The organism is Kribbella lupini, from assembly GCF_039529595.1.
Taxonomy (GTDB): Bacteria; Actinomycetota; Actinomycetes; order Propionibacteriales; family Kribbellaceae; genus Kribbella; species Kribbella lupini.
The window spans coordinates 340652-395900 of the sequence record NZ_BAAANC010000001.1; the positions used below are offsets into that span (position 1 = coordinate 340652).

The window sequence follows — 55249 nt, forward strand, 5'->3', positions numbered from 1 at the left end:
CGATGACCGTTCTGGAGCCCGCCGCCCAAGCCTTCGCCGACGCGACCGCGCAGCCGCCGTTCCTGTTCCAGCTCGACCCGGCCGACGGCCGCAAGCTGGTCGACGAGGTGCAGACCACCGACTACCCGAAGCTCGGAGTCGACGAGGAGTGGATCACCGTCGCCGACGGCACCAAGGCCCGGATCGTCAAGCCGGCCGGTACGACGGACGAGCTGCCGGTGATCCTCTACATCCACGGCGCCGGCTGGGTGTTCGGCAACGCGCACACCCACGACCGCCTGGTCCGCGAGCTCGCCGTCGGCGCAAACGCCGCGGTCGTCTTCCCGGAGTACGACCTGTCGCCCGAGGTCCGCTACCCGCACGCCGTCGAGCAGGCCTACTCGGTCGCCCGCTGGATCGTTGCTGAAGGCAAGATCAAGGGCCTGGACGCGACCCGGCTGGCGATCGCCGGCGACTCGGTCGGCGGCAACATGACCGCGGCCGTGACGCTGCTGGCCAAGGAGCGCGGCGACCTGACCTTCAAGCAGCAGGTGCTGTTCTACCCGGTCACCGACGCGTCGTTCGACACCGCGTCGTACCAGGAGTTTGCCGAGGGCTACTTCCTGCAGCGTGAAGGAATGAAGTGGTTCTGGGACCAGTACACGACCGACGAGGCCGAGCGGAACCAGATCACCGCGTCCCCGCTGCGGGCGACGACCGAGCAGCTGACCGGTCTGCCGGCCGCGCTGGTGATCACCGGTGAGGCCGACGTCCTGCGCGACGAAGGCGAGGCGTACGCCGCGAAGCTGCGCGAGGCCGGCGTCGCGGTGACCGCCGTACGGTTCGGTGGAATCATCCACGACTTCGTGATGTTGGACGCATTGCGGGACACGCACGCCGCGACCGCCGCGATCGACCTGGCCGTCAGCACCCTGCGCTCCGCACTGGCTTGACCCACCGAGAGGACCTTCCGAGATGACCACGAACAACACCACCGTCGTACTCGTGCACGGCGCGTTCGCCGACGGTGGCAGCTGGAACGGCGTGATCGACCTGCTCCAGAAGGTCGGCGTCGACGTCGTCGCGGTACCGAACCCGCTGCGCGGCCTGACGCCCGACGCGGCGTACGTCGGGAGCGCGGTCCGGCAGATCGACGGGCCGGTCCTGCTCGTCGGTCACTCGTACGGCGGCGCGGTGATCAACAAGGCGGCGCAGGGCCTGGACAACGTGGTCGGCCTGGTTCACGTCGCGGCCTTCGTGCCGGACGAGGGTGAGAGCCCGGCCAGCATCTCCGCGAAGTTCCCGGACACGCCCTTCGGCGCGGCGATCCGGCCGGCGTTGTTCCCGCAGCCGGACGGCACCGAGGCGCCGGAGCTGCGGCTCGACCCGGCGGCGTACCCGGAGGTGTTCGCGGCGGACCTGCCGATCGAGGTGAGCCGCGTGCTCGCGGCGAGCCAGCGTCCGGTCGCGGCGCAGGGGCTCGAGGAGGAGTTCACCGGCGAGCCGGCCTGGAAGAAGCTGCCGACCTGGAACCTGGTCGCCACGCAGGACCAGGCGATCCACCCCGACGCCGAGCGCTTCATGGCTCAGCGGGCCGGTGGGACGACGATCGAGGTCGAGGGTTCGCACTCCGTCGCGGTGTCGCAGCCGGAGGCGGTCGCCGACTTCATCCTCAAGGCGCTCAGCTAGCGGTTCGCCCGGGCGCCGGATCGCTCTGATCCGGCGCGGGGGCGAGGTCCGGAAGCCCGGCGGCGACGCGAAGTTCGCCGTACACGAGCGCGAGTTTCGGCAACGTGTAGTGCGCGTTCAGCCCGCTCGGATTCGGCAGGACCCAGACCCGGGTCCGGCCGATCACGCGCTCCTGCCGGCCGATCGCCGCCTTGGGCAGGCCGAAGGCGTCCCGGTACGCCGTGACGCCGACGACCGCGAGCCAGTCAGGTCCGAACTCGAGGACCTTGCGCTCCAGGTTCTCGCCACCCGCCCGGAACTCCGCCTTGGTCAGCTCATCCGCGCGGGCCGACGGCCGGTCGACGACGTTGGTGATGCCGAGATCGAGGTCGAGCAACTCGCGCTGCTCGGCGGGCTTGAAGATCCGCGGCGTGAAACCGGCGAGGTGCAACGCGGGCCAGAAGCGGTTGCCGGGCCGGGCGAAGTGGTGGCCGGTCTCGGCGGAGACCAGTCCGGGATTGATGCCGCAGAAGAGGACGCGAAGGTCCGGCCTGATCAGGTCGCCGAGCGGTTGCATGCGCACACTGTAGATCGTCAACCAAGGGTTGACGCGCCGAGGTCGTCAACCTACGGTTGACGCATGACTCCCGGACCTGACCTGCAGCAACTCATCGACACCATCCGGACCGACACCGGCAGCGACGACGTGCTCGAGCAGCTCGCCACCGCGTCCAGCACGATCACCGACCTGACCGCCACCTCCGACGCCGCCCTCGGCTACTTCGTCGACCGCGCCCGCGGCGCGGGCAAGTCGTGGGTCGAGATCAGCTCCGTGCTCGGCGTCAGCAAGCAGGCCGCGCACAAGCGGTTCGCCGACTCCTGGCCGGTCAAGCTCGACCTCGAGCGGTTCACGCTGCGCACGAAGGTGGTCATCCAGGCCGCCTCGGGCATCGCTCGCGAGCGCGGTCAGGGTTTCGTCGGCACCGAGCACCTGCTGCTCGGCCTGTTCACCGAGCCGCAGTCGATCGCCACCCTCCTGATGACCCAGGCCGGCCTCACCGAGGACGCAGTGCTGGCCGCGGTCGACGCCGAGGCCCCGCCGACCGCCGCCGGCGACGTCGCGCCGGCGGACGAGCTGCCGATGACTCCGCGCGCGTCCCACGTGATCGGTTATGCGACCGAGGAAGCGCTGCTGCTCGGCCACAACTACATCGGCACCGAGCACCTGCTGCTCGCCTTCTACCACTTCCCGGGCGGGGTCGCGGCCAAGGTGCTGAACGAGCTCGGCCTGTCCGAGCAGGCCGCCCGCGACGGCGTGCGGGCCGCGCTGGAGGCGCTGACGAAGGGCAAGTAGTTTGGCCTCGTGCCTGACTGGACCGCGAGACTGACGCACCTGGCCGCCAAGTACGACGTACCGGGCGCGGTCCTCGGAGTGTGGGTCGACGGCGAGCAGACGATCACGCCGTACGGCGTCCTGAACCGGCGGACCGGCGTCGCGACGACGGCCGACTCGGTCTTCCAGATCGGCTCGGTGACCAAGCCCTGGACGGCGACGATGATCGTCCAGCTGGCGGCCGAGGGCCGGCTGGCGCTGGACGACGCGGTGGTCGAACTGTTGCCCGAGGCATCGATCGACCAGCGGATCACGGTTCGGCAGCTGCTGACCCACACCAGCGGGATCGACGGCGACGTGTTCACCGACACCGGACGCGGCGACGACTGCGTCGAGCGGTACGTCGCGCTGCTGGCCGACGTACCGCAGCTGTTCGAGCCCGGTACGGCGTACTCGTACTGCAACGCGGGGTTCGTGCTGCTCGGCCGGATCGTCGAGGTGCTCGACGGCCGGACCTGGGACGCGTCGCTCCGGGCCCGGTTGGTCGAGCCGCTCGGCCTGACCGCGACGGTGACGCTGCCGGAGGAGGCGATCCTGCATCGCGCCGCGGTCGGGCACGTCGCCGGCGACGGATCGGTCGTGTCGACCTGGCAGCTGCCGCGCAGCATCGGACCGGCGGGGACGATCACGTCGACGGCCGAGGACCTGCTGAAGTTCGCGCAGCTGCACCTGGACCAGTACGCCGAGATGCGCGAGCCGCAGGTCGGCGTCCCGGGCGGGACCGGCGGACTGGCGGAGATCGGGCTCACATGGCGGCTGTACGACTGGCAGGGCCGGCGGCTGTTCGGGCACGACGGCGAGACGATCTCGCAGCTCGCGTTCCTCCGGATCGACCCCGAGGCCAGGATCGCGTTCTGCCTGCTGACGAACTCGGGCAACGCGCCGGCGCTGTTCGAGGAGCTCGCGACGGAGATCTTCAGCGCTCACACAGGTGTGGGCGTGCCGGCCCGGCCCGAGCCGGCCGCGGCGGCGGAGACTGGTGCAGGCGATCGGCACGTGGGCCGGTACGCCCGCGAGAGCGTCGCGATGGAGGTCGCGCGCCGCGACGGCAAGCTGATGCTCACCTACCAGGCGACCGGCGATCGGCTCGCCTTCGCCGAGCGGCCGGTGGTCGAGTTCGAGCTGCTGCCGACCGAGCCGCTTGACGGCGACCACTTCGTCCTCCGCGAGTCCGACGACCAGCCGTGGACGCCGGTCACCTTCCGGCCGACCTACCTGTTCACCTCCGGCCGCGTCACGCCCAGGGTCGACGGATGAGGAGTCTGCGCCCGGTCGATCTCGCTCGGAGGGTCGGGGTGTCGACCCAACTGATCCGCAACTACGAAGCGGCTGGCGTACTCCCCGAAGCGCCGCGGACCGAGAGCGGCTACCGCCAGTACGACGAACAGCACCTCGACGCGTTGCTCACGTACCGCGCGCTGGCCCCGGGATTCGGCGCCGAGAGCTCGCAACTGATCATGCGCGCGGTCCACGACGGCGACATCGAGCTGGCACTGCGTGTGATCGACCAGAGCCACGCCGAGCTGCACGAGCAACGACGAGCGACGGATACGGCCAGCGAGGCCCTCGGCGCGGCGGCCGAGCAGTTCCTCGACGGCCAGCCGGTCTCCGGCCCGCCGCTGCGCGTCGGCGAGCTGGCCCATCAGCTCGGGATCAGGACCTCGGCGCTGCGGGTCTGGGAGGCCGCCGGGCTGCTCACACCGGCCCGGGAGCGGGGGACGAACTACCGCCGTTACCAGCCCGATCAGGTCCGCGACGCCAGGATCATCCACATGCTGCGGCAGGGCCGGTACGGCTTCGACCAGATCCGGCCGGTGCTCGAAGGGCTTCGCCGTACGGGGAGTACGGAGGCGCTCAGAGCAGCCGTCGCGGAGCGACGGGCCGCGCACGACCGCTGTACGAGGGCCATGTTGCACGGCGCCGCGTTACTGGATGCCTACCTCAACCGGTGAAATCCCGGGCCTTTGTTGGGGTGAGCGAGCTAACGTCGTCAGAGTGACTAGTGCACCTGCTGACCTTCCCCGGAAGGCCGGCGAGCTTCGCGCCGCCGGTTACCTTTCCCGCACCATCAAAGCCGAGATCCGCGACAACCTGCTGACCAAGCTGCGCGCCGGCGACGACCCGTGGCCCGGCATCGTCGGGTTCTCCCGAACCGTCGTTCCCCAGCTCGAGCGGGCACTGCTCGCCGGGCACGACGTCGTCCTGCTCGGTGAGCGCGGCCAGGGCAAGACCCGCCTGCTGCGCACGCTGATCGGGCTGCTCGACGAGTGGACCCCCGTGATCGAGGGAGCGGAGCTGCCCGAGCACCCGCTCGACCCGATCACGCCGGCGTCGAAGCGCCGGGCCGCCGAGCTCGGCGACGACCTGCCGGTGACCTGGCTGCACCGCGACCTGCGGTACGCCGAGAAGCTGGCGACGCCGGACACCTCGGTCGGTGACCTGATCGGCGACGTCGACCCGGTCAAGGTCGCCGAGGGGCGCAGCCTCGGCGACCCCGAGACGATCCACTTCGGCCTGGTTCCCCGGGCGCACCGCGGGATCGTCGCGATCAACGAGCTGCCCGACCTGGCCGAGCGGATCCAGGTCGCGCTGCTGAACGTGATGGAGGAGCGCGACATCCAGGTCCGCGGCTACACGCTGCGGCTGCCGCTCGACGTGTTGCTGGTGGCAACGGCCAACCCCGAGGACTACACCAACCGTGGCCGGATCATCACGCCGCTGAAGGACCGCTTCGGCGCCGAGGTCCGGACCCACTACCCACTCGACGTGGACGCCGAGGTCGACGTCGTACGGCAGGAGGCGCACCTGACCGCCGAGGTCGGGGAGCCGCTGCTGGAGGTGCTGGCGCGGTTCGTCCGGCACCTGCGGGAGTCGACGGCGATCGACCAGCGCTCGGGTGTCTCCGCGCGGTTCGCTGTCGCTGCTGCCGAGACGGTTGCTGCTGCCGCGCTGCGTCGGTCGGCGATCACCGGCGAGGAGCCGGCCGTTGCCAGGCCGGTCGACCTCGACGCCGTGCCCGCCGTACTGCGGGGCAAGCTCGAGTTCGAGCCGGGCGAAGAGGGCCGGGAGACCGAGCTGCTGGAGTACCTGCTGCGGCGGTCGGTGGCCGACACGGCGCGCGAGCGGTTCGCCGGGCTCGACCTGACGCCGCTGGCGAACGCCGTTGCCGAGGGCCACTTGGTGACGACCGGTGAGCGGATCCCCGGGCGCGACGTGCTGTCGGCGCTGCCCGAGCTGCCGGTGCTGCACGACGTCGCCGCTCGCGCGGGCGTCGACCCGGACGACTCGCCGGGCCGGATCGCGGCCGCGGTCGAGCTGGCGCTGGAGGCGCTCTACCTGTCGAAACGACTCGCCAAGGACGCCGACGACGACACGACCGTCTACGGAGCCTGACATGACGGCGGCGATTCCCGAGGGCTGGTCGTACGGGCCCTGGCACGAAGGGCCCGATCCGCTGGCGCCGCCGGTGGATCTGCGGGACGCGCTCGACGAGCTCGGCCAGGACGTGATGGCCGGCTCGTCGCCGCGGTCCGCGCTGGAGGAGCTGCTCCGCCGCGGCACCCGGAACACGCAAGGCCTGGACGATCTCACCCGCCGGCTCTGGGAGCGGCGGCGCGAGATCCAGTCCCGGCACAACCTCGAAGGCACCCTGCGCGACGTCCAGCGACTGCTCGACGAAGCGCTGGAGGCCGAGCGGCACGACCTGTTCCCGAACCCGTCCGACGACGCCCGGTTCCGGGAGGCCCAGCTCGACGCGCTTCCCGCCGGTACGGCGGCCGCCGTACGGGAGCTGGCGGAGTACGACTGGCAGTCACCTCAGGCGCGGCAGAAGTACGAGGAGATCCGTGAGCTGCTCGGCAAGGAGCTGCTCGGGTCGCGCTTCGAGGGCATGAAGGAGGCCCTGCAGAACACCACGCCCGAGGACGTTGCGCGGGTCAACGAGATGCTGGCCGATCTCAACGCCCTGCTGGCCGCGCACGCGCAGGGCCGGCCGGACGTGGACCAGCTGTTCGAGCAGTTCATGGCCAAGCACGGCGAGTTCTTCCCGGAGAACCCGCGGAACGTCGACGAGCTCATCGACGCGCTGGCCCGGCGAGCCGCCGCGGCGCAACGGATGATGAACTCGATGACGCCCGAGCAGAGGGCCGAGCTGGCCCAGCTTTCCCAGCAGGCGTTCGGCAGTCCTGAGCTGTCGCAGCAGTTGCAGCAGCTGGATTCGCAGCTGCAGGCGCTGCGACCGGGCGAGGACTGGTACTCGGGTGAGCAGATGAGCGGCGACGACCCGCTAGGCCTGGCCGAGGGCGCGCGGGCGATGAACGACCTCGCCGAGCTGGACGCGTTGGCCGAGCAGCTGTCGCAGTCGTACCCGGGTGCGCGGTTGGAGGACATCGATCTGGATGCCCTGACCCGGCAGCTTGGGGACGAGGCGACGGTCGATGCTCGACGGTTGAGTGAGCTGGAGCGCGAGCTGCGCAACCAGGGCTTGCTGGAGCGCGCTCCGGACGGTTCGTTGCGGCTCTCGCCAAAGGCGCTGCGCCAGCTCGGGCAGACCGCGCTGTCCGACGTACTGCGGGCTGCTCGTGGGCAGTCGGGCGAGCGCGAGTCGGCGGCGTCCGGCGCCGCGGGGGAGTTGAGCGGTTCGACTCGCCAGTGGCAGTTCGGCGACACCCAGGCGTGGGACGTGCCGAAGACCGTGCGCAACGCCGTACTGCGTAATGCCGGTGTCGGTGCGGGTGGTGTCCGGCTGGACGTCGCCGACGTAGAGATCGCCGAGACCGAGCACCGCGCGCGGGCAGCGGTCGCGTTGCTGGTGGACACCTCCTGGTCGATGGTCCAGGAGAACCGCTGGCTCCCGATGAAGCGGACGGCGCTCGCGCTGCACCAGCTCATCTCGACCCGCTACCGCAACGACGCGCTGCAGCTGATCACCTTCGGCCGGTACGCCGGGGTGGTGGAGCTGCCGCAGCTGATCGGGCTCGAAGGCACCTGGGAGCAGGGCACCAACGCGCACCACGCGCTGCTGCTCGCGGGCCGGCACCTGCGCCGGCACCCGGACGCGCAACCCGTCGTCCTGATGGTGACGGACGGGGAGCCGACAGCTCACCTGGAGCCGGACGGTACGGCGGAGTTCTCGTACCCGCCGGAGCCGGCGACGCTGCGCAAGACGATCTTCGAGGTGGACCGGCTGGCCAAGCTCGGTGCCTCGCTGACCGTCTTCCGGCTGGGCGACGACCCGCGGCTGGAGAAGTTCGTCGACCTGCTCGCGCGCCGCAGCGGCGGCCGCGTGCTGGCCCCCGACGCCGACGGTCTCGGCGCGGCCGTGGTCGGCGACTACCTGCGGACCCGACGCAAGCTCTGAGACAAGGCCGAAGCAGGGTGTGTACCCACCTCGAAGGTGGGTGACACCCTGCTTCGGCGTTTCGACGGAAAAACGTCCCGATGTCCTGCGTTGTCAACGTGGTAAGGGGTTTCCGCCGATCCCCGTGTGGGGAGCGTCACGGTCTCAACGTGAGACCAGTGTTCAAGTGGACTGGTTTTTGGGCTTACTCTGAAAAGACGCCCCCGCCACCGGAGTCGACGGGCCAGTGGTCACCACACCGCGCCCTTTCCCGCATCGCTCGAACACCTGGGAGTGACTGTGCCGAAACTCGTCTACGACTTCGCCGAAGGCAACAAGGACATGTTGGAACTCCTCGGCGGGAAGGGGGCGAACCTGGCCGAGATGACCAACCTCGGCCTGCCGGTGCCGCCCGGTTTCACCATCTCCGCCGAGGCCTGCAAGGTCTACCTGGCCACCGGTTCGGTGCCCGCGGAGCTGGCCGACGAGATCGACCACCACGTCGACGCACTGCAGCAGAAGATGGGCAAGAAGCTCGGCCAGGCCGACGACCCGCTGCTGGTCTCGGTCCGTTCCGGTGCCGCCGTGTCGATGCCCGGCATGATGGAGACGGTCCTCAACGTCGGCCTCAACGACGACTCGGTGAACGGCCTGGCGCACCAGTCCGGCAACCCGCGGTTCGCCTGGGACGCCTACCGGCGGCTGATCCAGATGTTCGGCAAAACCGTGCTGGGCATGGAAGGCGACGTCTTCGAGGACGCGATCGAGGCCGCCAAGCAGGCCAAGGGCACCACGAACGATCTCGACCTGGACGCCGACGACCTCGAGGCGCTGGTCGACACGTTCAAGGCCGCGGTCCGTGAGCACACCGGTCGCGACTTCCCGCAGGACCCGCGCGAGCAGTTGGACCTGGCGACCGAGGCGGTGTTCGGCTCGTGGAACTCCGAGCGCGCCATCCTCTACCGCCGTCAGGAGCGGATCGCGGCCGACCTCGGCACCGCGGTGAGCGTCTGCTCGATGGTGTTCGGCAATCTCGGCATGGACTCCGGCACCGGCGTCGCGTTCACCCGCGACCCGTCCAGCGGTCAGCCCGGCGTGTACGGCGACTACCTGCAGAACGCGCAGGGCGAGGACGTCGTGGCCGGCATCCGCAACACCGTCCCGCTGGCCGACCTCGAGCAGATCGACAAGACGTCGTACGACGCGCTGATGGAGATCATGGCCACGCTCGAGGGCCACTACAAGGACCTGTGCGACATCGAGTTCACCGTCGAGCGCGGCAAGCTGTGGATGCTGCAGACGCGGGTCGGCAAGCGCACCGCGGCGGCCGCGTTCCGGATCGCGACCAGCCTGGTCGACGAGGGCATGATCGACACCGACGAGGCGCTGAAGCGGGTCAAGGGCGCGCAGCTCGCGCAGCTGATGTTCCCGCGGTTCGACTCCGACGCGTCGAAGGAGCTGATCACCAAGGCGATCGGCGCCTCGCCCGGGGCCGCGTCCGGCAAGGTCGTGTTCACCTCGGCGGCCGCCGTCGAGGCGGCCGATCGGGGCGAGAAGGTCATCCTGGTACGGCGGGAGACGAACCCCGACGACCTGCACGGGATGATCGCGGCGCAGGGCATCCTGACCAGCCGGGGCGGCAAGACCTCCCACGCCGCGGTGGTCGCGCGGGGGATGGGCAAGACCTGTGTGTGCGGGGCCGAGGAGCTCGACGTCAACGTGGCGGCCGAGAAGGTCACCGTGAACGGGACGACGTTCGGCCCGGGGGAAATGATCTCGATCGACGGTACGACGGGCGAGGTGTTCCTCGGCGAGGTGCCGGTCGTGCCGTCGCCGGTCGTGCAGTACTTCGAGGGCTCGCTCGCGCCGGACGCGGGCGACGAGTTGGTGGCGTCGGTGCACCGGTTGATGACGCACGCCGACGAGATCCGGCGGCTCGGCGTACGGACGAACGCGGACACCGCGGACGACGCGGCGCGGGCCCGGCGGTTCGGTGCCCAGGGCATCGGTCTGTGCCGGACCGAGCACATGTTCCTCGGCGAGCGGCGGGAGTCGGTCGAGCGGCTGATCCTGTCCGAGAACGACGCCGAGCGGGACGCGGCGCTGGCCGAGCTGGAGCCCTTGCAGCGTGGGGACTTCCTGGAGCTGCTGGAGGCGATGGACGGGCTGCCGGTGACGATCCGGCTGATCGACCCGCCGCTGCACGAGTTCCTGCCGTCGATGGAGGACCTCGCGGTGAAGGTCGCGCTGGCCAAGGAACGCGGGGAGGAGCCGGGCCACGAGGTGAAGCTGCTGGCCGCGGTCCAGCGGCTGCACGAGCAGAACCCGATGCTCGGGCTGCGCGGCGTACGGCTCGGGCTGATGATCCCGGGGCTGTTCGCGATGCAGGTACGGGCGATCGCCTCGGCGGCGGCCGAACTGCGCAAGGCCGGAAAGGACCCGCGGCCGGAGATCATGATCCCGCTGGTCGGCGCGATCCAGGAACTGCAGCTGGCCCGCGACGAGGTCGAGGGCGTGCTGAACGAAGTCGCTGAAGCCTCTGGAGTCGAGTGGAGTACCCCGATCGGCACGATGATCGAGTTGCCGCGGGCCGCGGTGATCGCGGACCAGATCGCCGAGGCGGCGGACTTCTTCTCCTTCGGCACCAACGACCTGACCCAGACCACCTGGGGCTTCAGCCGCGACGACGTCGAGGGGTCGTTCTTCTCGCGCTACCTGGAGAAGGGCATCTTCGCCGTCTCGCCGTTCGAGTCGATCGACCGCGAGGGCGTCGGCAGCCTGATCCGGACCGGGGTCGAGCGCGGCCGGGCCACCCGCCCGGACCTCAAGCTCGGCATCTGCGGCGAGCACGGCGGCGACCCGGACAGCATCCACTTCTTCCACGAGGTCGGCCTGGACTACGTGTCCTGCTCGCCGTTCCGCATCCCGGTGGCCCGCCTGGAGGCGGGCCGCGCCACCCTCGACTGACGCCCAGGGCGCCGTACCGGGCCGGTACGGCGCCTCGCGCGCTAGCCTGCTCGCATGGGGCGGCTGGAGTTGCGGAAGACGTTCGGGGAGGACGCCGAGCTGTACGACCGCGTGCGTCCGACGTACCCGATCAGGATGTACGACGACGTGGCGCGGATGCTCGGCCGGGTCGCGCGGCCGCGGGTGCTGGAGATCGGGTGCGGGACCGGGCAGGCGACCGTGCCGATGGTGCGCCGCGGGTGGTCGGTCAAGGCCGTCGAGCTGAGTCCGGCGCTCGGCGGCATCGCCCGCGACAAGCTGCCTGAGCTCGAGGTGATCGTCGCCGACTTCGACACCTGGCCGCTGCCGGCCGAGCGGTTCGACCTGGTGCTGTCGGCGACGGCGTTCCACTGGCTCGACCCGGCGACTCGGGTCGGCAAGGCGGCCGACGCGTTGCGGCCCGGCGGCGTGCTGGCGGTGGTGTCGACGCATCACGTCGCGGGTGGGAGCTCGGAGTTCTGGGCCGAGGTCCGGGAGTGTTACGAGCGGTTCACCGACGACGCCGACAGGAGCAGCATGCCGACTCCAGACTCGGTGGTGGGCGACGAGGACGAGATCGCCGCGTCCGGCCGGTTCGAGCCGGCGCGGGTCCACCGGTACGAGTGGGAGCTGACCTACACGGCTGCCGAGTACCTCGAGCTGCTGTCGTCGTACTCGGGCCATCGGGCCTTGACAGAGCAAGCGCGTGACGGACTGTACAACTGTATCCGGGCTCTGATCGAGGCGTCCGGCGGTTCGGTCACGAAGCGTTACCTGACGCTGCTGACCGCAGCAAATCGTCTTCACCAACCTCTTGCGTTGGGCTGATCCGGCAGTCCAAGATAGCCGGGCGGGAAGGGCATCACACGTCGACTTTCGGGTCTGACTCGAACCAGCCGCTGTGGCGGCTCGTGATTCCCTTCCCGCACCAAATTCCCTTGTCTGCTTGGGTTTCCGCGCGCTCCAGTAGAGTTGCGGGCATGGCCATCTTCGCTGTGCAACTGAAGTTCGACGCGTCCGACACCGAGGCGCGGATGCAGGTCCGCCCGGCCCACCGGGACTACCTGGCTTCCCTGAAGGAAGCCGGCAAGCTCGTCGAGGCCGGACCGTTCGCGGACGAGTCCGGCGCGCTGCTGATCTACGACGTCGCCGACGAGGCCGAGATGCGCGACATCCTGGCGAAGGACCCGTACACCCCGGCCGGGGTGTACGAGCTGGCCACCCTCAAGGAGTGGAACCAGGTCTTCACGGCCTAAGCCTCGGCGGCCTCGAGGTCGAGGTAGTCGACGTACGCCCAGAACCAGCTGAGCGGGCCGAGCACCAGCTCCGGCTCGCCGCCCTCGTCCTCGATGAACAGCAGCGTGCCGGTGCCGCCCTTGATGTCCTCGAGGACGGCGCCGCACACCTCGAGCGCGGCCTCGAACGGGACCAGCTCGGGCCCGCTCTCCCAGCGCGGCTTCGGCAGCGGCAGCACCGGCGCGTCGTCGGTGCCGTCCATGTCGACCGAGACCTGCTGCAGCATCTCGTACAGGTCGTAGGAGATCAGCCCGGCCAGCGGGTGCCCGTCGACGCCGATCAGGTACGGGTCGTCGGCACCGCCGCGGAAGCTGTCGCGCACCTCGGGCAGCGCCGCGGCCAGGTCGTCGATCTCCAGGTACGGCGCTTCGCTGAGCTCTTCGTCGTCCTCGTCGCTCATCAGCCCGCTGCGCATCTGGTCGAACTGGTGCAGCAGCTCGGACAGCTCCTCGTGGGCGCCGCCGTTCGGCGCCTTCTGGGCGCGCTCCTCGAGCCCGCGCAGGTGCTCGACCAGGTCGTCCTCGAAGTGCAGGTCGTACTTCGGCAGCCCGGGCTCACGGCCGGCGTTGATCTGTGCGACCAGCTGCGTGGAGATCGGGCCGAGTCGCTCGGCCAGGACCTCCAGCGGTGTGGTCGGCTTCTCCTCCTCGTCGTGCGCGCAGGAGTCGTCCTCCTCGCTGCCGCCACCTTCCATCGCGAGCAGGACGGAGAACGCCGGGAAGGCGATCAGCGCCGCGGTCGCGAGCATGCCGTCGCCGATCAGCATCAGCGGGTTGCCGCCGGCCTCGGTCCGGCGCAGGTGGTCGGGCAGCAGGACGGCCGCCTGCTCGACGTTCACCTGGCTGGCCAGCGAGCTGAGTCCGTGGTCGGTGTCGACACCGAGCAGCTCGACCAGGGTCTCCGAGCTCATGTCGAAGTTCGAGCGCAGGTAGTACCGCAGCCAGCCGGCGTCGACCGGGTTGCCGAGCAGCTCGGCGATCCGGGCGCGGAAGTCGGCCAGGTCCGCGATCGCCAGCACGACCAGCACCGGCTGGTCGCCGTCGCCGATCACCAGCGGGCGGGTGTCGCCGTTGTGGAAGCCCTCGATCACCTGCGCGAGGCTGTCGGCGGCTGCTTCGAGAGGCCAGGACTCGGCCTCGAACTCGGTCACACCGGCGGCGGTGCTGACGTCGTCGGGCATCTGCTGGTCCTCTCCGATGGCGGCGGCGGGGTGGCGCTAACTGTAAGGGGCGGCGGTGTTGCCCGGGGTGGCCGGTCGGTGCGGCGTGACGTTGACTACGCTGTAGGCGGCGGGTCGGTGCAGCGATATCTCACATGTGAGATAAGGTCCGGCGCATGACCGATGACTACCTGAGCCGGATCGGCAACCTGATCCGGGACGCCCGTAAGCACCGCGGCTGGACGCAGACCCAGCTCGCCGACGTGCTCGGCACCAGCCAAAGTGCTGTCAACCGGATCGAAAAGGGTCATCAGAACCTCACTCTCGAGATGCTCGCCCGGATCGGCGAGGCCCTCGACTCCGAAATTGTCTCTCTCGGTGGCGGTCCGGTCCACCTCCGTGTGGCCGGTGGCCGGCAGTTGTCCGGATCGATCGACGTCAAGTCGTCGAAGAACGCCGGCGTCGCGCTGCTGTGCGCCAGCCTGCTGAACAAGGGCCGCACCACGCTGCGCAAGGTCGCGCGGATCGAGGAGGTCAACCGGCTGCTCGAGGTGCTGAACTCGATCGGCGTGAAGACCACCTGGCTGAACGACGCCGGCGACCTGGAGATCGTGCCGCCGGAGCACCTCGACCTCGGCAGCATGGACGCCGAGGCGGCGCGCCGGACCCGCAGCATCATCATGTTCCTCGGCCCGCTGCTGCACCGCGAGGACACCTTCGCGCTGCCCTACGCCGGTGGCTGCGACCTCGGCACCCGGACCGTCGAGCCGCACATGGCGGCGCTGCGCCCGTTCGGCCTGGAGATCAAGGCGACCGCGGGGGAGTACCACGCGGTGGTCAACCGGGCGATCACGCCGGGCAAGCCGATCGTGCTGACCGAGCGCGGCGACACCGTGACCGAGAACGCGATCATGGCCGCCGCCCGGTACGACGGGGTGACGGTGATCCGCAACGCCTCGTCCAACTACATGGTCCAGGACCTGTGCTTCTACCTCGACCTGCTCGGCGTGAGGATCGACGGCGTCGGCTCGACCACGCTGACCGTGCACGGCCGGCCGGAGATCGACGTCGACGTCGACTACGCGCCGTCGGAGGACCCGATCGAGGCGATGAGCCTGCTCACCGCCGCGATCGTCACCAGCTCGGAGATCACCATCCGGCGCGCGCCGGTGGAGTTCCTGGAGATCGAGCTGGCGCTGCTGGAGGAGATGGGCCTGGACTACAGCCGCTCCGAGGAGTACCTGGCCGAGAACGGACGGACCCGGCTGGTCGACCTGACCACCCGCCCGTCGACGCTGCACGCGCCGATCGACAAGATCCACCCGATGCCGTTCCCCGGCCTGAACATCGACAACCTGCCGTTCTTCGCGGTGATCGCGGCGACCGCGACCGGCCAGACCCTGATCCACGACTGGGTCTACGAGAACCGCGCGATCTACCTGACCGACCTGAACAAGCTCGGTGGCCGGGTCAAGCTGCTCGACCCGCACCGGGTGATGGTCGAGGGCCCGACGCACTTCTCCGGTGCCGAGATCATGTGCCCGCCGGCGCTGCGCCCCGCCGTCGTCACGCTGATCGCGATGATGGCCGCCAAGGGCACGTCGGTGCTGCGCTCGGTCTACGTCATCAACCGCGGCTACGAGGACCTGGCCACCCGGCTCAACTCGCTAGGCGCCCAGATCGAGACGTTCCGCGACATCTGAGTTCTCGATGAAGGCGACGGCCTCGGCCACCACCTGCGGATCGACCATGATCCGGCGGTGGCCGAGGCCGTTCGTCTGCCGGTACGTCGCCCGCTCGCCGTAGCGCTCGACCAGGATCGGCGCCTGGGCCGGGTCCACCACGTCGTCCTCGTCGTTGTGGACCGACAGGAGGTCGAGCTCGCCCTTGGCCACGGAGTACTTGGTCCAGATCTCGTGATCGCCCTGGAACAGCCGGCGCTCGATCTGGCGGCGCAGTGCCTGGTTGGTCGCGGCGTTCAGCCCGAGTCCACGGCAGAAGGCGTCGGCGAGGTAGTCGAACTCGGCGAACCCGCTGATCGCGACGACGCGCTCGGCGCGGACCGTCCCGCGCAGCGCGTACAGGGCGAACGGGACGCCCAGCGAGTGCGCGATCACGCCATCGAACGCGCCGTACTTCTCGGCGAGCTTCGCGATGATCCGCTCGTGGTCGAGGATCGTGCCCGCGCGGCCGGGACTGTCGCCGTGGCCGGGAGCGTCGTACGCGACCGGGCTGTAGCCGCGCTCGACCAGCTGCTCGACGAACCGGGCGAACCGGGAAGCGCGCGAGCGCCAGCCGTGGACCAGTAGGACCGGCCGCTGGCCGTCGCCCCAGACGTAGGTCACCACGCCGTCGACGACGTCGGTCCGGGCCCTGCGGTGCACGTCTGCCTCGGTGGCTCGCACCTTGCCTCGCCGCAGCGGCCGCCGCCACAGCTCGAAGGCCAACCGTCCCGCGGCCTTCGGTGAGACGACGCCGACCCCGCGCAGGCCGGCGCCCACCATCTCGGTGATCACTGCTGCTCACCCGTCCACGCGGGGTCCCGGCCGGTGAGGCTGAGGAACCGGTTGTTGGGCGACTCGTCCTCGGCGGTCTCCAGCACGGGGGCGAACGAGCCCCCGGCCGGCCGGTCCTTCGGGATCGCGTCGGCGTACGGGATCGCGGCCTCGGCCAGCCGCGGCGGGATCGGATCGGCGAGGCCGATCGCCTTCGCGATGTCCCAGCCGTGGGCAAGGTAGTCGACGAAGTGCATCGCGATCGCCGTACGGGCCGGGAAGACGCCGAACTCGCGGACCTCCACGGGAGCGTCGAGCTCGGCGACGCGGAACGCGCCGGTGACCAGGTTCACCGACTCCGCGAAGGACTCCAGCGCGGTCTCCGGCTGCCCGGGGCGCCAGATCTCGCGGTTGATCGCGCCGGGCGGATTGATCACGTTCGCCGCGAAGCCGCGGTTCTCGGCGACCTGGTGAGCGAGCAGCTCGCCCAGGGTCCAGTCGCTGCACGGCGTCGGCAGCGTGAGCTGATCGGGGCGCACCTGGGCGACCACCGCCAGGCACATCGCCGCGGCCGCCTCGTCCAAAGCTCGGGGATCTGTCACAGGCTCCTCAATCCGGAGTAAACTATACGAACGATCGTATTATTAGTTTAGGCTGAGGCATCCGTCAACAGCACTAGGATCGAGAGGTGACGATGGATACGACCCGCGTCGACGGCCGTTTGGTCCGCGGCGACCAGACTCGTCGCGCCGTGCTGCGTCGTGCCGTCGACATCGCCTCGGTCGACGGCCTCGAAGGGCTGTCGATCGGCCGCCTGGCGAAGGATCTGGAGATCAGCAAGAGCGGCCTGTTCGCGCACTTCGGTTCCAAGGAGGAGCTTCAGCTCGCGACCGTCCGGGCCGCTCGCCGCATCTACGCCGAAGCGGTCGTCGTCCCCGCCCTCGCCGTACCGGCCGGCCTCGCTCGCGTGTGGACGCTGAGCGAGTGCTGGCTCGACTACTCCCGCCGGCGGGTGTTCCCCGGCGGCTGCTTCTTCGCCAAGACCTCGCACGAGTTCGGCGCCCGGCCCGGCGTCGTCCGCGACTACCTCGCCGAGGTCAACGCCGAGTGGATGGGCCTGGTCGAGCAGACCGCCACGGAGGCCGTCGAGCTGGGTGAGCTTGCCGCCGATCCGCCCGCCTTGGCCTTCGAGCTCAACGCCTTCTACGACTCGGCGAACCTTGCATCGCTGCTCCGCGCCGACCACGACACCATCTACGGCCAGGCCCGTACGTCGATCCGTACGCGCCTGGATTCGGCCGCTCCGGCTGGGGTCACGCGTCCCTGGTGACCGTTTGGCGGCTTGGTAGGTCGCGGTGGGTTCTGATGGGGGAGCAGAGCAGGACCAGGCCGGCCAGCGGGATGCCGGCGGTGGTGATCCAGAGGGCCGGGGTGAGGCCCAGGAGTTGGCCGAGGGTGCCGCCGAGCAGGGCGCCCAGGGGGATCGTGCCGTAGTTGACGAAGGATGAAGTGGCGGTCAGGCGGCCGAGCAGGTCCGGTGGGCAGTACGACTGGAAGAAGGTGGCCTTGACGACGTTGCCGGCGACGACACCGACGCCGATGGAGAACGCGCCGGCGAGGTAGAACCAGGGACTGATCGTGCTCAGAGGGATGAGCAGAGCGAGGGTCGGCAGGCCCAGTTCGGCGACGAGGATGGTGCGGGCGGTGCCGAGGCGGGCCATCAGGCGGCGGGCGGCGAACGCGCCGACGATGCCGCCGCTGCCGGCCGCGGCGATGAGTGCGCCGACGGTGCCGGCGGTGAGGCCGACCTCGCGGACGAGGAAGACGACGGCGATCGACTGGTAGCCCATCAGGGCGAGGTTCGAGACCGCGCCGAAGACGGTGAGGGTGCGGAGCCAGACGTCGCGCGCGACGAGGCGGAGGCCTTCGGCGATCTCGGCGGTGATCGTGGGGCGGGGGTGGGCGGAGGGATTTGGTGTACGGCGTGGATCGCCGGCTTGGGTTGGTGCACGGGATGGTTCGCCGGGGCGTACCGGCGTAGGACGTGGCTTGCCGGCGCCTACCGGCGTACGGGGTGGTTCGCGGTGATGGATCGCAGCCAGGCAGGCGAGGGCGACCAGGAAGGTCCCGGCGTCCACGAGGAGGCCGTTGACCGGCCCGGCGAGCTGGATGATCAGGCCGCCGCAGCCCGCGCCGGCGATCTGCGCGGCGGAGGCGCTGCCGTGGAGCTTGGCGTTGCCCTCGGCGTGGTCGGCCGGGTCGATCAACGTCGGGAGGTACGCCGTGTAGGCGGTCTGGAAGAGGACGGCGGCGACGCCGGTCAGTACGACGGCCGCCAGCAGGAGGTGGACGGTCAGCAGGCCGGCGAGGTGCGCCAGTGGGATGAGAGCGAGCAGCAGGAACGACGACGCGGCCGCGGTCAGCATGATCGGGCGGCGCGGAAGGCGGTCGACCCAGGCGCCGACCGGAAGCCCGATCACCAGCCAGGGCAACCAGGCGAACGCGGTCAGCAGGCCGACCTGGAAGGTCGTTGCATCAAGCACCGAAATCGCGACCAGCGGGATCGCTACGCCGGACACCGCGGTACCGAACCGGCTGGTGGTCTCGCCGGTCCAGAGCAGCCGGAAGTCGCGATGCCTGCGCAGGAGACTCATCGATCGGGATTTCTGGGGAACGACTGCAGCTGGACGATGACCGGCTTGGCGTTCTCGCCGGGCTCGACCGCCTTGTAGCGCTCGATGACGGCCGCCAGTTCGTCGTTCAGGGCGGTGAGTTGGTCGGGGGAGAGTCGCAGGTCGCGCCAGTCCGAGAGGGCTGCCGCGTGCTGCCACTCGCCGGGCCAGTTCTCGTCGACGTACGCCTGCACCCGCGCGTAGTACCGCTGCACCAGATGTTGCAGATAGACCCGCAGCGCCCCGCTCGTCTCCGGATCGTCGCGAAACTCGGCCGGGTTCAGCACGGTCTGGCCCTGCGGCACCCTCCACCACCGCTCGCGCCGCGTGCCGCGCTCGGTGTCCTCCTCGATGTAGCCGTGCTCGGCCAGCAGCCGCAGGTGCCAGCTGATCGTGCCGGTGTTCTCCCCGAGCCGCTGCGAGAGCGTGCTCGAGGTGGCCGGCCCGTCCAGCTCCAGGGCTTCGAGAATCGTCATCCGCAAGGGATGAGCCAGGCCGCGCAGACTCCGTGCATCGATCTTCCGCATAGTGCAGAGAATACTCTGCAAAGGAGTCTCTGCAACTTGGTCAAACTGTCGGTGGTGCCCTCTACGTTCTGAAGCATGCGGCCACACGTGGTGGGTCACCTGGCAGTTTCGCTGGACGGCGTCACGGCCGGCTTCGCCGTGGACCTTCCGCGGTTCTACGCGATGGCGACCCTCTGGCAGGAGGACGTCACGCTCGTCGGCGCGGACACGATCCTCGCCCAGGAGTCGGCCCTGCGCTCCGCCCCACAACCAGGCCCGCGTGCGAAGGGCCCGCTGCTCGCCGTCGTCGACAGCCGCGCCCGCGTCCGCGAGTGGGACCGCCTGCGCGCCACCGGCTACTGGTCCGACGTACTGGCCTTGTACGCCGACCAAACGCCGGCCCGTCCGCCCGAAAGTCGCACCCGCGAGCTGATCACCGGCTACGACCGCGTCGATCTCGACGAGGCGCTGCAGCTGCTCGGCAAGCATCACGACGCCCGCGTGGTCCGCGTCGACACCGGCGGCACGCTCCTCGGCGTACTGCTGGAGCAAGGCCTGATCGACGAGCTCAGCCTGCTGGTGCATCCGGTGGTCGTCGGGTCCGGGCCGCGCTGGCCGGGCGGGTTCACCGACCGGCTCGACCTCGGCCTGGCCAACGTCGAGGTCTTCGAGGGCGGAGTCGTCTGGCTGCGGTACTGCATGTTGTAGGAACGAGTTCGCCTGAATGTCGGTGCGGCCCAGTAGTTTGGACCGTGATGAGGAAGCAGTCGGAGGGGTACGACGAGCACGACGCCGAGCGCTGGGTCCCCGAGCCGGTCAAACGGCCTGGACGGACGGCCTTCGCGCGCGATCGTGCGCGCGTGCTGCACAGTGCCGGCCTGCGCCGGCTGGCGGCCAAGACCCAGGTGGCAACGGCGGGCAGTGACGACTTCGTCCGCAACCGGCTGACGCACAGTCTCGAGGTCGCCCAGATCGGCCGCGAGCTGGCCGGCACGCTCGGCTGCGACCCCGACATCGTCGACGCCGCCTGCCTGGCCCACGATCTCGGCCACCCGCCGTTCGGGCACAACGGCGAGCGCGCGCTGGACCAGATCGCGGCCGATATCGGCGGCTTCGAGGGCAACGCGCAGACGCTGCGGTTGCTCACCCGCCTGGAGTCGAAGACCTTCGCCGCCGACGGCCGCAGCGCGGGGCTCAACCTGAGCCGCGCGACCCTCGACGCCGCGACCAAGTACCCGTGGCCCCGGCGCGAGGGCGAGCGGAAGTTCGGCGTGTACGACGACGACCTGGCCGTCTTCGAGTGGCTGCGGCAGGGCCTCGGCGACCAGCGCTGCCTGGAGGCGCAGGTGATGGACTTCGCCGACGACGTCGCGTACTCCGTGCACGACGTCGAGGACGGGATAGTTGCCCACAGCATCGACCTGGACCGGATCGGCGCCGAGCGCGCGCCGTACTGGCAGACCGTCCGCGAGGCCTACCTGCCGGACGGCGAGGACGCCGAGCTCGACGAGGCGTGGGCCCGGCTCACCGCGCTGCCGTACTGGCCGACCGGCCCGTTCGACGACAGCCGCCGCGCGCTCGGCGGCCTCAAGGACCTGACCAGCCAGCTGATCGGCCGGTTCTGCACGGCCGCCGAGCAGTCCACCCACGCCCGCTTCGGCCGACGCTCGCGCCTGGTCCGGTACGACGCCGACCTGGTCGTCCCCGACGGCACCCGCGCCGAGATCGCGCTGCTGAAGGGCATCGGGATGTTCCACGTCCTCAACTCGCCCGAACGCCAGCGTCGCCGCGCCGTCCAACGCGAACTCCTCACCGAACTGTTCGAAGCCCTGGCCAAAACCGCCCCCGACAACCTCGACCTCCCCTTCGCCGCCGACTACCGCGCAGCCCCCGACGACGCCGCCCGCCTCCGCGTCCTGGTCGACCAGGTCGCCTCGCTCACCGACCCCTCAGCCCTGGCCTGGCACAGCGCACTGACTGGCTGACCCCGCACGCCGCACTGCGTCCGACCCCTGATTCGAGGTGGCCAACTCGAGCCAGCAGCCTGCCGTTTGGCCACCGCGCTCCCGGCCGCCCACCGCCCACGAGCGCCAGCCTTGCGGCCGTCGCCCTCTGCAGAACGTCGGTGAGTACCCGGCCCCGAGCCCGGCCGGTCCCCCCACCCCTCGCCAACCGCGCCGCCGTGCTGCCCCGTTCCTGCGCCTCGCCGTGCCGCCCATCCCTCGCCGACCGCGCCGCCGTGCCGCCCCGTTCCTGCGCCTCGCCGTGCCGCTCAGCCCTCGCCGTGCGCGCGCTCAGCCGCGCAGCGCCGCACCCGTCCAACCTCCGCCGTACCGCCCCGCCCAGGCTCCCCGGCGCCCGCTCGGCCCCTGCCGCCCCCGCTCGGCCCGCTCCGCACCCGCCCAGCTCCCGCGGCGCCGCGTCCGCCCGACCTTCGTCGTGCCTACCTCGCCCAGGCTCGACCGCGCCGCTCCCGGCCCCCCGCCGCGACGGCCCCGGCGCGCCCCGGCGCCCGCTCGGCCCGCGGCGCACCCGTCCAGCTCCCACCGCGCCGCGCCGCGTCGCGTCGCGTCCGCCGAGCTCTCATCGCGCGTCCGCCCAGCTCCCTCTGCGCTGCCCCGCGCCCGCCCAGCTCCGACCGCGCAGTCCCGCGCCTGCTCGGCCTCCGCCGTGCAGCGCTCGCCCAGCTCCGACCGCGCCGCCGCCCGGGCCCGTTAGGTCTCCGCTTTGCAGCGCCCGCCCAGCTCCCACCGCGCCGCGCCGCCGCGCCCGCTCGGCCTCCGCCGTGCAGTGCCCGCCCGGCTCCCACCGTGCCGCTGCCCGTGCCGGCTCGATCCCCGCCGTGCAGCGTTGGCACAGCTCCCATCGCGCCGCCGCCGTGCCCGCTCGGCCTCCGCCAGCTAGCCCGCCCCGCTTACATCGTGCCGTCCCCGCGCCCGCCTCGACCTCCGCCGGGCAGCGCCCGCCCCGCTTACATCGTGCCGTCCCCGCACCCGCTCGGCCTCCACCGGGCAGCGTCCGCCCGGCTCCGACCCCGCCGCCGCCCGGGCCCGCTCGGTCTCCGCCGCGCCCGCCCGGCTCCCGTCGCGCCGCTCCCGCGTCCGTTCGGTCTCCGCCGTGCAGCGCCGGCTCAGCTCTGACCGCGCCGCGCCGCACCTGCTCAGCCCCCGCCGCGCCGCGCCGCGCCCGGCTCCCGCCGCGCCGCCCCCGCGCCCGTTCGGCCCCCGCCGCGCCGCACCCGTTCGGCCCCCGCCGAGCCACGCCCGCCCGGTTCTCACCGTGCCCCGCCTGCTCAGCCAGCGCAGGCCGAGCCGCAGCGCGCCTCGTCGCGGGGTGTGCGGACCTCCACCACTCACCAACCTGTCCTGGGCCGCGACCCAGCGGTGATGCTGGGCTCAGCCGGCCGGTTCTGCTTGTGGTTGCTGAGTGGTGGAGGTCCGCGCCGACGTCCAGCACTGACCAACCCTCGGTGAGGCGCGATCCAAAGGGAGGCCCGAGCGCGGTGGATTGGTATCGAGCGCGGTTGATCAGTGGCGGGCGTCGGCCCCGTCGCGGGTGCGCGAAGGCTAATCTCGGTCCATGAGTGACGCACAGCGGATCGTAATCGTCGGGGCGAGTCTGGCCGGGGCCACGGCCGCGGAGACTCTTCGGGCCGAGGGCTTCAGCGGAGAGGTCGTGCTGATCGGCGCGGAGAGCGAGTTGCCGTACGAGCGGCCGCCGCTGTCCAAGGCGGTGCTGCTCGGCAAGGACCAGCCGGTGTCGGCGCAGTTGCACGATCAGCAGTGGTACGACGACCAGTCGATCGAGCTGCGGCTCGGGACCACGGTGACCGCGCTCGACCCGGCCGCCAAGACCGTCACGACCGACGACGGCGCCAGTACGTCGTACGACGAACTGCTGATCGCGACCGGCTCGCGGGTGCGCCGGCTCGACGTACCGGGCGGCGACCTGCCGGGCATCCACTACCTGCGGACCGCGGCCGAGTCCCAGGCGCTCACCGACGCGTACGCCGCGAAGCCGCGCGTGGTCGTCGTTGGCGCCGGCTGGATCGGGCTGGAGTCGGCGTCGGCCGCACGCGAACGCGGCTGCGAGGTGACGGTGATCGAGCCGCAGTCCACCGCGCTCGCCTCGGTGCTGGGGGAGCAGGTCGGCGGGCTGTTCGCCGATCTGCACCGGCAGCACGGGGTCACGTTCCTCTTCAACACCGGCGTCGAAGGATTCGAGGGCACCGACAAGGTGACCGGTGTACGGACGTCGACGGGCGAGTTGATCCCGGCCGAGCTGGTGGTGGTCGGCGTCGGCGTACAGCCGAACACCGAGCTGGCTTCCGAGGCCGGCCTCGAGGTCGCCCCCGCTGACCAAGGCGCCGGTATCGTCACAGGACCGGACCTGCGGACCTCGGCCGAGGGCGTTTTCGCGGCCGGCGACGTCGTCCGCTGGGACCACCCGCTGCTCGGGCACTCGGTGCGCGTCGAGCACTGGTCGAACGCCAAGGACAGCGGCGCCGCGGCCGCGAAGGCGATGCTCGGCCAGGACGTCGCGCACGACGCGATCCCGTTCTTCTTCACCGACCAGTACGACCTTGGCATGGAGTACGCCGGCGACGTGCCGCGCGGTACGTCGTACCAGGTGGTGCTGCGCGGCGACCCGGCCTCCGGCGCGTACCTCGCCTTCTGGGTCGACGACGACCACCACGTCCTGGCCGGCCTGCACGTCAACACCTGGGGCGCGATCGACGGCATCCAGGACCTGATCCGCTCAGGCCGCGCAGTCGACCCAGCCAAGCTCGCCGACGCATCGGTAGACCTCAGCGAGGTCTGAGCTGGTGGGCCCAGCCCGCTCGGTTCGGGCTGGGCTACGACTGGCCAGGAGCTGACAAACGGGGTCACCCAGTACACGTCCGGTGCTCGGCCGGAGTGGCTTCGAGTGCCTTTGGCACAAGTGGCGGAAACCCGGCAGCCGGGCGGGCGGCGGGCGGCTTCGGGATCACCGTAGACTCGCGGGGTGGCAGGCAGGATCAAGGAAGAGGACATCGCGCTGGTGCGCGAGCGGGCGCGGATCGACGACGTCGTCGGCTCGTACGTGACCTTGAAGAACGCCGGCGGTGGATCGCTGAAGGGGCTGTGTCCGTTCCACGACGAGAAGTCGCCGTCGTTCAACGTGACCCCGGCGCGTGGGTTCTTCTACTGCTTCGGCTGCCAAGAGGGCGGCGACGTCATCGACTTCATCCAGAAGATCGATCAGATCACGTTCGCCGAGGCGGTCGAGACGCTCGCCGCCAAGGTCGGCATCCAGCTGCGGTACGACGACTCCGGCGCGCCGATCCCGAAGTCGCAGAGCAACCAGCGGCCGCGTCTGGTCGAGGCGCACAAGGTGGCCGGCGAGTTCTACTCGGAGCTGCTGTTCGGCGCGCCCGAGGCGACGCTGGGTCGGCAGTTCCTGGACAAGCGCGGCTTCGACCGCGACGCGGCGGCGCACTTCGGCGTGGGGTTCTCGCCGCGCGGTGGCGAGCAGTTGGTCGCGCATCTGCGGGGGCGTGGATTCTCGAATTCCGAGCTGGTCGCGTCGGGGCTGTGCGCCGAGGGGCAGCGCGGGCTGTACGACCGGTTCCGCGGCCGGCTGATGTGGCCGATCCGGGACGCCAGTGGCGACACCATCGGCTTCGGCGCGCGGCGGCTCTTCGACGACGACAAGATCGAGGCCAAGTACCTGAACACGCCGGAGACGGCGATCTACAAGAAGTCGAAGGTCCTGTACGGCGTCGATCTCGCCCGGCGCGAGATCGCCAAGGGCAAGCAGGCGGTCGTGGTCGAGGGCTACACCGACGTGATGGCCTGCCACTTGTCCGGCGTACAGACTGCTGTGGCGACCTGTGGCACCTCGTTCGGTGAGGACCACGCGCGGGTACTGCGGCAGTTGCTGCTCGATCACGACCAGTTCCGCGGCGAGGTGATCTTCACCTTCGACGGCGACTCGGCGGGGCAGCGGGCCGCGGTGAAGGCTTTCGAGGGCGACCAGGCGTTCGCGGCGCAGACGTACGTCGCGGTCGAGCCGGACGGGCTGGACCCGTGCGACCTGCGGCTGCAGAAGGGCGATGCGGCGGTCCGCGAGCTGATCGGCCGACGCGTGCCGCTGTACCGCTTCGTGTTGATCGACCGGCTGCGGAAGTACGACCTCGACCGGGCCGACGGCCGGATCGACGCGCTGCGGGACGCGGCGCACCTGGTCGTGAGCGTCCGAGACCGGTCGAAGGTCGACGCGTTCACGCGCGAGCTGGCCGGGCTGCTGGGCATGGAGGTCGACCAGGTCCGCACCGAGGTGCACCGGGCTGCTTCCCGTCCTACTCCCGCCGCCCGGCCCGGTGCCGCGGACCGCACGCCGGTCGTCGTACAGACCGAGGCACCGCCGCCCCCGCGCCAGAACCTCCCGTCCCCGCGCGAGCCCCGCTTCCAAATGGAATGGGACGTCCTCAAGCTCGCGATGCAGTACCCGGCCCTGCTCGGGGTCGCCTTCGACGAGCTCGACGACCACGACTTCACCCACCCGTGGCTGGCCGCCGTCCGCGCCGCCATGGCCAAGGTCGGCGGCCCGTCCCAGGCGGCCCCCGGCGAAGCCTGGGTGGTAGCCGTTCGCGATGCCATGGGCAACGACCCGGCCGCCGCGGTCGTCTCCGCCCTGGCAGTCGAAGGCCTACGCTTAGGCCGCGAGCCCGACGAACGCTTCGCCCGAGCCCACCTGGCCCGCCTCCAGGAACTCACCTGCCTGCGCCGCATCGCCGACCTCAAGTCGAAACTCCAGCGCACCAACCCCATCGACAAGGCCGACGACTACAACCGCATGTTCGGCGAACTCATCGCCCTCGAGCAGTACCGAACCGAACTGAGAGAACAAGCCATCTCCGGCGCGCTGTAGCGGTTTGCAGGGCCTGCGCATCAGGGCCCGACCGTCGGCGCACCTGGCCCCGGCCTCGCCACGACCTGCAACCCGCCGACGCGCCCGTCCCCGGCCTCGCCACGACTGCAACCCGCCCACCGGCGCGCCTCCTTCTCGTATTCCCTTCCGGCCGCCGCAACCTCAGCCCCAAGCGAGCTTCCCGGCCGCATCGCCGCCGAGCTTTACCCCGCCATGCCAAGTGGGTTCAGCACCACACCGCCCTCGCCGCATCAACCTCCCGAACGAGAAACCAGGGCCAGCTCAGGGGTTTGACCCAGTGCTTCTCACCGCCCACAGGGGATGATGGAGTCCAGGTCCGACCGAAGGAGAAGTTCGATGGGCTGGTTCATCCTGCTGGTGCTGATCGTGGGCGCCGTCGCGGCATTCAAGTACCGCGTCCCCCTGATCGCCAAGCTGACCGGGCAACCACAACACCGCATCCAGCGCGCCCTGGAACGCCGCAAGAACAAGAGCTGACCCACCCAGCCACCGCCCCGTCGCCGTGAGCGACGGGGCGACCCAACCCGCGCCCGCCGCAACGCCGGGCGCTCACGTGCTCATGCAGTGCGCCCGCGCCCGCCGACTCGGCGATCACCAAACGAGCGACCACCGAAATGGTCGGCCCACAGCGACTGATCGGCCCTCGCTGTGCTCTTCTTCACCTCAGCCACCGCGGCGCCGCACCCATCAAGCCGACGGCAACCACCACCCGCCGTACGGACAACAAAAAGACCGGTTCCGATGCTCGGAACCGGTCGTTCGTTTGTTGCTCCCGCGACTGGACTCGAACCAGTAACCTGCCGGTTAACAGCCGGCTGCTCTGCCAATTGAGCTACGCGGGATCGTTGGTGTTTCCCTGCCCCCGATCCCCGAGGACCGGATTAGGTTAGCAGGATCGGGCCGAACTACAAAAACGGGATTCGCCGCCCGCGATCGCCCGCCTGTACTGCCTTTCGCGTCAGATTCCGAACTCGTCCCGGACCGACCGCAACGCCGCCTCGGCCTGCTCGATCAGCCCCGGCCGATTCGGCTCCAATCCCTTGTCCAGAACGAAGTTCCACGCCACCGGCGCGTCCGTCGTCGCGGGGTTACGCCGCCCGACGATCCGCACACCCTTCTTCCCGACCAGCGGCACATGACGCTGTACGACGATGCTCGCGTCCACCCGCTCCCGCAGCAGCTGCCCGAACCGCCCCGGGTCGTCCACCGCCAGATCGGTCGACCGCAACGGCGTACCGAACGCAGTGGTCTCGAACACCCGCAGCACCGACTCCTCCGAGTCCCACGCCGCCCGCTCGATCGCCTCCCACCCGACCCGCCGAACCTTGTCCCCGTCCGGCAGATAAACCGCGGACCGAGTCCCAGCGACCCAGGACTCATCCGTCAGCTGCACCGCCGCCAAGATGTCGTCCCGCCCACCCGCAGCAACCCGAACCCCCTCAACCAACTCAGGGGGCCACACCGAACGCCGAAGTCTCAACACACCCCCATCGTCCCAGCCCGCTCCAACCCCCACCCTGCCCACCCCACAAACAGCCGCCTGCTACCGCCGCGCCAGCAGCCCACCACCTCGCCGCACGCGGTCAGAGGTCACCGCTCCTGACAGCAGGGTCGTGACGCGGTCTCGGGAGCGGCGTGTAGGGCTCGACGGCCGGGAGCGGGTGGTGAGTGGAGCGGTACGGGCTCAGTGGACACGAGGCAGGCCTGCCGTCGCCGTGTGGAGTTGGCGACGGGCGCAGACCCGCGCACGATTGAGTGTGTGCGCGGCAGGTGTACCGCCTGCGACGACCACAAGCAGCGCGGGCGTTTGGCCGTGGGTGGGGCTTGTTGCCTAAGTTGGGGGTTATGCGAATCTTCCGGCGGCCCAAGACCGTCTCTGTGCCGGATCGGTACGGGCTGGGGGACGGGGACGCGATCGAGCTGCCGGCTCGGCCTGATGTCGCGAAGCTGTTCGACGGCGTACCGGCGGGCGATCGGACTCGGATGGTCGTTGGGTACCTGAATCACCCGGATCCGGCGGTTCGGCTGGCTGCTGTGCAGCAGGGGCCCGAGCCCGGTACGGCGACTGTGGCTGAGGTTGAGGAGTTGGTTGATCGGCTTGCCGATCTGGATCCGGCGGTGCGGGCTGCTGCGGGTGCTGCGCTGTGGGACCTCCAGGCAGACAGCGACTGCGAGCGGACGGTGCTCGTGCTGCGCGATGAGATTCGGGGGCACACGATGAGCTTCGGTGCGCCGAGCGCCGAGTCGCTTCGGTTGGGGCGTGAGCCGGCCGAGCAGGCGCTCCAGACGCTGCTCGCCTCGGCGCCCGACGACGATGCTCACGCCCGTCTGCAGGCTCTGATCGACGAACATGTTCTCCTTCCTGATTCGGTGGAGGCCGACCCGACGCTGACCCTCGAGTTCATCGAGAAGGTGCAGCGGTTGTCCGACGACGGCCAGGTGGCGACGTACGAGGCTTACCGCGCCGACGACCGGGCGCAGGCGCTTGCGTACCTCAAGGCGCACCCGGTGACCGAGGAGTTCTACTACCTGGAGGTCGAGACTCCGGCGGGCACGTTCGGGCGCGACATCAACGGCATCTACGACATCTGACGGAGCTGTCAGCTCAGACCCGGCGCGCATCGCCGGGTCTGAGAGCCGGCAGCATCAGGTCGAGTTCGAGTACTCCCGCAGCCCAGGCGACTTGCGGAGGTTGCGGAGCGCTTCCAGCTCCAGCGCCCGCACCTTCGCGGGTGGTAGGCAGAGTCGCTCAGCGGTCTCCTCCAAGCTGGACAGCGGTGCGTTGTGCAGGCCGAAGCGCAGCCGAAGGATGTCCTGGGCCAGGTCGTCCAGATGCTCGAGTTGGCAATGCAGGTCTCGGATCAGGGCTGCTCGGTGCAGGAGTTCCTCGTCGTCGATCAGCTGATCGGCTTCGTTGAGGTCCAGCGGAGCAGGCCGAACCTTCCAAGCTTGGGCGCGTTCGACCCGTGCGACGGTGAGGGACGCGGCCTTGGCCAGTTCCTCGGTGGTGGGTTCTCGTTCCAGTTGTTGGATCAGGTCGCGGTGGACGGACGCCACACGGCCGGCGTCGACGTACGCCTGCGCGGGCATGCGGATCAGGCGCGACCGGTCGGAGACCGCCCGTCCGAGCGATTGCCGGATCCACCAGATCGCGTACGACGAGAAGCGGTGTCCGAGCTTGTGGTCGAAGCGTTCGACGGCTCGGATCAGCCCGATGTTGCCCTCCTGAATCAGGTCGAGCAACGACAGGCCCTTGCCGGCGTACCGCTTCGCCAACGACACGACGAGGCGGAGGTTCCCCTCGATCATCCGTCGGCGTGCGGCTTGACCCAGCTCGGCGACCGCGCCCAGCTCAGCACGGCGGGCGAGCTCCTCCCGGTCCGTCGTCGGCGCCGCCCGGGCCAGCTGATCGGCGGCCAGTACGCCGGCCTCAATCCAGGACGACAACTCGTACACCTCGTCCGGGCTCAGCAGTTCGTGCCGCCCGAGGTCGCGCAGGTAGGCGACCAGCCCGGTCACATCAGCGGCATCGCAGTCGATCGTGGCCATCGTTGCTCCCCTCTCTCTTGAAGGGATGGTGCCGCGAAACACGGCACCAGAACGGGTCGATCTGCAATCGGTGGACAACTACGCCAAGTGACCGGGAGGTAACCGTGCGTCTGTGGATAAGCACGATCATGCAAAGGCCTCGCCGGGTTATCCTCCGGCGCCGACATCCTCGGACGCACCAGATACGATCTCCCGACAAGCGCCGACCAGGCGCCGGGGGCGGTAGCTCAGCCGGTCAGAGCAGGGGACTCATAATCCCTGGGTCGTGGGTTCGAGCCCCACCCGCCCCACAAAATGGCACCGTCGGTGCCGTACTACAAACAACTGCCTAGCAGTCATGAGGCTCAGCCAGGTGGTCACGGGACAAGGCACCCGCCTGGCTAAGCGGCGGGAGTGGTCAGAATCCGTACAAGTACCGCCTGGTGTTGAAAGCCTCGCGGCCGCCTTCTAGGAGCTCTTCGACCATCGCGCGGACTGGAGGGTGGTCGATGGATCCGAGGCCGTCGTCGATGATCCTGCCGGAAACGCCGTTGCTGCCATCCTCGGCGACGAGCGACACGATCTGATCGGCGTCACCTAGCACTGGGATATTCGCGTTGTGGCTGGAGAAGATGACTTGGCGCTTGCCCTTGGTGGCGCGCAGTCGTGGAACGATGTCCTCGTAGATGAAGCGGTTATCGAGATCGTCTTCCGGCTGATCGATGATGAGCGGTCCGTCGCCGCGGTGCATGAGCAGGAGCAGCAGAGCTGTCGCCTTCTGGCCTGTAGATAGGTGATCGAGGTTCCGCCAGGTATACGACTCCTTAGTTCCGACATTGAGTTGCAAGTCGGTACTAATCGGGAGATCAATCTCCTCGGCCAGCATGAGTGTTTCCTCAGAGGCGCCGGCTAGTAACAAGGCTTGCGCCGGGGTGATTGTCGGATATGCCGCGATGATCGCGTCGCCTCCGTTGCGGCAAGCCTGGACGAAGGCGCGAGGCGATAGCAGCTCCGTATCGTTGAGCGCCGCCCGCACACGATCGAGGCGTCCGCTGATGCGATTGTCTAGCAGACTGGTCAGGGCGGTCCGATCGTCCCCATCACGCACGCTTGCTTTTACGATGCCTGGAAGGTTTCTGCCGACCTTCTTCGCTTCTTTCTGGAGATCACGCAGCCTCGAGGCGCGTCGGTCCTCAGCCTCGATGAGCAGGCCCTCGCGGTCGGTGATGAGCTGGTCGAGCTCGGCCTGCCTAGCGGCGCGCTTGCCCGTCAGGGGGGTCAGAGAGCCCAACTCGCGGCGGAGGCGTAGGTATTCGTCGCCGTCGATGCCGTCTGGTTGAAGTGCGCGAAGTACCTTCTCAAGGGCACCCCGGACTTGCTCTGTCTCGCCCTCCCACTCCGCTTGAAGCGCTTTCAAATCGGCCTCGGTCTTCTGGCGTGCAGCGGTCAGCTCGCTCATGGCTGCTGTGACAGCGGCGTTGTAGTTGTCGAGGAACGACTTTGCGCGACTGAGTACCTCTGCATTCGGCAACTCTGCGACTTCTTCGCCAACGAGGTAGTCGGTCTCGACGATGAGTGCGTCGACAAGATCGGGTGTTTCCTGGATTGAAGACGAGGCCCTGCTCAGGAGTTGCTGTTCCTGTTGAGTGCGCTCTTGGTCCTGTAGTTTCGTTCCTACACCGGCCTCATCGAAGCGTGCTAGCCGTTCCTTGACGACAGGCATGCGCGCGAGCCTTCCGTCAAGTGTCTCGACATCTTCCCGCAGAGCCAGGATGTCTCGCCGAGACCGCTCGATATCACGAAACTGCCCCACGGCTGCCTCGCTGTGGTCTGCGCCATCCGGTAGGTACTGGGCGAGGAGCGACGTGAGCCGTTGTTTGTCGCGGGCCAACTCGGCAAGTTCTCGCTGGCCATAGACTTCGGTACCACGCAGCAGATCACTAGGTACCGAATGGAGTAGAGCACCTGTCGACTCGCGGACGACCGGCTTGCTGCCTATCAACCGTTCGATGGTGTAGATGGCCGGCGCTGGGACCCGAACCTGGATTTCGAGGCGGATCTTGGTTCCTGCGCCGAGCACATTGTTGACCATCGAGTCGTGCTCATCGATCGAGGACTTGGCAAGTGGAGCGATGCCAAGTGCGTACCGGAGGCTCTCAACAACTGTTGATTTTCCTGAACCTCGACCGCCGATAAGCACGTTGAGCGATTCGTTCAATCTGATCGTCACTCCGTCGAGGAATCCGCCTTCCCAGCCGATTCCGACGATCCGGGCGTGTGTGCTCTCTGTGGGATCGGTTCGGGCAACCCGCGTCTCGGGGGTTCGGAACGCTAGGTCGAGGCCGCTGATAGTTAGGCTCGAAAGTTTGATCCAGCACGAACTCCCTGCCTTCGCGGCGTCGGCAGGGCTGCTGATGTCGGCGGCGCTGAGGACGGCGAGCGGGTTGCCGCGTCGGTAGGCGGGATCCTTGTTGGCCAGAATAGCGGCGTTGGCCTGGCTGGGTGTCGCCCCACCAACGCCGACGGCATGCAATCGAGCGTCAGTCCAGGCCCGCACCGCCGATTGCCCGCTGAGCTTGTCCAACAGCCCTCCACCAGTCGTCACATGCGGGGCAACGGTTACCGCTCCCCACTTCTCGGCGCATTCGAGCAGCTCGAGAGTGTCGAGCGACCCGGGTCGGGCGTCCCGACAGTCAGCTGGGATACCGCATTCGCCGATGTTCCTATTGATGTTGGCAGTGTCGCTCGCCGGATCGAACAGGACTAGCAGGTGCACGCCGTCCTTGGCCGTGGCTTCGAAACCTGGAAAGACCGTGAGCCCTGCAACCTCGGCTGCGATCCGAAGATCCGCTCCCGAGTCGACCGACCAGTGATCAGTGATGGCGATGACCGAGATGCCTGCGTGGACTAGTGCGGCAACGATTGCAGCGTTGTAGCTGCTCTCGTTGTCCAACCCATCGAGTGACTTCCCGTTCGCCTCCAGGTAGGACAACGGATTGACCTGAAGCGCGCAGCGACGCCACTCGGTGCCCGCCGCTAAGTTGTCGAATTCCGATGCCATACCGTCCTCCAGCCCTGCCCCTGATGTTCCAATCCGAAGAGTAGGGCACGCCTCCGACAGAAAAGGACTCTCAGTTGTTGGACACCCTGCTGCTAAGTATCTTGAACAACTACCCGCTCGCGGTCGGTCATCTTGCTGACGTCGTACCGATCGGCTGGCCGCTGGATGCTCCAACCGGACGAGCGCTGTACAACTGCCCGCCGTCGCTACCCATGCTTCAGGCCGCTCCGAGGACGCATCGGCACGCCAGCCTGAAGGAGCGCTTTTCGTATGGTACTTGGCGCGCGCGATCTAGCTTCTGGCCAACCTGCACGAGTGAGAGTCCGGACCTGTACAGCTTGCAAGCGGTACCGTGCCCGACTCATTCAAGCCTTTGAATCGCGTCTCTACGCCATGTTTTTTGCAACAGCCGTACTACTGTGCCCTGACTCAATCCGAACATGTCTCGCAACTGAGTCGTTGATGTCCCGGCCACATAGGCCTGTACCAGCCGAGATACTGACTCGGCATCCACGCGTTGCGAGATCTTGTGTTCGGTCTGGGGACGAGTCGACTGTTCGAAGTCATGACGTACGTCCGATCGCGTCCGGTCCAGCAGTTGCGCAAGGATCTCCCCTGTCGAAGATTATTCGAGTAACGCCCCACCGGGTCCACACAGGAACTGCCGGCCTCGGCCACGTGGCCGAGCGAGCTACGACGTGATCGCGAATCCTGGAGCGACGACGAAGGCGTCGAAGTCGGACGCCGCGCTCGTCAGGTGCGCGCCGTCAGGTCGACTGTGACAGGCAGAACTCGTTGCCTTCGGGGTCGGTCAGGACGGTGTTCCCCGGGTGCCGGGCTTGAACCGTTGCGCCGAGGGCCGTGAGGCGCTGGATCTCGAGCTCCGAATCTGCGGCCAGTAGGTCGAGGTGTACCCGGTTCTTTCCACGGGTGGGCTCTGGCACGCGCTGGAACCACAGGCGAGGTCCTCCGTGCGCCGGTTCGACGAGGACGGTCGGGTCGTCTTCGGTGCTGGTGATCCCCAGTGAGCGCAGACGTTCGAGTTCTGCCTCGTCGTACGGTGCGACGGCATAGCCGTCCAGAGCACCGGCCCAGAAGCGGGCTGCGGACGCGGGATGGTGACAGTCGAAGACGATGTCGTGGAGTTGCGCCATCCATCCATGATCACTCGACGGGGGATGTCACGCAGACTCAGCGCAGAGGTGTGGTCGAGGCGGTCGAACGCGAAGCACTGCGGCATGATGCGGCTTGGCGGAGATCGCCTGGGGCGAGGCGCCAAGCCGCCGGCGTACGGAAATCAGGTCAGCGGAGGCGGGCGATGCCGCCGTACTCGATCCACTCGGTGGTGAGCTGCTTGGCGGGGACCTGGATGCTGTCGGGGCGCCAGGTGGAGACCTCGACGAGGCCGGGGTCGAGGATGTCCATGCCTTCGAACCAGGCGGCGACGTCCTGCTCCTGGCGGACTCGTCCCCAGTGGCCTTGGGTGACCTGGTCCATGATCTTGGTGACGGACTCGCGGATCCTGGCGTCTTCGCTGACCAACTGGCACATGACCAGGTAGCTGCCGGGAACGAGGCGTTCCTTGACGCGGCGGACGACGGCCGGCGGGCCGTCGGTCTCGCTGTCGGGGATGCAGTGGAAGACGGAGTTGAACAGGACGGCGACGGGCTGGGAGAAGTCGATCAGCCGGACGGTGTCGGGGTGGTTGAAGATCGTCTCGGTGTCGCGCATGTCGGCCTGGATGACCGTTGTGGTGCGCTCGTCCTCGACCAGCAGGGCGCGGCCGTGGGCGAGGACCACCGGGTCGTTGTCGACGTAGACGACGCGCGAGTCCGGGTCGACCTTCTGGGCGACGTGGTGCACGTTGTCCTGCGTGGGCAGGCCGGATCCGATGTCGAGGAACTGCCGGATGCCGTGCTCCTCGGCCAGGGCTCGTACCGCTCGCTGCAGGAACTGCCGGTTGTTCACCGCCAGGGCGCGGGTGCTGGGGACGACCTTGTCCAGCTCCTCGACGGCGGCCCGGTCGGCCGCGAAGTTGTCCTTGCCGCCGAGGTAGTAGTCGTACATTCGAGCCGCTGTCGGAATGGACTCGTTGACCGTGGACTGTGGCGCCTCTGGCTGCATGACCTTCCCCAAGTTCCCGAGCTGTGCCGAGCGGACCCTCGACCGAGGCACACATTACTAGCTCTCGATCACGAGCGGTATCGGCAGGCCACGCCAAGTGACTGGCGCCGACGGTTCCGCCCAGTGCGATCCCGGCCTCTGCTGAAGGTGAAATCGGTTCGCTCGGGGTGAACGAGGGTGGTGGACGGAGCAAGCCGCCGACAGGGTTCGGGGATGGGATGGCCGCGGAGTCCGGAGTTCGGGAAGTTGTGGGTGGGGATCGGGGTTTCGGCGGCGGGGTCGGCGGTGTCGGGGGTGGCGTTGCCGTTGGTGGCGGTGGTCGGGTTGGGGGCCTCGGCGGGGGAGATGGGGGTGCTGGCGGCGTTGCGGGTGGTGCCGCAGCTGGTGCTGGGGCTGGCGGTGGGGGTGTGGGTCGATCGGGGGAGTCGGCGGCGGTTGATGGTGGGGGCCGACTTGGGGCGGGCGGGGTTGCTGGGGGCGATTCCGTTGCTGGCGGCAACCGAAGACCTCAGCATGGGGTATCTGTACGTCGCGGCGGCGCTGGTGGGGGCGCTGACCGTGGCGGCCGATACCGCGTCGTTGGCGTTGCTGCCGGCGTTGGTACGGCGTGAGGAGCTGGTCGAGGCGAACAGCGCGACGACGCTGAGCCAGACGCTGGCATCGACGGCTGGGCCTTCGGTTGCGGGGTACTGGTGCAGGCGGTCAGTGCGCCGTTCGCGATCGCGGTGGATGCGGTGTCGTACGTCGGGTCGGCGGTGGCGACGTACCTGATCAAGGAGCCGCCGCGGGAAAGGCAGCAGAGGCAGACGCCAGGGCACACGGAGCGGCAGTCGCTCGGGTTGAAGGAGCTGTTCGCGGATCCGGTGCTCAACCCCTTGGTCCGGTCGGCGACCGTGGCGGCAATCGCGGGGGCCATGCAGGGACCGCTGGTCGTGCTGTACGTGGTGCGGGACCTCGGCTGGTCGGCGGTCCAGCTCGGCGTGGCGGTCACGACGCTCGGAGTCGCCTCAGTCCTGGGCGCACTCGTCGCGCCGGTGTGCAGCAGGCGGCTGGGGACAGGCCGGGCGTACCTGATCGGCCAGAGCGTGGCCGCGTGTGCTGGGTTCGCGCTCGCGAGCACCTGGTGGCCGTTCGTCTTTGTGGGACAGGCGATGGCGGGCCTAGGCCTCTCCCTGTACGGCGTACCGCAGCGTGCTCTGAGGCAAGCACGCATGCCCGATCACCTGCTAGGCCGTACGACGGCCGCCTGGCGCACGCTGGTGATCGGCGGCCAGACAGTCGGCGCCCTCGTCGGCGGGCTGGTGGGGACAGTGCTGGACCTGAGAGCGGCCCTGGTGATCAGCAGCCTTGGCATGTTGGCCGGGGTCGCGCTGGCCTACTTCTCGCCGGTGCGGAGTACCCGGTAGCGCAGGTGGGTGGCGTCACGCCCCTGGAGTTGGCGGACGGGCGCCAGCTCGACGTACTGGCCGTCGAAGAGGCTGCGGCCGGCTCCGAGGAGTACTGGCACCAGGTGGATCTCCAGCTCGTCCAGCTCATCGGCAGCGAGTAGGGCCTGGGCGGCGCCGGCGCCGTGGACCATGACGTCGCGGTCGCCGGCCGCAGCGCGTGCGTCGGCGGCACAGGCGGCGACGTCGTCGTAGTACCGAGCACTGCCAGGCGGCGGATCAAGGTCCGTCCGGTGCGTCAGGATGTTGATCGGTACGCCGTCGTGGTGGTCGCCGTTCCACTGCCCGGCCAGCTCGAACGTCCGGCGTCCCGCGATCACCGCTCCGGTCGCCATCGCTTCGGCGTACACCTGCCCGTTGACGCCGGTCCCCGTCCGGTCGTCGAGCCAGTTGAACAGCCGGAAGCCGCCCCGGCCGAGCTCCTGTCCCGCGCGGTCGTCCGGTCCGGTCACGAATCCGTCCAGTGACATCGACATGTAGAGCCTGATCATGCGCCCCAGTAGACCGCACGCCGCTGTCATCTGTCTTTCACGAAGCCCTTCAACGACGGCTGGAGGGGTCCGAGCGCGCCAGAAATCCGTCCCCGGCGGGCAACCTTAAATTCTTGCATCACACTTCTAGGTTGAGATCCATGGCAGTTGTCCAGGTCGACGGATTGACGATGACCTTCCAGGCGCCCGTCCGCGAAGCCGGTCTGCGGGCCGCGCTGAAAGCGGTCACCCACCGCGAGTACCGGCAGATCGAGGCGGTCACCGACCTCTCGTTCCACCTCCACGCAGGCGAGGTGGTCGGCTTCCTCGGCCCGAACGGCGCGGGCAAGACGACCACGATGAAGATCCTGTCGGGCATCCTTCACCCGACGAGCGGCGACGTCAGCGTCCTCGGCTTCACCCCGTGGCAGCGCCGACGCGAGTACCTGCGGCAGATCGCGCTGATCCGCGGCAGCCAGCCGATCGGCGGCCCGACGGAGCTGACCGTGATGGACTCCTTCAAGTACCAGCGCGTCCTGTACGACGTACCGCGCACCGACACGACCGTCGACGACCTCGTCGACCTGCTCGACCTCGGGAACCTCCTGCGCCGCCAGATTCGCGCCCTGAGCCTCGGCGAGAAGATGCGGGCCGGGCTCGCGATGGCCCTGCTCTACCGGCCGAAGGTGCTGTTCCTCGACGAGCCGACGCTCGGCCTCGACGTCCTCGCCGCGAGCGCGCTGCGCCGGTTCGTCGCCGAGTACGCCGCGAGCACCGGCGCCACGATCCTGCTGACCAGCCACTACATGACCGACGTGGAGACGCTGTGCGAACGCGTCATCCTGATCGACCGGAGCCGCATCCGGTACGACGGCGAGCTGGCCGCGCTCACCGCGAAGTTCGCGGAGAACCCGTCGCTCGACGTCGTGATGGAGCGTCTTTACCGCGACGGGATCCCCTCGTGAGCACCGCCAGTCGTACGGCGCTGCTGCTCGGGATGGGGTTCTGGCGCAGCTCGGTGGAGTGGTGGAGCTTCCGCTCGTTCGTGATCACGCTGGTCGCGGGCCAGGTCGTGACGCCGCTGCTCGGGCTGTTCGTGTGGTCGGCGGCGGTGCCGGGCGACAGTGGCATCTCGACGTACTACGTGCTGCTGCTCGCCGTCCAGCTGATGACGGTCTCCTACGAGCACCACACGCTGGCGGGCAGCATCTACGCCGGCGACTTCGCCGTCGAGCTGCTGAAGCCGCGGCCGGTCGTGCTCGACTTCCTCGGGACCAACCTGGCGCTGCGGTGCTGGCACCTGGCCTTCGGCGCGCCGGTGATCGTCGTGGTCGCACTGCTCGCGAGCATCCGTCCGGACGGCGTCGACCTCGTGCTCGCGGTGCCGGCGATCGTGCTCGCGGCGGGCCTCCGGTTCGTCTTCACCTACACGCTCGCGCTGACGGCGGTCTGGACGCAACGGGCGCACGGCGTGGTCGGGATGGGCGAGGCGATGATCTTCCTGCTCGGCGGTACGGCGGCGCCATTGACCTTCCTTCCCGAGCCGTTCCGGTCGGTGGGCTCGGTGCTGCCGTTCTGGTCGATGCTCGGGGCACCGGCTGAGGTTGCCGCAGGCAACATCGAGGACGTGCTCGAGGTGTACGCCGTCGAGGCCGGCTGGCTGGCCGTGGCCGTGCTGGTCGCCGTACTGGTCTGGCGGCGCGCGGTTCGTCGATTCACAGCGTTCGGAGGTTAGCGATGTTGTTCGGTGTGCTGTTCTCGCTGTCCGTACGGCGGGCGGTCGCCTTCCGCGCGGACCTGCTCTTCGAGCTGGTGGTGACGATCGTGGGTGCGGGCGCTTCGGTCGCCGCGCTGCTCGTCGTCTACACCCGGACCGGCACGTTGGGCGGATGGAGCCCCGGCGCGGCGATCGCCCTGCTCGGCACGTTCCAGATCCTGAGCGGGCTGCGGACGACGTTCGTCGAGCCGAATCTGCAGTTCTTCGGCGAGCAGGTGAAGAGCGGGCGGCTCGACGCGATCCTGCTGCAGCCGGCGCCGAGCATCTTGCTCGCCAGCCTCGGCTCGTCCGCGCCGACCGCGTTGATCCGGGTGGGGCTCGGTGTCGGGATTGCTGTCACGGGAGTCGTCCGGGCCGACCTCGAGGTGACGCCCGGCGGTGTCGCGGCGTGGCTGGTCGTCGTTGCCGCCGCGACCGTGACGATGTGGGCGACACGGGTGGTGACCGCGTCGGTGGTGTTCTGGGCGCTCGGACTGAGTCTCGACGTGCTGTACGACGCAGTGTGGCAGTTCGGCCGGTACCCGGTGCAGATCTACGGGTCGGGCCTTCGGGTCGTGTTGACGTACGTCGTGCCTGTGTCGATGATCGCGACCGTGCCGATGGAGGCGCTCAGGGGTGGAGCACTCTGGGGTGTGCCGATTGTTGCCATAGGCACCAGTACGGCGGCGTGGCTGGTCTGGCGGAGCGGCTTGCGGCGTTACACCAGTGCGACGAGTTAGACCGTGCGCAGGCGGGCGGCGTCCGCGCCGGGCGGAGTGCCGAACAGGCGGCGGTACTCGCGGTTGAACTGCGACGGACTGTCGTAGCCGACCAGATGCCCGACGCCGGCGATGTCGCGCGGGTGGGCCGCGAGGAGCGATCGCGCTTCCTGCAGGCGGATGCGCTTCTGGAACTGCAGCGGGCTCAGGTTGGTGATCCCGCGGAAGTGCCGGTGGAACGCGGCCGGGCTCATGCCGGCCAGGCTCGCCAGGTCGGCAACGCGCAGCGGTTCGGCGTAGTTGTCGCGGATCCAGTGGATCGCGCGGTTGACGTGGCTGAGGCTGCTGTCAGCGAGACCGATCTGGCGGATGACGTCGGCGTGCGGACCGGTGAGCAGGCGCCAGAGGAGTTCGCGCTCGATCAATGGGGCGAGGACCGGGATGTCGGCGGGGGACTCGAGCAGGCGGACGAGCCGGAGGGCGGCGTCGAGGATCTCGGCGCTGGCCGGGCCGGTCGCGATGGCAGGGGTGCCGGTACGGCGTACTGGCGGAGCCTGCAGCAGCAGCGGCGCGATCGCCTCCGCCCGCAAGGTGATGCCCATTCCGAGCGCAGGCGTCTTCGCGCTCGCGCCGACGAAGTGCCCGGAGACCGGGAGATCGGTCGTCACGACGAACAGGTCCCCGGCGCGGTAGTCGAAGATCTCGTCGCCGAGCAGCAGCCGCTTGGCGCCCTGGGCCATCACGACCAGCAGCGGCTCGGTGAGCGAGTACTCCGGCGCGGAGTACTCGACCTTGGACAGCGTCAGACCGTCGACGGCGGTCGACAGGTCCGGACGCGCGTGCACAGCGATGCGGTCACGAAGCTCGCTCAACTGGTCTCGGGGCACGCTCCCAGCCAAGCACGACCTCTACCCTACGACAACCCGATCCAGCCACAGGTGAGAGGAACAGGCAAGAGCCCGAGCGGATCGCACTACTGGTCGTCCTTGCGCGGGGGCAGCGCCGGGTAGTCGAGGATCGGGTAGACGCCGGTGACGAAGCCGTAGGTCGTGTCGCCGGAGCGGGGCAGCGTGTCGAAGTCGTGCACCAGCTGCTCGACCCGGTCCCAGAACTCGGCGACCCGCTCGTCGGGGATCCGCGCGTGCCGGATGAACGAGCGCAGCTGGCCGGCGTCGTACGCGCTGGTGGACTCCTTCGCGGCGACCTCGAAGTCGTTGAAGTCCGGCGGCAGGTCGACGCCGTCGACGCGGCGGCCGAGGCCGACGAAGAACATCCGGGCCGCGCGGCCGTAGTACCGCTCGTCGATCGCGCGCACCTTGCGGGTCCGGACGACGCGCAGGATGCCGGCGTCGGCGAGCACCTTCACGTGGTGGGCGACGGTGCTCTTCGGGCGCTTGACGGCGGCGGCCAGTTCGCTGACGGTGGCGGCGCGTTCGTGCAGGAGGCCGAGGATCGTGGTCCGCAGCGGGTCGCTGATCGCCCGCACCTGCTCGGCCGTGGTGAGCTCGATGGTCTCCTCGAGCTCGTAGTCCGGAACGGCGGAGTCACTGGCCATGATCCGGTCAGACTAACACCGCGGATCGTTCGGCGAACCTGGATCAACGCCGCTCGCCGGCGGCCTGGTAGCCCGCGAAAAGCGGGCCTCCGGCAAGGACCAGCGCCTCCTCGGCGAGCGCCCGGATCGCTGTGGTGCTGGTGCGCGCGGCCAGCCACCGGTCGGCGTACGCGGGGTCGAGATCACGGAGCTCGCGGAGCAACCACTTGCCGTTGCCGACCCAGTGGTCGCGAAACTGCAGAACAGCTTCGGCAGTGCGAATCCAGGCGTACGTCGCGATGACGGCCTGCTCGTCCGCCGGCGCGTGCGTGAGATCGTCGAGCAGATCGGTCAGCGCATAGCGGAGGCTGTCCTTCTCGGCCTGATCGAGCGGCAGCGGGCCGGCGTCGAGGTGTTCGCGGGCCGCCTTCTGGTCGTCGGTGGGATCTCCGACCGCCGCGGTGCCGAGAGCAACCATCCGGTGCAGCGCGGGCCGGCGACCGTCCCGGGCGAGGTAGTGGGCGAGGCTGGCCCGGTCGTGCACGAACAACTCGACCGGCCAGCCGTCGTACTCGATGGACTCGCGGCGCGGTGCACCCGGTGTGCCGTCCGGCAGCAGTATGACGACGTCGAGATCGGAGCCGGCCGTCCGCGCCGAGGTGAGCACACTGCCGCCGAGCACGACCCAGATCGCCGTCGGGAAGAGGTCGGCGGCCAGGCGGCGGGTGGTCTCGAGGGGATCCATGAGGACATCATGCAGTCATGCACCCCGGCCCTGGCGAACCGGTTTTCGACGACTGGCAGGCGGTTCCGCTCGACGACTTCGTGGAGCGGCTGCTGAGCACGCGCCCGCGCGTGGTCGCTGTCGACGGGCGCAGCGGGAGCGGCAAGTCGACGCTGGCCGATCGGGTGGCCGGCGTTGCGGGCGGCACGGTGGTGCACGTCGACGACGTGGCGTGGCACGCGCCGATGTTCGGGTGGAGTTCGTTGCTGGCCGAGGGCGTGCTGGAGCCCGTACGGCGAGGTGAAGCCGTGTCGTACCGGCCGCCGGCTTGGGACGTGCACGGTCGGACGGGTGCGATCGAGGCCGACGCCTCGCTGCTGGTGGTGGTCGAGGGAGTCGGCGCCGGGCAGCGGGCGCTGGCCGGGCTCATCGACGTTCTGGTGTGGGTGCAGTCGGACTTCGCCGAGGCCGAGCGGCGGGGGATCGCGCGCGACATCGCGTCGGGCGTGAACGGCGACGCCCGGGCGGCGACGGCCTTCTGGCACGAGTGGATGGCGTCGGAGATCCCGTTCCTCGAGCGCGACCGGCCGTGGGAGCGGGCGGACTTCGTGGTCGCGGGGACTTCCCCGGATGCCTCGACCGTGGTGGTCGCCGGCGGTGACGCGGGTTCGGCGACGGTGGTCGCCGGCGGCTGACCCGGGGTCGGTGGGCCGGTTCGGTGCGAGCATGGGCTGGTGGAGTCGTACGTCGAGCGCGCGCCGGTGGCAGCGCTGGCAGGCGTCGTGCGGACGGTGTGGATCCAGCGAACCGGCGACGCGGCGTACGTGCAGCGGCATCTGCCGACGGGTGGGGTCGAGATCCACTTCCCGATCGGTGGGCGGCCGCAGTTGGTGGGGCCGTTGACCGGGCCGGAGGTCGAGGTGATTCCGGCGCGGACCACGATCGTCGGCGTCCGGTTCATGCCGGGGACCGCGCCGCCGCTGCCGGCGGGGCTCGACGATCTGGTGGATCAGCGGCTGGACCTGACCGACCTGTGGGGTGGGCTGGTCGATCGGCTGGTCGAGACGATGGCGTTGGCCGGTACGCCGGAACGGGCGTTGATGGTGCTGCAGAAGCATCTGGAGCAGGAGTTCCGCGGGCGGCTGGATCCGTTGATGGGCGAGGCCGTGCGGGCGTTGATGCCCTGGCGGCCGCTGACGATCGACGCGCTGGCCGATCACCTCGCGCTCTCGGCGAGCCAGTTGCGGCGGCGGTGTCTGCAGTCGACCGGCGTCGGGCCGAAGGTGCTGCAGCGGACGCTGCGGTTCCAGGGGTTTCTCGCGCTGGCGCAGGCCGGTGCCGCGGCGTCGGGGAAGCGCGGCGCGGACGGGACCGCGGGGCTGGCGATCGACGTCGGGTACGCCGACCAGGCGCATCTGAGTCGCGAGTGCCTGCGGCTGACCGGGCTCACGCCGACCCAGTTGCTGGGCGGGACGGTGGATCTGTGCGGGTGCGGGCACGACCACTCGGCGTCGTACCGGCCGTTCCTGCGTGCTCGATTTGTTCAAGACCGGGCGGAGCGCCGGACCTAGATTCGACGGCATGATCACCGTGGAACCGCGGCTGGTGATGGTGTGCCGGTCGGTCTCGGACGTCGTGGAAGGGCTGCGGCAAGGCGCCGCGTCGGGGGAGCGCGTCGTACCGCGCGGCGGCGGGCACTGCTTCGCCGGGCGGTCGTCGACGGACGGGATCGTGCTCGACCTGTCGGGGCTCGACGAGATCTCGGTGCGGGACGGTGTTGTAACTGTCGGGGCCGGGGTGCTGCTGGGGACCTTGTACGCCGAGCTGCACCGTCATAGACGAGCTGTGCCGGGCGGGTGCGGGCCCGGGGTCGGCATCGCCGGGCTGACGCTGGGCGGTGGGATCGGGTTGCTCGGGCGGAAGTACGGGCTGACGTGCGACCGGCTGGTCGGCGTACAGGTGGTGCTGGCGGACGGGCGGGTCGTCGAGTGTTCCGAGTCGTCGGAGCCGGAGTTGTTCTGGGCGTTGCGCGGGGCTGGCGGTGGGCAGTTCGGGGTGGTGACGTCGCTGCGGTTCGCGAGCGTGCCTGAGCCCGTGATGACGCGGATCGAGGCGCGATGGGCGGGGATCGACCTCGCGGAGCTCGTGTCGGCGTGGCAGGAGTGGGCGCCGGATGCTCCGGACGAGGTGACGGTCAATCTGAGTGTGGGGGCCGGCGGGGCGCGGCTGTTCGGGGCTTCGATGCTCGGGGTGGCGGCTACTCGCGAGCTGTTGTCGGCGTTTGGCAGTTCTGTTGAGCTGCGGGGTGGGTTGGCGTACGCCGAGCTGAAGAGTTCTTTTGCCGATCCGCTGGAGAGGCCTGCGCTGCGGATGCGGTCGGAGTTCTTCACCTCGTCGTTGCGGGCCGGCACGGTCGCGTCCCTTGTGGGGGAGCTGTCGGCCGGGCGGGAGCTTTCGTTCACGGCGATGGGCGGGACCTACAACCGGGTCGCCGCGGAGGCGACGGCGTTCGCGCACCGGTCGTCGAGGTTCCTGCTGGAGTACGTCTCCGACGTCGGGGACCCGTGGATCGATGCTGCGTGGGCGACGGGCCATGTCGACGGGTCCGGCGGGGTGTACCCGAACTTTCCCGATCCGGCGCTCCAGGACTGGGCCTCGGCGTACCACGGGGACAACTATGCGCGGTTGCAGGCGGTCAAGCGGGCCTACGACCCGCACCGGTTTTTTGCTTTTCCGCAAGGGATCTGAGGGAGTGAGATGAGCAAGGTCATCACTGCGTTGTCGGTGTCGGTCGACGGGTACATCACCGGGCGCGATCCCGGTCCGGGGCGGGGGCTGGGGGACGGGTCTATGCTGTTCGACTGGTACTTCAACGGTGACACGCCGAGCCGGGAGTTCGACGGGTTCCGGTTGAGCGAGGCGAGCGCGCGGGTGTTCGACGGTTTGGCGAGCCGGGTCGGGGTGAGCCTGACCGGGCGCAACACGTACGACGACTCCGGGTGGATCGACGGGGGTACGCCGCATCCGACGGCGCCGCTGGTGGTGGTCAGCCATCGGCCGCTGGATGCGTCGGCCGATCGACTTGGGGCGGAGCCGTCCGCTTCCGGTGGGCCGTCCGCACCCGCCGGGCCGTCCGCTTGCGGCGAGTCGTCCGCACCCGCCGAGCCGTCCGGGCCGTCGGCGTCATCTGCTGGGCCGGCCGCGCCGTCCGGCGTCGTACCGGGGATGAGCGACCGGCAGACGCTGGTGACATCCGGCATCGAGGATGCCGTCGCGGTCGCCCAGAAGCTTGCCGGGGACAAGGATGTCGCGTTGATGGGCGGCGGCGTGGTGAGCACCGCGCTGGCCGCCGGACTGGTGGACGAAATCGTGCTGCACCAGGTCCCGATCCTGCTCGGCGGCGGGCGCAGCTTCTTCCAGGAGCTCCCGCACCACGTGAACCTGCGCCTGGTCGAAGCCGTCGCGGCCCCGGGCGTGACGCACCTGCACTACGAGGTGGTCCGATGATCCTCGTCACCGGCGGCCTCGGCATGATCGGGGCCCACACCGCGCACGCGTTGGTCGAGCTCGGCGAGGAGGTCGTCGCTACGACGTACCGCCAGACCGACGTGCCGTCCTTCCTGGACGGACGAGTCGCCGTCGAGGCCCTCGACGTCACCGACAGGGCCGCGTTTCTTGCCCTCGGCAACCGATATGACGTCGACGCGATCGTCCACCTGGCCGGCACCATTCCCGGCGAGAACCCGGTCGACTTCTACCGCGCCGACTTGACCGGTCTGCTGAACGCGCTCGACGCCGCGCGGACCTGGGGCGTCCGGCGGTTCGCCGTCGCCAGCAGCATCGGGGTGTACAGCGGCCGTCCCGAGATCCCGTGGCACGAGGAGCTCGACCTGCCGACCGTGGAGCTGCCGCACCACATCATCGCGTTCAAGAAGGCCGTCGAACCGGTCACGGTCCACGCGCTCCAGGGCAGCGGCGTCGAGCCGGTCCTGCTCCGGATCGGCAGCATCTGGGGTCCGCTGATGGATCCGGAGTCGCCGTTCAGCCCGATCCCGGCGTACGTCAGCGCGGTACTGCGCGGAGAGACGCCGCGGCCGTTCCCGGCCGGTGAGGGCGGCGACAACTGCTACGCCCCCGACGCCGGCCGCGCGATCGCGCTGCTGACAGTCGCGGACGCGCTGCACCACACGGCGTACAACGTCTCCGCCGGCCGGCCGTCGACCAACCGCGACCTCACTGCGGCCTTGGACGCGGTCACTCCCGTTGCCCTGCGCCCGGAGCGAACCGGCGGCGTGCCCGACCCCGGCGAGAAGCCGTACCTCGACATCACCCGCCTGACCGAGGAGACCGGCTTCGCCCCGCGCTTCGACCCCGCGTCCGCGGTCGCCGACTACTTCACCTGGCGCAGCAAGAACCCGCGCTGACGCTGTCGCCCGCTCGCCCGTTGGCTCGCCCGCTCACCCCCGCCCGGCCGCTCGCTCGTCCCCTCGCCCGTCCGATCCCCGCACCCGCGCTCTACCTGTCGAAGGAGCACCTCATGCTCGACCCCGCCGTACGCCGTGTGCTCGAAGGCACGTCGATCGCCCACCTGGCCACCGTCTCCGCCGACGGCTCACCGCACTCGGTCCCCGTGTACGTCGGCACCCGAGGCGAACACGTCGTCCTGTTCACCGGCCCCGGCAACCGCAAGGCCCGCAACCTCCGCCGCGACCCGCGGCTGGCGCTGTCGATCGCCCCCGCGGAGAACCCGTTCGAGCCGGTCGTCATCCGCGGCCACGTCGTCGAGTGGCTCGAAGGCGACGCGGCCTGGGAGATCGTCGACCAACTCGCCATCAAGTACGCCGGCCAGCCCTACCCCCGAGGCGACGAACGCGTCGTCGCCGTCATCAACCCGACCCACCAGTCCGTCGGCGTCGGCTGAATCGCGTCCACCCATCGCCGTCGCCACTCGGTCGGTGTCGGCTGAGCCGTGTCTATCCGTCGCCCCCACTCTCAGCCGGCGTCGGCTGGGCCGTGTCCGTGCGTCGCCGTCGCCAGTCGGTCGGTGTCGACTGAGCACGTGCGGTCGAACGCCGTCGTTGGTCGACCGCCTGTCGCTCTACGATCGGCAGATGCCGATCACCGTGCGGAACCTGGTACCGGACTTCCTGGAGTTCTGGGACCAGGCCCGCGCCGAGGACGAGCAGGGTCAGCTCACGCTCTGGGCCGAGTACGTCGAACGCCATCCGGAGGTGATCGACGATTTCCGCAGGAGTGGGCGCGAGCCCGATCCGCGGGCGGCGCTTGGCCTCTATCCGAAAGCGCTGGAGTTGATCCGGGCCAACGCCGAGGCGGCGGACGGCTGGGTGCACGAGGCGGCGGAGCTGGTCGCGCCGGTGCTGGACGCGCGTCATCTCGAGCTGCAGGCCGTGGTGATGGTGGGCCTGGGGACAGCGAACGGTTGGGTGAGCGACTTCGGCGGCCGGCCGACGCTGTTCCTGGCCGTCGAACGGATCCCGGATGCCACGGCGGCGCGGATCCTGGCGGCGCACGAGTTCGCGCACGCGGTGCAACTCCCGCTGCCGGAGGTTCCCTGGACCGATATCGGCCCGTTGGGCCAGTGGATCTACTCCGAGGGCTTTGCCACGGCACTCACCGCCGAGCTGCTGCCGGAGTACGGGCTGGCCGAACACCTGTGGTTCGGTGACGGGTACGACGACTGGCTCGTGGACTGCCTCCAGGTCCTCCCTGCAGCGGAGTCGGCGATCCTGTCCGACCTGGAGTCGGAGGACGACGAGGTCGTCGGTCGGTACCTGACCCGCAACCAGGGGTCGCCCTTCCCGGACCGCGTCGGGTACTTGGTCGGCACCCGCCTGGTCCAGGATCTTCGGCGTACCCACGACTGGCCCGAACTCGCCAGGTGGTCCACCGAGCAAGCCCAGCAAGAGGTCCGACGAGCTCTCAGCAGGCCTCGGTGTTGAGTGGGCTCGTGCCTGTCGACCGTCATCCTCGTGGCACCTGGCGGTGGGGTCCCGAAGTTCGGTTCGTCGCCGACTGAAACAGCCCAGCCGCTTCCTGGGAAACGGCTGGGCGTCGAGTCAGTCCGTGCCCGACTCCATCGCGGCTCGGTCCAGGAGGGCGGCTTCGTCGTCGACCTCGCCGCGGGAGGCGATCAGGTCGGCGCCGCCTTCGGGCATCTCGCCGATGAGCTGCGGGATGCCGGTGCCGATCAGTTCGGCGTGGGCGGTGCCGATCATGCCGAGGCCGGCGTACTGCTCGAGCTTGGCGCGGGAGTCGGCGATGTCGAGGTTGCGCATGGTGAGCTGGCCGATCCGGTCCAGCGGGCCGAACGCGGAGTCCTCGGTGCGCTCCATCGACAGCTTGTCGGGGTGGTAGCTGAACGCCGGGCCGGTGGTGTCGAGGATCGAGTAGTCCTCGCCGCGCCGCAGCCGCAGGGTGACCTCGCCGGTGATCGCGGCGCCGACCCAGCGCTGCAGGGACTCCCGCAGCATCAGCGACTGCGGGTCGAGCCAGCGGCCCTCGTACATCAACCGCCCGAGCCGACGGCCCTCGTTGTGGTACGACGCGACGGTGTCCTCGTTGTGGATCGCGTTCACCAGCCGCTCGTACGCCGCGTGCAGCAGCGCCATGCCCGGCGCCTCGTAGATGCCGCGGCTCTTCGCCTCGATGATCCGGTTCTCGATCTGGTCGGACATGCCCAGGCCGTGCCGGCCGCCGATCGCGTTGGCCTCCATCACCAGGTCGACCGCGGAGCCGAACTCCTTGCCGTTGATCGTCACCGGCCGGCCCTGCTCGAACCCGATCGTGACGTCCTCGGCCGGGATCTCGACGTCCGCGTCCCAGAACGCGACGCCCATGATCGGCTGCACGGTCTCGATCCCGGTGTCGAGGTGCTCCAGCGTCTTCGCCTCGTGGGTCGCGCCCCAGATGTTGGCGTCGGTGGAGTACGCCTTCTCGGTGCTGTCGCGGTACGGCAGCTCGTGGGCGAGCAGCCACTCGCTCATCTCCTTGCGGCCGCCGAGCTCGGTGACGAACGCCGGGTCGAGCCACGGCTTGTAGATCCGCAGGTTCGGGTTGGCGAGCAGGCCGTAGCGGTAGAACCGCTCGATGTCGTTGCCCTTGTACGTCGAGCCGTCGCCCCAGATCTGGACGTTGTCCTCGAGCATCGCCCGGACCAGCAGCGTGCCGGTGACCGCGCGGCCGAGCGGGGTGGTGTTGAAGTACGCGCGACCGCCGGAGCGGATGTGGAACGCGCCGCAGGTCAGCGCGGCCAGGCCCTCCTCGACCAGCGCCGCCCGGCAGTCCACCAGGCGGGCGATCTCGGCGCCGTACGCCTTCGCCCGGCCGGGGACCGAGCCGATGTCGGGCTCGTCGTACTGGCCGATGTCGGCGGTGTACGTGCAGGGGACGGCGCCCTTGTCGCGCATCCAGGCGACCGCGACCGACGTGTCGAGCCCTCCGGAGAAGGCGATGCCGACGCGTTCGCCGACGGGCAGAGAGGAGATCACCTTGGACATGAGAATAAGTATGCAGTCTCCTGCATGATCATGCAAGCCGACGGCTGTCGGAGTGTGACGGAAAATCGGCGGTCCGGCGGGTGGTGCCCGGTGGATGCTGAGGTATGGCGTTTCCTGGGGCTGAACTGCTGGAGGACGCGGACTTCTCGCCGGTGACCCGCGGGGAGATCGCCCGCGGGGTCGCGGCGCTGGGGGTGAGCGCGGGCGAGGTGCTGATGGTGCATGTGCGGTTGTCGGCACTCGGGTGGGTGGTCGGTGGAATCGACACGGTCGTGCGGGCGCTGCGGGACGTGGTCGGCGCGGACGGGACGTTGGTGGCGTTCTGCGGGTGGGACGACAGCCCGTACCACGTGGCGTTCTGGCCGCGGCGCTGGCAGACGGCGTACGGCGAACTGCCCGGGTTCGACCCGGCGGTGTCGTCGGCGCGGCGGGACTTCGGGCGGTTCCCGGAACGGCTCAGGACCTGGCCGGGCGCGGTCAGGAGCCCACATCCGGAGGTGGGCTTCGCGCGCTGGGTGCGCGAGCCGGCGAACCGGCTCACGGTCGCGGCGGTTCGGGGGTGGATCGAGGGGAGGTTCTCAGGCTGGGGGTAGGTCGTTCGCGAGTTGAATCAGGCGGTCGAGGACCGCGCCGCCGGAGGTTCGGGCGCCGTCGTGCTCGTACTCGTTGGTGATCCAGGTGGTCACGTTGCCGACGCGGGAGGCCGTTTCCAGGGAGAGGTTGGCGTCGACGTACATGTCGTCGTGGTAGATCGCGGCGGCGACCGGCACGCGGTTGGCGGCCAGGACGGTGGGGTCGTAGAGCGGGGTCCAGTCGGTGGCGGCGGCGAGGAGGTTCGCGGCTTCGGCGAAGGGGCGGAGGCCGCCCAGGTCCTCGACCATCCAGGGGTAGATCATCTCGCCGGTGAACAGGAACGGCTCGGCGGTCGGCGCGAACTCGGCGGGCTTCATGCGCGCCGCGGCCCAGTTCGTCGGGCGGTCGTCCTGGCCGTAGAGCGATTCGTGCAGTACGACGAACAGCGGGTTGAGGGTGTGGTCGGTGCGCGCCATCGCGCCGTACAGGAAGGCGTCGGAGAGTTCGTCGCCGTCCCAGGCCTCGTCGATCAGCCAGTGCAGGGACTCGGCGGACTCGCTCATGCCGAGGCCGAAGCCGAGGGTCTGGAAGCGGTCGACGGTCAGGCGGTCCCCGTTGGGTAGACGGACGTCCGAGGCCGTCACATGGTCGGCGATGCGGCGGACCTTCGCGACGTCCTCGGGGAAGAGGCGGTAGTAGCGCAGCGTCTTCGCCTTGGCGCGCGGATACGTGCGCGTGTAGATCTCGTCGGCCGTCGCGTCGAGTCCGGCCAGGCCGCCGGTCACGTAGCAGGCCTTCAATCCTTCGGGCGCCTTCGACAGATAGGTCAGCGTGATGAAGCCGCCGTACGACTGCCCCAGCGTCGACCACGGCTTGCCGGGGCTGAGCTGCCCGCGGATGAACTCCGCGTCGGCCACGATCGAGTCCGCGCGGAAATACTTCAAGTACGCCGCCAGCTCGGCGGGCTCCATCGACGAGGCCGTACGACGGGTGACCGGCGTGCTGCGACCGGTCCCGCGCTGGTCGAGCAGCAGCACCCGGAACTCACGCGTCGCGCGCTCGAGCCAGCCGCTGCCGCTGGTCGGTCGCGGGGACGCGCTGCCCGGCCCGCCCTGCAGGAACACCAGCCAGGGCAGATCCTCGTCCACCTTGGTCGGCGCGACGGCTTCGCGCGCGAACACCTCGATCGTCGGACCGTCCGGCCGCTCGTGGTCGAGCGGCACGGTGAAGGTGTGATCGGTCAGCGCAAGTCCCGGGATTCTGGCCACCCGGCCATTGTCCTGGATCAGCGCACGAAGACCGGATTGTTTTCCACAGCCTGATCGACGACGCCGAGCGCGGTCTGCACCCGGAACACGTGGTCGAGCGCGTCGCGGCCGGCGAGAACTCGCCGTACCGACTCCAGGTGAGCCGTCCGGTACGCCGCGGTCGTCAGCGCGGCGACCAGTCGCGGCTGCCGGACGCCGGTGGCCTCCATCGCCAGGGCGATCGCGTCCTCGAGCTGGTCGACCATCTCCCGAGCGCGGGCCTGTAGTGCCCTGGACTCCGCGACGATCCGGAAGAAGGGCTCCTGGTGCGGCCGGACCAGGAACGGCGGTGACTCCTGCGAGGCCAGGTAGAGCGCTCGGTCGGCGATCGCGCGCACTGCCGAGACGCCGGCGGGGCGGTCCAGTACGGCGCTCACCAGCTGGGCCTCGGTCTCCGGGTACTGGTCGAAGAACAGGTCCTCCTTGCGCGGGAAGTGCGCGAACACGGTCGGCCGCGCGACGTCGGCGGCCTCGGCAACCTCGGAGACCGACACCTTGTCGAAGCCGCGCTCGAGGAACAGCGCGGTCGCGACGTCGGAGATGTGCTGACGGAGCGCGGCCTTCTTCCGCTCCCGGCGACCTTCCATGCAGAAATCATACCCATCTCAAACTCATACCGAGTATGGTTATGTGATCGGCGCGGCGAGGAGGAGCAGGTGTACTACCTGGAGGAGTCGGTCGAGGTGTTCGAGCAGCTCGAGGCGGCAGCGGAGTTCTGGTGCGGCCCGGCCGAGGAAGAGTTTCCACAGGCGGGCGCAACGCCGCACCCGACGGAACTGAGCCGGGCTACGGTAGGCGGGTGCGCGTAGCTACCTGGAATGTGAACTCGGTCAAGCAGCGGATGCCGCGGTTGCTGGACTGGCTGGACGAGCGGGAGCCGGACGTCGTCTGCCTGCAGGAGACGAAGCTGGCCGACGACGCGTTCACCACCTTGCTGGGCAAGGAGCTGGCCGGGCGTGCGTACGAGACCGCCCTGTACGGCGAGGTGCAGTGGAACGGCGTCGCCCTGTTGTCGAAGGTCGGGATCGAGGACGTGGTGACCGGCGTCGCCGGTGCGCCGGGGTTCCCGAACCCGGAGGCGCGGGCGGTCGCGGCGACGTGTGGCGGGATCCGGATCCACTCGCTGTACGTGCCGAACGGGCGGGCGCCCGACTCGGACCACTACGTCTACAAGCTGGCGTGGCTGAAGGCGCTGCGGGACGTGGTCGCGGCCGGGCCGGCCGAGCAGATCGTCTGTGGTGACATGAACATCGCGCCGGCCGACGCCGACGTGTTCGACCCGGCGGCGTTCGTCGGCTCGACGCACGTCACCGCGCCGGAGCGGGAGGCGCTGGCCGCGCTGCTGGCGACCGGCCTGCACGACGTCGTACGGGATCGCTGGCCGACCGAGCGGGTCTTCAGCTACTGGGACTACCGGGCCGGCATGTTCCACCAGGACCTCGGGATGCGGATCGACCTGGTCCTCGCGTCTGATCCGGTGGCCGAGCGGGTGAAGGCGGCCTGGATCGACCGCAAGGCGCGCAAGGGGACCGGTCCGAGCGACCACGCGCCGGTGATCATCGACCTGGACGTCGCGCCGGACGGCGACATCGGTCCCGTCGTACCGCCGCCGTCGAACCCGCGCGGCGCTCGCAAGCGAACCACCAAGCTGCCGCAGAACCGCTGATGCGCAGAGCGCTGCTGCTGGTCGTTGTGCTGCTCTTGGCGACCGCCTGCAGTGAGGACAAGCCGCAGCAAGCCCAAGCTGTGATCTGGTCGCAGGTGCAGCTCCCGGCCGAACCTGTGGTGCTCGCCGGCCACGGCGAGCAGTTGCTGGTCGGACTGCGCGACCGCAAAGCCAAGGTGGTCCCGCGGCTGCTGGTGATCGAAGGTGACCGGCAGAGCGAGATCAAGCTGTCGCCCAACGCGAGCAGCCCGTACGCCGCCCTCGCCGTCTGGAAGTCCATCGCGTACGACGGCCGCCGGGTGCTCGCGCTCGGCGGAGCGGCGGGCGGCGCGCACTCCAACGTGCGCTGGACCGTGTGGACCGGGACCACCAGCGCGGTGCAGGAACTGCCGCAGGAGTTCAACACGTTCGGTGGGCCCGACGCGGGCACGCTGTACTCGGCCGTGATCGCCCCGGCCGGGCAGGCGTTGCTCGGCGCGTGGGCCTCGCGCACGTCGGGTCTGGACGCGGCGGTCTGGTTGCCGGACGGCACCAAGTGGATCCGGCAGGACTCCGCCGGCACCGTCCTGCGCAGTACGCCGGGCCTCCTGCCCGGGCCGGGGGACGCGACCGTCTTCGGCGACGCGATCGTGCAGACCGGGTCGCAGGTGCGCCTCGCGCCGAACGTCGTACGGCAGGAGGCGGCAGTGTGGACGTCGCGGCGGCTGAACGACGGGTGGTCGGGCTTCGCATTGCCCGAGGCCGGCGAGCGGAGTCACGGTCAGCGGGTGACCTGCGGAGACAAGCTCTGCACGGTGGCCGGCTGGGTCGAGGGCAAGCTGGCGCTGTGGCAGTTCGACCCGGCGCGGCCGGACAGCGCGCGGCGGCTGAAGGGTGTGCCGGACATCGCGGTCGGCGACAAGACGCCGCTGCCGCCGCCCATCCTGGAGGACGACCAGATCGTCCAGGTAGTTGCTGAGGGCAATCAGGTGAAGGTGCTGCGCGGCACGGACGGCGCGTGGACAGTCAGGACCTCCGACGGTCCGACCGGTGACGTGACCGATGCGCGCCTGGTGGGCAGCACCCTCTACCTGATCGCCGGCAACACGCTCTGGAAGTCAGCTGCCGAGTAGACCACGCACGTACGCCGCTTGGCCGGCGTGCTGGAGGTCGTCGGACAGGACGCTGTTCAGCCGGACGCCCAGCGTGACCGGCGGGTTCCAGCGCTTGTCGACGACGCGCTCGAGGTCGTCGTCGGTCAGGGTCTCCAGGTACTGGACCGAGCGAGCGTGCACGGCGTCGTAGTACCCGGTCAGCTGGGACGCCGAGAGCTTGACCGCGGCAACGTCCTCGGCGGAGTGGCCGTAGCCGGTGTCGGCCGGGTCGAACGGGAGGCCGAGGCGTGCGTGCCAGCCGTCGGCGGTGCTGACCTGCTCGTAGCCGCCGGCGTCGGCGAGGTGATCGTCCTGGATCCGGGTCAGGTGCCAGACCAGCCAGGCGATCGAGTTGCCCGAGTCGTCCGGGCGGGTGCTCAGGACGTCGTCCGGCAGGCCTTTGACGGTGGCGTGCACGACCTCCTGGATGCGGCCGAACGCGTCGATCAGAAGTGTGCTGGTGTTCATCTTCTTCCCTTCGTCACGCGGACTTCTGACACCGTACTCCGGCCTGTGGACAGCCTCACGCACCGCCGGCTGAAACGTTCTACTGTGAGCGAACCAGACCTGTGAAGGAGCAGCTGTGGAATACCGCACCCTGGGTGCGAGCGGCACCGTCGTCTCGACGTACGCGCTCGGCACCATGACGTTCGGGAACGAGACCGACGAGGCCGGCGCGCACCAGCAGCTCGACGCCTACGTCGAGGCCGGCGGCACGCTGATCGACACCGCCGACGTGTACTCCGCGGGCGTGTCGGAGCAGATCGTCGGCAGCTGGCTGGCCAAGAGCTCCGCGCGCGACAACGTCGTGCTCGCCACCAAGGGCCGGTTCCCGACCGGCGACGGGCAGAACGACGTCGGCACCTCCCGCAGGCACCTGCGGCGTGCGCTCGACGCGTCGCTGCAGCGGCTCGGTGTCGACCACGTCGACCTGTACCAGTTGCACGCGTGGGACCCGATCACCCCGCTGCAGGAGACGCTGAGCTTCCTGGAGGACGCCGTCCGGGCCGGCAAGATCGCGTACGGCGGCCTGTCGAACTTCACCGGCTGGCAACTGCAGAAGGCGTGCGACCTGATCGACCGGCAGGGCTGGTCGCCGCTGGTCACGCTGCAGCCGCAGTACAACCTGCTGGTCCGCGAGATCGAGTGGGAGATCGTGCCGGCCGCGCAGGAGAACGGGCTCGGCCTGCTGCCGTGGTCGCCGCTCGGCGGCGGCTGGTTGACCGGGAAGTACTCGTTCGACGAGGCGCCGACGGGCGCGACGCGCC

54 protein-coding genes and 2 tRNA genes (1 of these 56 only partly in view) are annotated in these 55249 nt (G+C 69.7%); 36 read left to right on the plus strand and 20 right to left on the minus strand.

The features are described 5' to 3' along the window. Positions 1 to 2: 2 nt before the first annotated feature. Positions 3 to 932, plus strand: coding sequence for an alpha/beta hydrolase (locus tag ABD235_RS01635; RefSeq protein WP_344168163.1), 930 nt, complete (start codon positions 3 to 5; stop codon positions 930 to 932). A gap of 22 nt (positions 933 to 954) precedes the next feature. Next, positions 955 to 1668, plus strand: a complete 714-nt coding sequence (locus tag ABD235_RS01640; protein WP_344168166.1) for an alpha/beta hydrolase — start codon at positions 955 to 957, stop codon at positions 1666 to 1668. Here the strand turns inward: ABD235_RS01640 and mug are convergent. Next, entirely contained in the window at positions 1661 to 2224 is a 564-nt protein-coding gene (gene mug, locus ABD235_RS01645; protein ID WP_344168169.1) for a G/U mismatch-specific DNA glycosylase, read from the minus strand. The two genes, ABD235_RS01640 and mug, sit on opposite strands and share 8 nt — an antisense overlap. Positions 2225 to 2287: 63 nt before the next feature. On the opposite strand from mug, the gene ABD235_RS01650 reads away from it, so the two are divergent. From ABD235_RS01650 to ABD235_RS01685, 8 genes are all read left to right on the plus strand, one after another. Next, entirely contained in the window at positions 2288 to 3001 is a 714-nt protein-coding gene (locus ABD235_RS01650; protein ID WP_344168172.1) for a Clp protease N-terminal domain-containing protein, read from the plus strand. Between the two features lie 9 nt (positions 3002 to 3010). Beyond that, entirely contained in the window at positions 3011 to 4297 is a 1287-nt protein-coding gene (locus tag ABD235_RS01655) for a serine hydrolase domain-containing protein (RefSeq protein WP_344168175.1), read from the plus strand. After that, positions 4294 to 4992 (plus strand): MerR family transcriptional regulator, encoded by a 699-nt coding sequence (locus ABD235_RS01660; protein WP_344168178.1) that lies wholly within the window; start codon positions 4294 to 4296, stop codon positions 4990 to 4992. The genes ABD235_RS01655 and ABD235_RS01660 overlap by 4 nt, the downstream gene beginning before the upstream one ends. A 43-nt stretch (positions 4993 to 5035) precedes the next feature. Next, positions 5036 to 6433 (plus strand): ATP-binding protein, encoded by a 1398-nt coding sequence (locus tag ABD235_RS01665; RefSeq protein WP_344168181.1) that lies wholly within the window; start codon positions 5036 to 5038, stop codon positions 6431 to 6433. A 1-nt stretch (position 6434) separates the two neighbouring features. Then, a complete protein-coding gene (locus ABD235_RS01670) occupies positions 6435 to 8399 on the plus strand; it encodes a vWA domain-containing protein (RefSeq protein ID WP_344168184.1) in 1965 nt (654 codons plus the stop codon). 279 nt (positions 8400 to 8678) lie between these two features. Then, positions 8679 to 11345, plus strand: coding sequence for a pyruvate, phosphate dikinase (ppdK, locus tag ABD235_RS01675; RefSeq protein ID WP_344168187.1), 2667 nt, complete (start codon positions 8679 to 8681; stop codon positions 11343 to 11345). Positions 11346 to 11399: 54 nt separating this feature from the next. Next, on the plus strand, positions 11400 to 12191 hold the full coding sequence (locus ABD235_RS01680) for a methyltransferase domain-containing protein (protein WP_344168190.1): 792 nt from the start codon (positions 11400 to 11402) through the stop codon (positions 12189 to 12191). Positions 12192 to 12343: 152 nt separating this feature from the next. Beyond that, positions 12344 to 12619, plus strand: a complete 276-nt coding sequence (locus ABD235_RS01685) for a YciI family protein (protein WP_344168193.1) — start codon at positions 12344 to 12346, stop codon at positions 12617 to 12619. On the opposite strand, the gene ABD235_RS01690 is transcribed toward ABD235_RS01685, so the two are convergent. Further along, positions 12616 to 13839: a hypothetical protein gene (locus ABD235_RS01690; RefSeq protein WP_344168196.1), complete on the minus strand. Its 1224-nt coding sequence runs from the start codon at positions 13837 to 13839 to the stop codon at positions 12616 to 12618. The genes ABD235_RS01685 and ABD235_RS01690 overlap by 4 nt on opposite strands. Before the next feature lie 155 nt (positions 13840 to 13994). On the opposite strand from ABD235_RS01690, the gene ABD235_RS01695 reads away from it, so the two are divergent. Continuing rightward, positions 13995 to 15521 (plus strand): helix-turn-helix domain-containing protein, encoded by a 1527-nt coding sequence (locus tag ABD235_RS01695; protein ID WP_344168199.1) that lies wholly within the window; start codon positions 13995 to 13997, stop codon positions 15519 to 15521. Here the strand turns inward: ABD235_RS01695 and ABD235_RS01700 are convergent. Both ABD235_RS01700 and ABD235_RS01705 read right to left on the minus strand, forming a co-directional pair. Continuing rightward, entirely contained in the window at positions 15486 to 16334 is an 849-nt protein-coding gene (locus tag ABD235_RS01700) for an alpha/beta hydrolase (RefSeq protein WP_344168202.1), read from the minus strand. The genes ABD235_RS01695 and ABD235_RS01700 overlap by 36 nt on opposite strands. Continuing rightward, entirely contained in the window at positions 16331 to 16915 is a 585-nt protein-coding gene (locus tag ABD235_RS01705) for a TIGR03086 family metal-binding protein (protein ID WP_344168205.1), read from the minus strand. The genes ABD235_RS01700 and ABD235_RS01705 overlap by 4 nt, the downstream gene beginning before the upstream one ends. Before the next feature lie 92 nt (positions 16916 to 17007). Between ABD235_RS01705 and ABD235_RS01710 the strand changes: the two genes are divergently transcribed. Beyond that, complete coding sequence (locus ABD235_RS01710; RefSeq protein WP_344173628.1) at positions 17008 to 17643, plus strand: TetR/AcrR family transcriptional regulator; 636 nt, start codon at positions 17008 to 17010, stop codon at positions 17641 to 17643. On the opposite strand, the gene ABD235_RS01715 is transcribed toward ABD235_RS01710, so the two are convergent. Then, positions 17627 to 18967, minus strand: a complete 1341-nt coding sequence (locus tag ABD235_RS01715) for an MFS transporter (protein WP_344168208.1) — start codon at positions 18965 to 18967, stop codon at positions 17627 to 17629. The genes ABD235_RS01710 and ABD235_RS01715 overlap by 17 nt on opposite strands. Then, positions 18964 to 19512: an ArsR/SmtB family transcription factor gene (locus tag ABD235_RS01720; RefSeq protein WP_344168211.1), complete on the minus strand. Its 549-nt coding sequence runs from the start codon at positions 19510 to 19512 to the stop codon at positions 18964 to 18966. Before ABD235_RS01720 ends, ABD235_RS01715 begins: the two co-directional genes overlap by 4 nt. 75 nt (positions 19513 to 19587) lie before the next feature. Here ABD235_RS01720 and ABD235_RS01725 point away from each other — a divergent pair, with 75 nt between their 5' ends. From ABD235_RS01725 to ABD235_RS01745, 5 genes are all read left to right on the plus strand, one after another. Then, positions 19588 to 20199, plus strand: coding sequence for a dihydrofolate reductase family protein (locus ABD235_RS01725; protein ID WP_344168214.1), 612 nt, complete (start codon positions 19588 to 19590; stop codon positions 20197 to 20199). A 47-nt stretch (positions 20200 to 20246) separates the two neighbouring features. After that, positions 20247 to 21476, plus strand: coding sequence for a deoxyguanosinetriphosphate triphosphohydrolase (locus ABD235_RS01730; RefSeq protein WP_344168217.1), 1230 nt, complete (start codon positions 20247 to 20249; stop codon positions 21474 to 21476). Between the two features lie 1594 nt (positions 21477 to 23070). Next, complete coding sequence (locus ABD235_RS01735) at positions 23071 to 24312, plus strand: NAD(P)/FAD-dependent oxidoreductase (protein WP_344168220.1); 1242 nt, start codon at positions 23071 to 23073, stop codon at positions 24310 to 24312. Between the two features lie 183 nt (positions 24313 to 24495). Further along, the gene (gene dnaG, locus ABD235_RS01740) at positions 24496 to 26403 is read left to right on the plus strand and encodes a DNA primase (protein ID WP_344168223.1); all 1908 of its coding nucleotides are present in this window, start codon (positions 24496 to 24498) and stop codon (positions 26401 to 26403) included. A gap of 357 nt (positions 26404 to 26760) precedes the next feature. Then, complete coding sequence (locus ABD235_RS01745) at positions 26761 to 26901, plus strand: hypothetical protein (protein ID WP_184793674.1); 141 nt, start codon at positions 26761 to 26763, stop codon at positions 26899 to 26901. A 292-nt stretch (positions 26902 to 27193) separates the two neighbouring features. On the opposite strand, the gene ABD235_RS01750 is transcribed toward ABD235_RS01745, so the two are convergent. Next, positions 27194 to 27266, minus strand: a tRNA-Asn gene (locus tag ABD235_RS01750). A 116-nt stretch (positions 27267 to 27382) separates the two neighbouring features. Further along, positions 27383 to 27817: a hypothetical protein gene (locus ABD235_RS01755; protein WP_344168229.1), complete on the minus strand. Its 435-nt coding sequence runs from the start codon at positions 27815 to 27817 to the stop codon at positions 27383 to 27385. A gap of 452 nt (positions 27818 to 28269) precedes the next feature. On the opposite strand from ABD235_RS01755, the gene ABD235_RS01760 reads away from it, so the two are divergent. Next, a complete protein-coding gene (locus ABD235_RS01760; protein WP_344168232.1) occupies positions 28270 to 29016 on the plus strand; it encodes a hypothetical protein in 747 nt (248 codons plus the stop codon). A gap of 54 nt (positions 29017 to 29070) precedes the next feature. Here the strand turns inward: ABD235_RS01760 and ABD235_RS01765 are convergent, their stop codons facing one another. Continuing rightward, positions 29071 to 29973 (minus strand): sigma-70 family RNA polymerase sigma factor, encoded by a 903-nt coding sequence (locus ABD235_RS01765; RefSeq protein ID WP_344168235.1) that lies wholly within the window; start codon positions 29971 to 29973, stop codon positions 29071 to 29073. Positions 29974 to 30189: 216 nt separating this feature from the next. Between ABD235_RS01765 and ABD235_RS01770 the strand changes: the two genes are divergently transcribed. Beyond that, positions 30190 to 30263 (plus strand) — tRNA-Ile (locus ABD235_RS01770). A gap of 107 nt (positions 30264 to 30370) precedes the next feature. Here ABD235_RS01770 and ABD235_RS01775 read toward each other — a convergent pair. From ABD235_RS01775 to ABD235_RS01785, 3 genes are all read right to left on the minus strand, one after another. After that, complete coding sequence (locus ABD235_RS01775; protein WP_344168238.1) at positions 30371 to 33013, minus strand: TrlF family AAA-like ATPase; 2643 nt, start codon at positions 33011 to 33013, stop codon at positions 30371 to 30373. A gap of 767 nt (positions 33014 to 33780) precedes the next feature. Then, the gene (locus ABD235_RS01780; protein WP_344168242.1) at positions 33781 to 34167 is read right to left on the minus strand and encodes a VOC family protein; all 387 of its coding nucleotides are present in this window, start codon (positions 34165 to 34167) and stop codon (positions 33781 to 33783) included. Between the two features lie 148 nt (positions 34168 to 34315). After that, the gene (locus ABD235_RS01785; protein WP_344168245.1) at positions 34316 to 35080 is read right to left on the minus strand and encodes an SAM-dependent methyltransferase; all 765 of its coding nucleotides are present in this window, start codon (positions 35078 to 35080) and stop codon (positions 34316 to 34318) included. 270 nt (positions 35081 to 35350) lie between these two features. Here ABD235_RS01785 and ABD235_RS01790 point away from each other — a divergent pair, with 270 nt between their 5' ends. Then, on the plus strand, positions 35351 to 35908 hold the full coding sequence (locus ABD235_RS01790) for an MFS transporter (RefSeq protein WP_344168248.1): 558 nt from the start codon (positions 35351 to 35353) through the stop codon (positions 35906 to 35908). Continuing rightward, positions 35830 to 36543: an MFS transporter gene (locus ABD235_RS01795; RefSeq protein WP_344168250.1), complete on the plus strand. Its 714-nt coding sequence runs from the start codon at positions 35830 to 35832 to the stop codon at positions 36541 to 36543. The genes ABD235_RS01790 and ABD235_RS01795 overlap by 79 nt, the downstream gene beginning before the upstream one ends. Here the strand turns inward: ABD235_RS01795 and ABD235_RS01800 are convergent. Continuing rightward, complete coding sequence (locus tag ABD235_RS01800; RefSeq protein WP_344168253.1) at positions 36513 to 37073, minus strand: dihydrofolate reductase family protein; 561 nt, start codon at positions 37071 to 37073, stop codon at positions 36513 to 36515. The two genes, ABD235_RS01795 and ABD235_RS01800, sit on opposite strands and share 31 nt — an antisense overlap. Before the next feature lie 140 nt (positions 37074 to 37213). Here ABD235_RS01800 and ABD235_RS01805 point away from each other — a divergent pair, with 140 nt between their 5' ends. Genes ABD235_RS01805 through ABD235_RS01815 form a run of 3 tightly spaced genes read left to right on the plus strand, consistent with a single transcriptional unit; the run spans position 37214 to position 39548 of the window. After that, a complete protein-coding gene (locus ABD235_RS01805; RefSeq protein ID WP_344168256.1) occupies positions 37214 to 38017 on the plus strand; it encodes an ABC transporter ATP-binding protein in 804 nt (267 codons plus the stop codon). Continuing rightward, positions 38014 to 38787 (plus strand): ABC-2 family transporter protein, encoded by a 774-nt coding sequence (locus ABD235_RS01810; protein WP_344168259.1) that lies wholly within the window; start codon positions 38014 to 38016, stop codon positions 38785 to 38787. The genes ABD235_RS01805 and ABD235_RS01810 overlap by 4 nt, the downstream gene beginning before the upstream one ends. 2 nt (positions 38788 to 38789) lie before the next feature. Further along, a complete protein-coding gene (locus tag ABD235_RS01815; protein ID WP_344168262.1) occupies positions 38790 to 39548 on the plus strand; it encodes an ABC transporter permease in 759 nt (252 codons plus the stop codon). Here the strand turns inward: ABD235_RS01815 and ABD235_RS01820 are convergent. The 3 genes from ABD235_RS01820 to ABD235_RS01830 all read right to left on the minus strand — a co-directional run bounded on the left by ABD235_RS01820 (position 39545) and on the right by ABD235_RS01830 (position 41806). Beyond that, complete coding sequence (locus ABD235_RS01820; protein WP_344168264.1) at positions 39545 to 40399, minus strand: AraC family transcriptional regulator; 855 nt, start codon at positions 40397 to 40399, stop codon at positions 39545 to 39547. The genes ABD235_RS01815 and ABD235_RS01820 overlap by 4 nt on opposite strands. 101 nt (positions 40400 to 40500) lie before the next feature. Continuing rightward, positions 40501 to 41082, minus strand: coding sequence for an ArsR/SmtB family transcription factor (locus ABD235_RS01825; RefSeq protein WP_344168266.1), 582 nt, complete (start codon positions 41080 to 41082; stop codon positions 40501 to 40503). A gap of 43 nt (positions 41083 to 41125) precedes the next feature. Next, positions 41126 to 41806, minus strand: a complete 681-nt coding sequence (locus ABD235_RS01830; protein WP_344168268.1) for a nucleotidyltransferase domain-containing protein — start codon at positions 41804 to 41806, stop codon at positions 41126 to 41128. Positions 41807 to 41823: 17 nt separating this feature from the next. Between ABD235_RS01830 and ABD235_RS01835 the strand changes: the two genes are divergently transcribed. The 7 genes from ABD235_RS01835 (at position 41824) to ABD235_RS01865 (ending at position 47745) form a co-directional block, all read left to right on the plus strand. After that, positions 41824 to 42480 carry a uridine kinase family protein gene (locus ABD235_RS01835; RefSeq protein ID WP_344168270.1) on the plus strand — a complete coding sequence of 219 codons (657 nt, stop codon included), beginning with the start codon at positions 41824 to 41826 and terminating at the stop codon, positions 42478 to 42480. Between the two features lie 39 nt (positions 42481 to 42519). Next, a complete protein-coding gene (locus ABD235_RS01840) occupies positions 42520 to 43356 on the plus strand; it encodes a DUF6597 domain-containing transcriptional factor (protein WP_344168272.1) in 837 nt (278 codons plus the stop codon). A gap of 10 nt (positions 43357 to 43366) precedes the next feature. Beyond that, entirely contained in the window at positions 43367 to 44533 is a 1167-nt protein-coding gene (locus tag ABD235_RS01845) for an FAD-binding oxidoreductase (protein ID WP_344168275.1), read from the plus strand. A 9-nt stretch (positions 44534 to 44542) separates the two neighbouring features. Continuing rightward, the gene (locus ABD235_RS01850) at positions 44543 to 45292 is read left to right on the plus strand and encodes a dihydrofolate reductase family protein (RefSeq protein WP_344168278.1); all 750 of its coding nucleotides are present in this window, start codon (positions 44543 to 44545) and stop codon (positions 45290 to 45292) included. Further along, the gene (locus tag ABD235_RS01855) at positions 45289 to 46209 is read left to right on the plus strand and encodes an NAD-dependent epimerase/dehydratase family protein (protein ID WP_344168281.1); all 921 of its coding nucleotides are present in this window, start codon (positions 45289 to 45291) and stop codon (positions 46207 to 46209) included. Before ABD235_RS01850 ends, ABD235_RS01855 begins: the two co-directional genes overlap by 4 nt. Positions 46210 to 46322: 113 nt before the next feature. Then, a complete protein-coding gene (locus ABD235_RS01860; RefSeq protein WP_344168284.1) occupies positions 46323 to 46706 on the plus strand; it encodes a TIGR03618 family F420-dependent PPOX class oxidoreductase in 384 nt (127 codons plus the stop codon). Positions 46707 to 46896: 190 nt separating this feature from the next. Further along, positions 46897 to 47745, plus strand: coding sequence for a DUF2268 domain-containing putative Zn-dependent protease (locus ABD235_RS01865; RefSeq protein WP_344168286.1), 849 nt, complete (start codon positions 46897 to 46899; stop codon positions 47743 to 47745). Between the two features lie 117 nt (positions 47746 to 47862). On the opposite strand, the gene argG is transcribed toward ABD235_RS01865, so the two are convergent. Beyond that, positions 47863 to 49302, minus strand: coding sequence for an argininosuccinate synthase (gene argG, locus ABD235_RS01870; protein WP_344168289.1), 1440 nt, complete (start codon positions 49300 to 49302; stop codon positions 47863 to 47865). A gap of 104 nt (positions 49303 to 49406) precedes the next feature. On the opposite strand from argG, the gene ABD235_RS01875 reads away from it, so the two are divergent. Next, positions 49407 to 49895, plus strand: coding sequence for an AAC(3) family N-acetyltransferase (locus tag ABD235_RS01875; protein WP_344168292.1), 489 nt, complete (start codon positions 49407 to 49409; stop codon positions 49893 to 49895). On the opposite strand, the gene ABD235_RS01880 is transcribed toward ABD235_RS01875, so the two are convergent. Together ABD235_RS01880 and ABD235_RS01885 are read right to left on the minus strand one after the other, a co-directional pair. Further along, positions 49881 to 51143, minus strand: a complete 1263-nt coding sequence (locus ABD235_RS01880; protein WP_344168295.1) for an alpha/beta fold hydrolase — start codon at positions 51141 to 51143, stop codon at positions 49881 to 49883. The two genes, ABD235_RS01875 and ABD235_RS01880, sit on opposite strands and share 15 nt — an antisense overlap. 17 nt (positions 51144 to 51160) lie before the next feature. Next, positions 51161 to 51769, minus strand: coding sequence for a TetR/AcrR family transcriptional regulator (locus ABD235_RS01885; RefSeq protein ID WP_344168298.1), 609 nt, complete (start codon positions 51767 to 51769; stop codon positions 51161 to 51163). Positions 51770 to 51838: 69 nt separating this feature from the next. Between ABD235_RS01885 and ABD235_RS01890 the strand changes: the two genes are divergently transcribed. Genes ABD235_RS01890 through ABD235_RS01900 form a run of 3 tightly spaced genes read left to right on the plus strand, consistent with a single transcriptional unit; the run spans position 51839 to position 53960 of the window. Beyond that, positions 51839 to 51991: a hypothetical protein gene (locus ABD235_RS01890; protein ID WP_344168301.1), complete on the plus strand. Its 153-nt coding sequence runs from the start codon at positions 51839 to 51841 to the stop codon at positions 51989 to 51991. Then, entirely contained in the window at positions 51982 to 52848 is an 867-nt protein-coding gene (locus tag ABD235_RS01895; protein WP_344168304.1) for an exodeoxyribonuclease III, read from the plus strand. The genes ABD235_RS01890 and ABD235_RS01895 overlap by 10 nt, the downstream gene beginning before the upstream one ends. After that, complete coding sequence (locus tag ABD235_RS01900) at positions 52848 to 53960, plus strand: hypothetical protein (protein ID WP_344168307.1); 1113 nt, start codon at positions 52848 to 52850, stop codon at positions 53958 to 53960. Before ABD235_RS01895 ends, ABD235_RS01900 begins: the two co-directional genes overlap by 1 nt. Here ABD235_RS01900 and ABD235_RS01905 read toward each other — a convergent pair. Continuing rightward, on the minus strand, positions 53946 to 54449 hold the full coding sequence (locus ABD235_RS01905) for a mycothiol transferase (protein WP_344168310.1): 504 nt from the start codon (positions 54447 to 54449) through the stop codon (positions 53946 to 53948). The genes ABD235_RS01900 and ABD235_RS01905 overlap by 15 nt on opposite strands. A 115-nt stretch (positions 54450 to 54564) precedes the next feature. Between ABD235_RS01905 and ABD235_RS01910 the strand changes: the two genes are divergently transcribed. After that, positions 54565 to 55249 carry the 5' portion of an aldo/keto reductase gene (locus ABD235_RS01910; RefSeq protein ID WP_344168313.1) on the plus strand. Its footprint extends 347 nt past the window's final position, so only the first 685 of its 1032 coding nucleotides appear in the window; the start codon lies at positions 54565 to 54567; its stop codon lies off the right edge, out of view.

What these genes read in the sequence shown, in the direction of transcription:
- ABD235_RS01710 (WP_344173628.1), top strand. Translation starts at nt 17,008, where the DNA reads ATGGATACGACCCGCGTCGACGGCCGTTTGGTCCGCGGCGACCAGACT.
- ABD235_RS01670 (WP_344168184.1), top strand. Translation starts at nt 6,435, where the DNA reads ATGACGGCGGCGATTCCCGAGGGCTGGTCGTACGGGCCCTGGCACGAA.
- ABD235_RS01815 (WP_344168262.1), top strand. Translation starts at nt 38,790, where the DNA reads ATGTTGTTCGGTGTGCTGTTCTCGCTGTCCGTACGGCGGGCGGTCGCC.
- ABD235_RS01835 (WP_344168270.1), top strand. Translation starts at nt 41,824, where the DNA reads ATGCACCCCGGCCCTGGCGAACCGGTTTTCGACGACTGGCAGGCGGTT.
- ABD235_RS01850 (WP_344168278.1), top strand. Translation starts at nt 44,543, where the DNA reads ATGAGCAAGGTCATCACTGCGTTGTCGGTGTCGGTCGACGGGTACATC.
- ABD235_RS01760 (WP_344168232.1), top strand. Translation starts at nt 28,270, where the DNA reads ATGCGAATCTTCCGGCGGCCCAAGACCGTCTCTGTGCCGGATCGGTAC.
- ABD235_RS01715 (WP_344168208.1), bottom strand. Translation starts at nt 18,967, where the DNA reads ATGAGTCTCCTGCGCAGGCATCGCGACTTCCGGCTGCTCTGGACCGGC.
- ABD235_RS01855 (WP_344168281.1), top strand. Translation starts at nt 45,289, where the DNA reads ATGATCCTCGTCACCGGCGGCCTCGGCATGATCGGGGCCCACACCGCG.
- ABD235_RS01805 (WP_344168256.1), top strand. Translation starts at nt 37,214, where the DNA reads ATGGCAGTTGTCCAGGTCGACGGATTGACGATGACCTTCCAGGCGCCC.
- ABD235_RS01785 (WP_344168245.1), bottom strand. Translation starts at nt 35,080, where the DNA reads ATGTACGACTACTACCTCGGCGGCAAGGACAACTTCGCGGCCGACCGG.
- ABD235_RS01800 (WP_344168253.1), bottom strand. Translation starts at nt 37,073, where the DNA reads ATGATCAGGCTCTACATGTCGATGTCACTGGACGGATTCGTGACCGGA.
- ABD235_RS01875 (WP_344168292.1), top strand. Translation starts at nt 49,407, where the DNA reads ATGGCGTTTCCTGGGGCTGAACTGCTGGAGGACGCGGACTTCTCGCCG.
- ABD235_RS01825 (WP_344168266.1), bottom strand. Translation starts at nt 41,082, where the DNA reads ATGGCCAGTGACTCCGCCGTTCCGGACTACGAGCTCGAGGAGACCATC.
- ABD235_RS01680 (WP_344168190.1), top strand. Translation starts at nt 11,400, where the DNA reads ATGGGGCGGCTGGAGTTGCGGAAGACGTTCGGGGAGGACGCCGAGCTG.
- ABD235_RS01905 (WP_344168310.1), bottom strand. Translation starts at nt 54,449, where the DNA reads ATGAACACCAGCACACTTCTGATCGACGCGTTCGGCCGCATCCAGGAG.
- ABD235_RS01695 (WP_344168199.1), top strand. Translation starts at nt 13,995, where the DNA reads ATGACCGATGACTACCTGAGCCGGATCGGCAACCTGATCCGGGACGCC.
- ABD235_RS01865 (WP_344168286.1), top strand. Translation starts at nt 46,897, where the DNA reads ATGCCGATCACCGTGCGGAACCTGGTACCGGACTTCCTGGAGTTCTGG.
- ABD235_RS01745 (WP_184793674.1), top strand. Translation starts at nt 26,761, where the DNA reads ATGGGCTGGTTCATCCTGCTGGTGCTGATCGTGGGCGCCGTCGCGGCA.
- ABD235_RS01660 (WP_344168178.1), top strand. Translation starts at nt 4,294, where the DNA reads ATGAGGAGTCTGCGCCCGGTCGATCTCGCTCGGAGGGTCGGGGTGTCG.
- ABD235_RS01685 (WP_344168193.1), top strand. Translation starts at nt 12,344, where the DNA reads ATGGCCATCTTCGCTGTGCAACTGAAGTTCGACGCGTCCGACACCGAG.
- ABD235_RS01790 (WP_344168248.1), top strand. Translation starts at nt 35,351, where the DNA reads ATGGGATGGCCGCGGAGTCCGGAGTTCGGGAAGTTGTGGGTGGGGATC.
- ABD235_RS01860 (WP_344168284.1), top strand. Translation starts at nt 46,323, where the DNA reads ATGCTCGACCCCGCCGTACGCCGTGTGCTCGAAGGCACGTCGATCGCC.
- ABD235_RS01735 (WP_344168220.1), top strand. Translation starts at nt 23,071, where the DNA reads ATGAGTGACGCACAGCGGATCGTAATCGTCGGGGCGAGTCTGGCCGGG.
- ABD235_RS01775 (WP_344168238.1), bottom strand. Translation starts at nt 33,013, where the DNA reads ATGGCATCGGAATTCGACAACTTAGCGGCGGGCACCGAGTGGCGTCGC.
- ABD235_RS01640 (WP_344168166.1), top strand. Translation starts at nt 955, where the DNA reads ATGACCACGAACAACACCACCGTCGTACTCGTGCACGGCGCGTTCGCC.
- ABD235_RS01830 (WP_344168268.1), bottom strand. Translation starts at nt 41,806, where the DNA reads ATGGATCCCCTCGAGACCACCCGCCGCCTGGCCGCCGACCTCTTCCCG.
- ABD235_RS01690 (WP_344168196.1), bottom strand. Translation starts at nt 13,839, where the DNA reads ATGCCCGACGACGTCAGCACCGCCGCCGGTGTGACCGAGTTCGAGGCC.
- ABD235_RS01900 (WP_344168307.1), top strand. Translation starts at nt 52,848, where the DNA reads ATGCGCAGAGCGCTGCTGCTGGTCGTTGTGCTGCTCTTGGCGACCGCC.
- mug (WP_344168169.1), bottom strand. Translation starts at nt 2,224, where the DNA reads ATGCAACCGCTCGGCGACCTGATCAGGCCGGACCTTCGCGTCCTCTTC.
- ABD235_RS01730 (WP_344168217.1), top strand. Translation starts at nt 20,247, where the DNA reads ATGAGGAAGCAGTCGGAGGGGTACGACGAGCACGACGCCGAGCGCTGG.
- ABD235_RS01650 (WP_344168172.1), top strand. Translation starts at nt 2,288, where the DNA reads ATGACTCCCGGACCTGACCTGCAGCAACTCATCGACACCATCCGGACC.
- ABD235_RS01780 (WP_344168242.1), bottom strand. Translation starts at nt 34,167, where the DNA reads ATGGCGCAACTCCACGACATCGTCTTCGACTGTCACCATCCCGCGTCC.
- ABD235_RS01765 (WP_344168235.1), bottom strand. Translation starts at nt 29,973, where the DNA reads ATGGCCACGATCGACTGCGATGCCGCTGATGTGACCGGGCTGGTCGCC.
- ABD235_RS01885 (WP_344168298.1), bottom strand. Translation starts at nt 51,769, where the DNA reads ATGGAAGGTCGCCGGGAGCGGAAGAAGGCCGCGCTCCGTCAGCACATC.
- ABD235_RS01635 (WP_344168163.1), top strand. Translation starts at nt 3, where the DNA reads ATGACCGTTCTGGAGCCCGCCGCCCAAGCCTTCGCCGACGCGACCGCG.
- ABD235_RS01845 (WP_344168275.1), top strand. Translation starts at nt 43,367, where the DNA reads ATGATCACCGTGGAACCGCGGCTGGTGATGGTGTGCCGGTCGGTCTCG.
- ABD235_RS01720 (WP_344168211.1), bottom strand. Translation starts at nt 19,512, where the DNA reads ATGCGGAAGATCGATGCACGGAGTCTGCGCGGCCTGGCTCATCCCTTG.
- argG (WP_344168289.1), bottom strand. Translation starts at nt 49,302, where the DNA reads ATGTCCAAGGTGATCTCCTCTCTGCCCGTCGGCGAACGCGTCGGCATC.
- ABD235_RS01725 (WP_344168214.1), top strand. Translation starts at nt 19,588, where the DNA reads ATGCGGCCACACGTGGTGGGTCACCTGGCAGTTTCGCTGGACGGCGTC.